Origin of the sequence: Sediminibacterium sp. (genome assembly GCF_051860225.1) — a bacterium.
In the GTDB taxonomy this organism is placed as follows: domain Bacteria; phylum Bacteroidota; class Bacteroidia; order Chitinophagales; family Chitinophagaceae; genus Sediminibacterium.
This window is the reverse complement of the sequence record NZ_JBHYEI010000003.1, coordinates 230687-288357: the sequence shown is the minus strand read 5'-3', so window position 1 is coordinate 288357 and position 57671 is coordinate 230687. Positions and strand designations below refer to the sequence as shown.

The 57671-nt window shown below is 35.0% G+C and carries 55 protein-coding genes (2 of these 55 running past the window's edge); 29 read left to right on the top strand and 26 right to left on the bottom strand.

Going from position 1 to position 57671, the window contains the following annotated elements:
* The 4 genes in view from ACTIEI_RS11845 to ACTIEI_RS11830 are tightly spaced (at most 35 nt apart) and all read right to left on the bottom strand, a layout consistent with a single transcriptional unit that may run on beyond the window.
* Window positions 1-210 carry the beginning of a DEAD/DEAH box helicase gene (locus ACTIEI_RS11845; RefSeq protein WP_439506503.1) on the bottom strand. Its footprint begins 1113 nt before the window's first position, so only the first 210 of its 1323 coding nucleotides appear in the window; the start codon lies at window positions 208-210; the stop codon falls past the left edge of the window.
* Window positions 211-212: 2 nt separating this feature from the next.
* Entirely contained in the window at window positions 213-746 is a 534-nt protein-coding gene (locus ACTIEI_RS11840) for a DsrE family protein (RefSeq protein ID WP_439506502.1), read from the bottom strand.
* 24 nt (window positions 747-770) lie between these two features.
* Window positions 771-3023: a Tex family protein gene (locus tag ACTIEI_RS11835; protein WP_439506501.1), complete on the bottom strand. Its 2253-nt coding sequence runs from the start codon at window positions 3021-3023 to the stop codon at window positions 771-773.
* 35 nt (window positions 3024-3058) lie between these two features.
* Complete coding sequence (locus ACTIEI_RS11830) at window positions 3059-4390, bottom strand: exonuclease domain-containing protein (RefSeq protein ID WP_439506500.1); 1332 nt, start codon at window positions 4388-4390, stop codon at window positions 3059-3061.
* A 106-nt stretch (window positions 4391-4496) separates the two neighbouring features.
* Between ACTIEI_RS11830 and ACTIEI_RS11825 the strand changes: the two genes are divergently transcribed.
* The 3 genes from ACTIEI_RS11825 (at window position 4497) to ACTIEI_RS11815 (ending at window position 7959) form a co-directional block, all read left to right on the top strand.
* Complete coding sequence (locus ACTIEI_RS11825; protein ID WP_439506499.1) at window positions 4497-4757, top strand: hypothetical protein; 261 nt, start codon at window positions 4497-4499, stop codon at window positions 4755-4757.
* 71 nt (window positions 4758-4828) lie between these two features.
* Entirely contained in the window at window positions 4829-7459 is a 2631-nt protein-coding gene (locus ACTIEI_RS11820) for a valine--tRNA ligase (RefSeq protein WP_439506498.1), read from the top strand.
* Entirely contained in the window at window positions 7459-7959 is a 501-nt protein-coding gene (locus ACTIEI_RS11815) for a GNAT family N-acetyltransferase (protein ID WP_439506497.1), read from the top strand. The genes ACTIEI_RS11820 and ACTIEI_RS11815 overlap by 1 nt, the downstream gene beginning before the upstream one ends.
* On the opposite strand, the gene ACTIEI_RS11810 is transcribed toward ACTIEI_RS11815, so the two are convergent.
* The gene (locus tag ACTIEI_RS11810; protein WP_439506496.1) at window positions 7960-9438 is read right to left on the bottom strand and encodes a protein adenylyltransferase SelO; all 1479 of its coding nucleotides are present in this window, start codon (window positions 9436-9438) and stop codon (window positions 7960-7962) included.
* Between the two features lie 29 nt (window positions 9439-9467).
* Entirely contained in the window at window positions 9468-9965 is a 498-nt protein-coding gene (locus tag ACTIEI_RS11805) for an Lrp/AsnC family transcriptional regulator (protein WP_439506495.1), read from the bottom strand.
* Window positions 9966-10083: 118 nt separating this feature from the next.
* On the opposite strand from ACTIEI_RS11805, the gene ahcY reads away from it, so the two are divergent.
* Both ahcY and ACTIEI_RS11795 read left to right on the top strand, forming a co-directional pair.
* Window positions 10084-11409, top strand: coding sequence for an adenosylhomocysteinase (ahcY, locus tag ACTIEI_RS11800; protein WP_439506494.1), 1326 nt, complete (start codon window positions 10084-10086; stop codon window positions 11407-11409).
* 158 nt (window positions 11410-11567) lie between these two features.
* Complete coding sequence (locus ACTIEI_RS11795; protein WP_439506493.1) at window positions 11568-13616, top strand: tetratricopeptide repeat-containing sensor histidine kinase; 2049 nt, start codon at window positions 11568-11570, stop codon at window positions 13614-13616.
* 2 nt (window positions 13617-13618) lie between these two features.
* Here the strand turns inward: ACTIEI_RS11795 and ACTIEI_RS11790 are convergent, their stop codons facing one another.
* Entirely contained in the window at window positions 13619-13849 is a 231-nt protein-coding gene (locus tag ACTIEI_RS11790) for a YdcH family protein (RefSeq protein WP_439506492.1), read from the bottom strand.
* Window positions 13850-13899: 50 nt separating this feature from the next.
* On the opposite strand from ACTIEI_RS11790, the gene ACTIEI_RS11785 reads away from it, so the two are divergent.
* From ACTIEI_RS11785 to ACTIEI_RS11770, 4 genes are read left to right on the top strand one after another with little or no spacing between them, the layout of a single operon-like run.
* Window positions 13900-15078, top strand: a complete 1179-nt coding sequence (locus ACTIEI_RS11785) for a chloride channel protein (protein WP_439506491.1) — start codon at window positions 13900-13902, stop codon at window positions 15076-15078.
* 1 nt (window position 15079) lies between these two features.
* A complete protein-coding gene (locus tag ACTIEI_RS11780; RefSeq protein WP_439506490.1) occupies window positions 15080-15616 on the top strand; it encodes a GNAT family N-acetyltransferase in 537 nt (178 codons plus the stop codon).
* A 7-nt stretch (window positions 15617-15623) separates the two neighbouring features.
* On the top strand, window positions 15624-16190 hold the full coding sequence (locus ACTIEI_RS11775) for a PepSY domain-containing protein (protein ID WP_439506489.1): 567 nt from the start codon (window positions 15624-15626) through the stop codon (window positions 16188-16190).
* 9 nt (window positions 16191-16199) lie between these two features.
* Window positions 16200-17849: a Na/Pi cotransporter family protein gene (locus ACTIEI_RS11770; protein WP_439506488.1), complete on the top strand. Its 1650-nt coding sequence runs from the start codon at window positions 16200-16202 to the stop codon at window positions 17847-17849.
* 49 nt (window positions 17850-17898) lie between these two features.
* Here the strand turns inward: ACTIEI_RS11770 and hppD are convergent, their stop codons facing one another.
* Window positions 17899-19032 (bottom strand): 4-hydroxyphenylpyruvate dioxygenase, encoded by a 1134-nt coding sequence (gene hppD, locus ACTIEI_RS11765; RefSeq protein WP_439506487.1) that lies wholly within the window; start codon window positions 19030-19032, stop codon window positions 17899-17901.
* Window positions 19033-19200: 168 nt separating this feature from the next.
* Here hppD and ACTIEI_RS11760 point away from each other — a divergent pair, with 168 nt between their 5' ends.
* The gene (locus ACTIEI_RS11760; RefSeq protein WP_439506486.1) at window positions 19201-20322 is read left to right on the top strand and encodes a 5-(carboxyamino)imidazole ribonucleotide synthase; all 1122 of its coding nucleotides are present in this window, start codon (window positions 19201-19203) and stop codon (window positions 20320-20322) included.
* Here ACTIEI_RS11760 and ACTIEI_RS11755 read toward each other — a convergent pair.
* Complete coding sequence (locus ACTIEI_RS11755; RefSeq protein WP_439506485.1) at window positions 20319-21269, bottom strand: DUF3078 domain-containing protein; 951 nt, start codon at window positions 21267-21269, stop codon at window positions 20319-20321. The genes ACTIEI_RS11760 and ACTIEI_RS11755 overlap by 4 nt on opposite strands.
* 115 nt (window positions 21270-21384) lie before the next feature.
* Between ACTIEI_RS11755 and miaB the strand changes: the two genes are divergently transcribed.
* From miaB to ACTIEI_RS11720, 7 genes are all read left to right on the top strand, one after another.
* Window positions 21385-22812: a tRNA (N6-isopentenyl adenosine(37)-C2)-methylthiotransferase MiaB gene (gene miaB, locus ACTIEI_RS11750; protein WP_439506484.1), complete on the top strand. Its 1428-nt coding sequence runs from the start codon at window positions 21385-21387 to the stop codon at window positions 22810-22812.
* Window positions 22813-22822: 10 nt separating this feature from the next.
* Complete coding sequence (locus ACTIEI_RS11745) at window positions 22823-24112, top strand: sigma-54 interaction domain-containing protein (RefSeq protein WP_439506483.1); 1290 nt, start codon at window positions 22823-22825, stop codon at window positions 24110-24112.
* Complete coding sequence (lptE, locus tag ACTIEI_RS11740; RefSeq protein WP_439506482.1) at window positions 24096-24620, top strand: LPS assembly lipoprotein LptE; 525 nt, start codon at window positions 24096-24098, stop codon at window positions 24618-24620. Before ACTIEI_RS11745 ends, lptE begins: the two co-directional genes overlap by 17 nt.
* Window positions 24621-24641: 21 nt before the next feature.
* Window positions 24642-25832: a hypothetical protein gene (locus tag ACTIEI_RS11735; protein ID WP_439506481.1), complete on the top strand. Its 1191-nt coding sequence runs from the start codon at window positions 24642-24644 to the stop codon at window positions 25830-25832.
* Window position 25833: 1 nt separating this feature from the next.
* Window positions 25834-26193, top strand: coding sequence for a preprotein translocase subunit SecG (gene secG, locus ACTIEI_RS11730; protein ID WP_439506480.1), 360 nt, complete (start codon window positions 25834-25836; stop codon window positions 26191-26193).
* Window positions 26194-26257: 64 nt separating this feature from the next.
* On the top strand, window positions 26258-27337 hold the full coding sequence (gene mltG / locus ACTIEI_RS11725; protein WP_439506479.1) for an endolytic transglycosylase MltG: 1080 nt from the start codon (window positions 26258-26260) through the stop codon (window positions 27335-27337).
* 1 nt (window position 27338) lies between these two features.
* Window positions 27339-28289: a YihY/virulence factor BrkB family protein gene (locus tag ACTIEI_RS11720; RefSeq protein WP_439506478.1), complete on the top strand. Its 951-nt coding sequence runs from the start codon at window positions 27339-27341 to the stop codon at window positions 28287-28289.
* On the opposite strand, the gene ACTIEI_RS11715 is transcribed toward ACTIEI_RS11720, so the two are convergent.
* Window positions 28278-28868, bottom strand: a complete 591-nt coding sequence (locus ACTIEI_RS11715) for a TrmH family RNA methyltransferase (RefSeq protein ID WP_439506477.1) — start codon at window positions 28866-28868, stop codon at window positions 28278-28280. The genes ACTIEI_RS11720 and ACTIEI_RS11715 overlap by 12 nt on opposite strands.
* 110 nt (window positions 28869-28978) lie before the next feature.
* On the opposite strand from ACTIEI_RS11715, the gene ACTIEI_RS11710 reads away from it, so the two are divergent.
* The gene (locus ACTIEI_RS11710) at window positions 28979-29497 is read left to right on the top strand and encodes a hypothetical protein (protein WP_439506476.1); all 519 of its coding nucleotides are present in this window, start codon (window positions 28979-28981) and stop codon (window positions 29495-29497) included.
* A 7-nt stretch (window positions 29498-29504) separates the two neighbouring features.
* Here the strand turns inward: ACTIEI_RS11710 and ACTIEI_RS11705 are convergent, their stop codons facing one another.
* A complete protein-coding gene (locus ACTIEI_RS11705) occupies window positions 29505-30287 on the bottom strand; it encodes a queuosine precursor transporter (protein ID WP_439506475.1) in 783 nt (260 codons plus the stop codon).
* Window positions 30284-30571 (bottom strand): hypothetical protein, encoded by a 288-nt coding sequence (locus ACTIEI_RS11700; protein WP_439506474.1) that lies wholly within the window; start codon window positions 30569-30571, stop codon window positions 30284-30286. Before ACTIEI_RS11700 ends, ACTIEI_RS11705 begins: the two co-directional genes overlap by 4 nt.
* Window positions 30572-30610: 39 nt before the next feature.
* Between ACTIEI_RS11700 and ACTIEI_RS11695 the strand changes: the two genes are divergently transcribed.
* The 3 genes from ACTIEI_RS11695 to ACTIEI_RS11685 are packed head-to-tail and all read left to right on the top strand — an operon-like array spanning window position 30611 to window position 35156.
* The gene (locus ACTIEI_RS11695; protein WP_439506473.1) at window positions 30611-33103 is read left to right on the top strand and encodes a YfhO family protein; all 2493 of its coding nucleotides are present in this window, start codon (window positions 30611-30613) and stop codon (window positions 33101-33103) included.
* Entirely contained in the window at window positions 33103-34239 is a 1137-nt protein-coding gene (locus ACTIEI_RS11690; protein WP_439506472.1) for a glycosyltransferase, read from the top strand. The genes ACTIEI_RS11695 and ACTIEI_RS11690 overlap by 1 nt, the downstream gene beginning before the upstream one ends.
* The gene (locus ACTIEI_RS11685) at window positions 34236-35156 is read left to right on the top strand and encodes a glycosyltransferase (RefSeq protein WP_439506471.1); all 921 of its coding nucleotides are present in this window, start codon (window positions 34236-34238) and stop codon (window positions 35154-35156) included. Before ACTIEI_RS11690 ends, ACTIEI_RS11685 begins: the two co-directional genes overlap by 4 nt.
* A gap of 29 nt (window positions 35157-35185) precedes the next feature.
* Here ACTIEI_RS11685 and ACTIEI_RS11680 read toward each other — a convergent pair whose 3' ends face one another.
* From ACTIEI_RS11680 to ACTIEI_RS11660, 5 genes are all read right to left on the bottom strand, one after another.
* A complete protein-coding gene (locus ACTIEI_RS11680; protein ID WP_439506470.1) occupies window positions 35186-36013 on the bottom strand; it encodes an alpha/beta hydrolase in 828 nt (275 codons plus the stop codon).
* 6 nt (window positions 36014-36019) lie between these two features.
* Window positions 36020-36820, bottom strand: a complete 801-nt coding sequence (locus ACTIEI_RS11675; protein WP_439506469.1) for an alpha/beta hydrolase — start codon at window positions 36818-36820, stop codon at window positions 36020-36022.
* Window positions 36821-36823: 3 nt separating this feature from the next.
* Entirely contained in the window at window positions 36824-39214 is a 2391-nt protein-coding gene (locus ACTIEI_RS11670; protein WP_439506468.1) for a M1 family metallopeptidase, read from the bottom strand.
* 92 nt (window positions 39215-39306) lie between these two features.
* Window positions 39307-41700 (bottom strand): M1 family metallopeptidase, encoded by a 2394-nt coding sequence (locus tag ACTIEI_RS11665; protein ID WP_439506467.1) that lies wholly within the window; start codon window positions 41698-41700, stop codon window positions 39307-39309.
* Between the two features lie 12 nt (window positions 41701-41712).
* Window positions 41713-42297, bottom strand: coding sequence for a HupE/UreJ family protein (locus tag ACTIEI_RS11660; protein ID WP_439506466.1), 585 nt, complete (start codon window positions 42295-42297; stop codon window positions 41713-41715).
* A gap of 49 nt (window positions 42298-42346) precedes the next feature.
* Here ACTIEI_RS11660 and ACTIEI_RS11655 point away from each other — a divergent pair, with 49 nt between their 5' ends.
* Complete coding sequence (locus tag ACTIEI_RS11655; RefSeq protein ID WP_439506465.1) at window positions 42347-42835, top strand: DUF6702 family protein; 489 nt, start codon at window positions 42347-42349, stop codon at window positions 42833-42835.
* On the opposite strand, the gene ACTIEI_RS11650 is transcribed toward ACTIEI_RS11655, so the two are convergent.
* Genes ACTIEI_RS11650 through ACTIEI_RS11640 form a run of 3 tightly spaced genes read right to left on the bottom strand, consistent with a single transcriptional unit; the run spans window position 42832 to window position 46446 of the window.
* Complete coding sequence (locus tag ACTIEI_RS11650) at window positions 42832-44118, bottom strand: hemolysin family protein (protein ID WP_439506714.1); 1287 nt, start codon at window positions 44116-44118, stop codon at window positions 42832-42834. The genes ACTIEI_RS11655 and ACTIEI_RS11650 overlap by 4 nt on opposite strands.
* Before the next feature lie 32 nt (window positions 44119-44150).
* Complete coding sequence (locus ACTIEI_RS11645) at window positions 44151-45821, bottom strand: ArnT family glycosyltransferase (RefSeq protein ID WP_439506464.1); 1671 nt, start codon at window positions 45819-45821, stop codon at window positions 44151-44153.
* Window positions 45822-45825: 4 nt separating this feature from the next.
* Window positions 45826-46446: a phosphatase PAP2 family protein gene (locus ACTIEI_RS11640; RefSeq protein ID WP_439506463.1), complete on the bottom strand. Its 621-nt coding sequence runs from the start codon at window positions 46444-46446 to the stop codon at window positions 45826-45828.
* Window positions 46447-46550: 104 nt separating this feature from the next.
* Here ACTIEI_RS11640 and ACTIEI_RS11635 point away from each other — a divergent pair, with 104 nt between their 5' ends.
* The 7 genes from ACTIEI_RS11635 to ACTIEI_RS11605 all read left to right on the top strand — a co-directional run bounded on the left by ACTIEI_RS11635 (window position 46551) and on the right by ACTIEI_RS11605 (window position 53210).
* Window positions 46551-47042 (top strand): c-type cytochrome, encoded by a 492-nt coding sequence (locus ACTIEI_RS11635; protein WP_439506462.1) that lies wholly within the window; start codon window positions 46551-46553, stop codon window positions 47040-47042.
* A 9-nt stretch (window positions 47043-47051) separates the two neighbouring features.
* Window positions 47052-49028, top strand: coding sequence for a Sec-dependent nitrous-oxide reductase (gene nosZ / locus ACTIEI_RS11630; RefSeq protein ID WP_439506461.1), 1977 nt, complete (start codon window positions 47052-47054; stop codon window positions 49026-49028).
* Between the two features lie 63 nt (window positions 49029-49091).
* Entirely contained in the window at window positions 49092-50096 is a 1005-nt protein-coding gene (locus ACTIEI_RS11625; protein ID WP_439506460.1) for a nitrous oxide reductase accessory protein NosL, read from the top strand.
* A gap of 2 nt (window positions 50097-50098) precedes the next feature.
* A complete protein-coding gene (locus ACTIEI_RS11620) occupies window positions 50099-51334 on the top strand; it encodes a nitrous oxide reductase family maturation protein NosD (RefSeq protein WP_439506459.1) in 1236 nt (411 codons plus the stop codon).
* On the top strand, window positions 51331-52053 hold the full coding sequence (locus ACTIEI_RS11615; protein ID WP_439506458.1) for an ABC transporter ATP-binding protein: 723 nt from the start codon (window positions 51331-51333) through the stop codon (window positions 52051-52053). Before ACTIEI_RS11620 ends, ACTIEI_RS11615 begins: the two co-directional genes overlap by 4 nt.
* Entirely contained in the window at window positions 52037-52804 is a 768-nt protein-coding gene (locus ACTIEI_RS11610; protein ID WP_439506457.1) for an ABC transporter permease subunit, read from the top strand. Before ACTIEI_RS11615 ends, ACTIEI_RS11610 begins: the two co-directional genes overlap by 17 nt.
* A gap of 34 nt (window positions 52805-52838) precedes the next feature.
* Window positions 52839-53210 carry a group III truncated hemoglobin gene (locus ACTIEI_RS11605; RefSeq protein WP_439506456.1) on the top strand — a complete coding sequence of 124 codons (372 nt, stop codon included), beginning with the start codon at window positions 52839-52841 and terminating at the stop codon, window positions 53208-53210.
* A 5-nt stretch (window positions 53211-53215) separates the two neighbouring features.
* Here ACTIEI_RS11605 and ACTIEI_RS11600 read toward each other — a convergent pair whose 3' ends face one another.
* From ACTIEI_RS11600 to ACTIEI_RS11575, 6 genes are all read right to left on the bottom strand, one after another.
* Window positions 53216-53776 (bottom strand): fasciclin domain-containing protein, encoded by a 561-nt coding sequence (locus ACTIEI_RS11600; RefSeq protein WP_439506455.1) that lies wholly within the window; start codon window positions 53774-53776, stop codon window positions 53216-53218.
* A 73-nt stretch (window positions 53777-53849) separates the two neighbouring features.
* Window positions 53850-55055 (bottom strand): hypothetical protein, encoded by a 1206-nt coding sequence (locus ACTIEI_RS11595; RefSeq protein WP_439506454.1) that lies wholly within the window; start codon window positions 55053-55055, stop codon window positions 53850-53852.
* On the bottom strand, window positions 55052-55645 hold the full coding sequence (locus tag ACTIEI_RS11590; RefSeq protein ID WP_439506453.1) for a Crp/Fnr family transcriptional regulator: 594 nt from the start codon (window positions 55643-55645) through the stop codon (window positions 55052-55054). The genes ACTIEI_RS11595 and ACTIEI_RS11590 overlap by 4 nt, the downstream gene beginning before the upstream one ends.
* A 66-nt stretch (window positions 55646-55711) precedes the next feature.
* On the bottom strand, window positions 55712-56380 hold the full coding sequence (locus ACTIEI_RS11585; protein WP_439506452.1) for a GDSL-type esterase/lipase family protein: 669 nt from the start codon (window positions 56378-56380) through the stop codon (window positions 55712-55714).
* A 6-nt stretch (window positions 56381-56386) separates the two neighbouring features.
* Complete coding sequence (locus tag ACTIEI_RS11580) at window positions 56387-57229, bottom strand: endonuclease/exonuclease/phosphatase family protein (RefSeq protein ID WP_439506451.1); 843 nt, start codon at window positions 57227-57229, stop codon at window positions 56387-56389.
* Window positions 57230-57231: 2 nt separating this feature from the next.
* Window positions 57232-57671, bottom strand: partial view of a glucoamylase family protein gene (locus tag ACTIEI_RS11575; RefSeq protein WP_439506450.1) — the end only. 907 nt of this gene lie beyond the right edge of the window; 440 of the gene's 1347 nt are visible here — the last part of the coding sequence; its start codon lies off the right edge, out of view; its stop codon occupies window positions 57232-57234.

The following is a 57671-nucleotide window of genomic DNA, read 5'->3' as shown; positions in this document are numbered from 1 at the left end:
TAATACCATAGCTTGTACTAACTTTCCTTTTGGATTCAAATGTTCTAACAATGGGATTAAAAAAGCAAGGGTTTTTCCAGATCCTGTAGGTGATAGCAACAACACATTCTTATGGTGCATGATATTACTCACCGCTGCTTCTTGCATTTCATTTAAAGCAGCAATGCCTAAATGTTGAAGCATTTGTTTACTATCGTTTAGTTTATTCATATTTAAAATTTCAAAAACACATATCCTTTGTTTACATAGGTAGTAACGGTAGTGATAGCCGATAACACGGTTTCAAATTCAGGTGCAAGTGTAGTTGGATCTACCTTCCGTTTAAATAAGGTTTGTCCACAAACGAATAAAGGTATTCCTGCTTTCTTAATAGCGGTAAACAATGGGAGATTGGGATTATCCACGCCAAATTTTTGTTTATAAGTTTCGTTATTTACAATAAAAGGCACAGCAGCACCATGCACTACTGCCACAACATGTAATTTTTTAGGGCTAACTCCACCTGCAATATGTAGATTGGCAATACGTGCAATGTTTTCAAAAAATTCACTAATTTCTTTTGCATTAGCGGAAGGACTGGTAATATCAACCAATACTTTGTACTCCCCTTTTTTATCCATTATATCAAGTGCAAATGGAATTTCGGTTACTGGACCGTAAAACGGAATGAGCGGATGAACTACATTTTGCGCATTCACTAAAATGCAACTAAAAACTAAAGCAACAGCAATAAAAATAGGTTTCATTTGGTTGATTTATTCTAAGGTAAGCTATTTGCCAAACTTCTTCTTCAAAGCTTGCAAGGCATCTGTTACATTTAAATTGCTTAAATCTTCTTCCTTTTTTATAGGTTGATTAGAGCGCTTGTGTTGATTAAAGTCTTTTCGTCCTCCAACACCCGCTACCGGCGCGGCTTCTGTTTGTTTAATAGAGAGCGCAATGCGCTTGCGGCTAAGATCCACCTCTAAGACTTTTACTTGTACTTTCTGTCCTAATTTTAACGCCTCACTAGGATCAGATATGAATCGATTAGCAATCTCACTTACATGAACCAACCCATCTTGTTTAACACCTATATCTATGAATGCCCCAAACCTAGTCAAATTGGTAACTACACCAGGTAATACCAATCCCACGGTTACTTCTTCCATAGAATAGATATTGGCAAACTCAAATTGTTCTAATTCAGATCTTGGATCAAGCCCCGGCTTCTGTAGTTCTTTGATGATATCATTCAAGGCTAATACACCGATTTGTTCGGTCACATATTTTTGGGTATTAATTGTTTTAAGCAATGATTCATTTCCAATTAGGGCTTCAACATTGGTGCCTAAATCAGCCGCCATTTTCTCCACAATTGGGTAAGCTTCAGGATGCACTGCACTAGCATCTAATGGGTGTTTTGCTTTGGGTATGCGCAAAAAACCAGCACACTGTTCAAAAGCCTTTGCCCCTAACCTTGGTACTTTTAACAATTCTTCTCTACTAGAAAAGGAGCCCAACGATTTTCTTTGCTTAATAATATTTTCAGCTACCGAATCATTAATACCACTCACATAACTTAAGAGTTGTTTACTAGCCGTATTTAAATTAACCCCAACTGTATTTACACAGCTCACTACCGTTTGATCCAATTTTTCTTTTAATCTAAATTGATTTACGTCGTGTTGGTACTGACCAACTCCAATACTTTTGGGATCAATTTTTACCAACTCTGCTAATGGGTCCATTAATCTTCTACCAATGCTTACTGATCCTCTTACCGTAATATCGTAATCAGGAAATTCCTCTCTAGCAATTTCAGAAGCAGAATAAACAGAAGCTCCATCTTCATTCACTAAAAAAACAGGCAAACCTAGATTCATTTTTTTAATAAATTGCTCAGTTTCTCTACCTGCAGTTCCATCCCCTATAGCAAACACTTGTATGTCAAATTGCTTTACCAATTGTTTTATTTTGTATTCGCTATCATATATCTTATTGGCTTCATGTACATAAATCAAATCGGTGGTAAGTAATTCGCCCGATTCATCTAAACACACTACTTTACAACCCGTTCTATAACCAGGATCAATAGCCAATACTCGCTTAGATCCTAATGGAGCACTTAACAATAATTGACGCAAATTTTCTGCAAAAACATTAATAGCTTCTTCATCTGCCTTTTGTTTTAATGCAGTTCTATATTCTGTTTCTAAGCTAGGTTGTAATAGTCTTCTGTATGCGTCTTTAATGGCTTTTTTAATATGAGCGCTCGACGGGCTGATCCCTTTTACAAAGAATGTTTCAATTGTTTCAATGGCTTCTTCTTCAACTGGCGAAATAGTCATTCGTAAATATCCTTCAAGGAATCCTCTTAAAATAGCTAGAATTCTATGAGAGGGTATTTTATGAATTGGCTCAGAGAAATCGAAATAGTCTTTGTATTTAATGGCTTCCGTTTCTTTATCAGCAAGCACTTTACTCTGCAAAGTAGCAGTATCCTCAAATAATTTTCTCAGCTTAGCTCTAATTTCAGCCTGCTCATTTACATTCTCTGCTATAATATCCCTAGCACCTTGCAAGGCTTCTTCAATATTGGTAATTTTTTCATTAAAAAACTTTTCAGCTTCTATGGCAGGATCTTCCTGCCCTTGTGCCAATAAAAATAAGGCCAATGGCTCTAGCCCGTTCTCCCTTGCAACAACCGCTTTGGTCTTTCGCTTTACTTTATAAGGCAAATAAATGTCTTCTAATTCAACAATAGTAGTAGCTGCATTTATTTTAGCTTGTAAAGCCTCGGTCATTTTACCTTGATCGGTAATGGTTTTTTCGATAAATGTTTTACGCTCTGTAAAAGCAAGAATATTTTTTTGTTCATCTTGAATTTGCTGAATTTGTACTTCATCTAAATTACCCGTACTATCTTTTCTATAACGGGCAATAAAAGGAATCGTAGCACTTTCAGCTAATAAATCTAAAACTGTTTCAACTTGAGTAACGCGCAAACCGAGTTTTGCGGCAATAATTGGAGCAAACGACATATATAAAATTCAATTTTTAGGGTGGCGAAAGTAGATTATTCCACTATACGCACCACACGATGAGGATATCTTTCCAAATACTTTCTTAGCATCGATTTGATGACTTCATTTTCGGCATAGGGGGTCACCGCCTCTTTTACTGCGGTAATATAAGCAGGTGCAGTAGGTTCAGCCAATGCTAAATGATCAATTGGCCCCATACCCACAAATTTTCCTTTTTCAATTAAAATTGCCGTATTGCTTTCTTTAATAATATAAGATGCTTTTTCAGCAGCAATATATTCTAGGGCTTTTTTTACTTGCGCATTATGGATGGCAGTATCGGGCCATTCGTTTGGAATCGTTTTATCTAAAAAACACAATGCGGGATGGAGTTCAAATTCTCTTACTAATTTCCAAAGCTCACGATGCGCATCAGCTAATAATGAAAAAGCCTGAACTGGTTGGGCGTTTTTATGCTTCTTATCAATAGCTAGTCTTAAGTATCCTCGATTGTCTTCAAACTGGTATATCGCCCAAAGCTGCTCAAACTTTTTCTGACTTTTGTTGAATGCTGGCCATAAACGCTTGATTTCAATACTCTCATACAAACTAGCAATAAATTCGGTTGGGCATTCTAAATGGGATATTTCATAAATCTCCCTTAAAAAATCCTGTCTTTTTTTACTTAAGTCTAAACCAGTAAAATGGCTAACCACTCGTTTTTTAATATTTTTTGCCTTTCCGACATAAATCACTTTTCCCTGTTTATTATGGAAATAATAAACCCCAGGAACTGATGGTAAAGATTGTATGAAATGGCCAGGTAAATTGGGGGGCATTAATTGTTCGCGGTTCTCTTTTTGCAACATTTCTTTAACTAATCTTTCCCCATTATTTTGCAAAACCAGGTCTAAAACTTTAGCTGTTGCTTTTGCATCTCCCCCAGCCCGATGCCTATTTTCGATTTCAATATTGAGTTGTCTGCATAAATGTCCCAAACCATATTTAGGAAACCCTGGGAAAACTTTTCTACTTAAACGGATGGTACAAAGCTTTGGTGTTTGCAAATCAAAGCCAGCTTCTTTTAAATGGTGCTTTACAAAGCTGAAATCAAAATTAACATTATGCGCTACAAAGACCCTGTTCTTCAACAAGTTATAAATTTTCGGCGCTACTTCGTGAAAGGAAGGTGCAGCTTCAACCATCGCATTGGTAATCCCCGTCATCCCAATAACAAAGGGAGGTATGGGTTGATGGGGGTTTACTAAAGTTTCATAAATCCCTTCTATTTCGGAACCATTGTGCAAAACAATGGCAATCTCTGTGATTCCATGCTGACTAGGAAATCCCCCTGTTGTTTCAATATCTACTACCGCAAATCGCATGGATGCAAGATAAGATTTGTAATATTCTTTTAGAAATTACAACTAATGATAAAAAATGATCTCTTTGTTGTAACAATTAAGCCGATCATTCGTTTAAATAACAGTTATGAGAACGTACAACCAACCAACTACTAAAATAATAAGCCCCTTTCTAATGGTAAGCTTTTTGTTCGGATTATTTGCTTGTAATTCACCAGAACAGGCAGCCAAAATAATTGGCAAAAAAGCAACCCAAAAAGTATCGCAACTTTGTTTGCAGCAAAATATAAATTCAGATGATCAGTTTTCTTCTTTTGAATCTTTTTCAACTACTCCATCCTTCTCTGAATCTCTTTCAGATAAAACAGAAATCATTTCAACCTGGTAATTAACCTTATATAATCTATAAGATTACCGCAAGCTCCCGCAGTTTCCTTAAATTTGCAGCCAATTGATTTTATGGAGCTGAGTAAGAATTATATCCCTACCCAAATTGAAGCAAAATGGTACGAGCACTGGACTAGTAAAAACTATTTTTCCAGCAAACCCGATGAAAGGGAACCATATACTGTTGTAATCCCTCCACCCAATGTAACGGGCGTTTTACATATGGGACATTGTTTAAATAATACCATCCAAGATATTTTGGTGAGAAGAGCGCGCATGCAGGGAAAAAATGCCTGCTGGGTGCCAGGAACCGATCATGCGTCTATTGCAACCGAAGCAAAAGTGGTAGCTATGTTGCGCGAAAAGGGAATTGCCAAATCTTCCTTAAGCAGACCCGAGTTTTTAGATTATGCTTGGGAGTGGAAAGAAAAATACGGGGGCATCATTTTACAGCAACTTCGTAAAATGGGCTGCAGCCTTGATTGGGACAGAACCAGTTTTACCATGGACCCCGACTATTATGATTCAGTAATTAATGTGTTCTTAGATCTTTATAAAAAGGGCTATATATATAGGGGAAAACGAATGATAAACTGGGACGTAAAAGCCAAGACAGCCCTAAGTGATGAAGAAGTTATTTATAAAGAAGTACAGAGTAAATTATACCATGTAAAATACACGTTAGAAAATGGTGGTACAATTACTATTGCTACTGTTAGACCCGAAACAATTTTGGGGGATGCAGCTATTTGCGTAAACCCTGCTGATGAGCGATATAAATCCCTTCATGGCCAATATGCATTTGTTCCATTAATTAATCGCAAAATCAAAATCATCCCTGATGAATATGTTACCTTAGATTTTGGAACGGGTGCATTAAAAGTAACGCCTGCCCATGATATGAATGATTATCAGCTGGGTCAGAAATACAATTTAGAAATCATTGATACCATGAACGACGATGGTACAATGAGTGAAGCTGCTCAACTGTACATAGGTCTCGATCGTTTTGAAGTAAGAAAAAAAATTGTCGCCGATTTAGAAGCTGCAGGCCATATAGATAAAATTGAAGAGTACACCAATCAGGTGGGATTCAGTGAAAGAACAGACGCAGTAGTTGAACCCCGTTTAAGTTTGCAATGGTGGGTGAGCATGAAGGATTTGGCAGCACCTGCATTAACAGCAGTGATGGATGATGAAATTCATTTTCATCCAGCTAAGTTTAAAAACCTTTACCGCCACTGGATGGAGAATGTAAAAGACTGGTGCATCAGTAGGCAGTTGTGGTGGGGGCATCGCATACCGGCATGGTATACACAGAACGGAGATTTTGTGGTGGCTAAAACAGCGGAAGAAGCCTTGGTAGAACTTCAAAATAAAACCAGCAATGCTTCATTAACCATTAATGATATTCATCAAGATAATGATTGCTTAGATACTTGGTTCAGCAGTTGGCTCTGGCCTTTTGAAGTGTTTAAAGGGTTGAGTAATCCCAATAACGAAGAAGTAAATTATTACTACCCTACCAGTACATTGGTTACTGCACCAGAAATTATTTTCTTTTGGGTGGCCAGGATGATTATGGCTGGCTATGAATACAAAGGGGCTAAACCTTTTAACGACGTCTATTTTACCGGCATAGTAAGAGATAAGTTGGGGCGTAAAATGAGTAAGAGCCTGGGAAATTCTCCAGACTTACTTGATTTGATTGACCAATATGGAGCTGATGCGGTAAGATTTGGAATCCTGATTGCCTCTCCTGCGGGGAACGACATATTATTTGATGAATCTTCTTTAGAACAAGGAAGAAACTTTAATAATAAACTCTGGAATGCATTGAAGTTGGTAAAAATGTGGGAAGCACGTTTAGCTCCCGCTTCATCCCAATCATATGATGCTGGTGAAACTGCATTTGCAATTAACTGGTTCGAAAATAGGTTGAATCAAGTGAGTGCAGAAGTGGATGAATTAATGACGCAGTTTAAATTGAGTGAAGCCTTAAAAACCATCTACTCTTTAATATGGGACGATTTCTGTAGCTGGTATTTAGAATGGGCGAAGCCAGGATTTGAACAACCGGTTGACCCGAAAGTGTACGCTAAAACCATTGAATTCTTTGAAAAATTGATGGAGTTATTGCATCCGATAATGCCTTTTATTACTGAAGAAATATTCCACCTACTAAAAGAGCAGCAAACAGATTTAACGGTGAAATTACAAGTTAAACCTAACCCTGCAGATGAGACTATTTTAGCAGCTGGAAGTTTACTAAAGGATGTTATTACCAAATTAAGAGATGCTAGAAATAAAAACCAATTGAAGCCCAAAGATCCAGTGATATTGCATATCATGGCAGAAAATATTACGGGGTATAAATCTATTGAACCTATTTTAATGAAACAGGTGAATGCAAGTCATGTGGTTTATACTTCAATGGCTGTTGCAAATACTATTGTAGTAAATATTGAAAAGGATAAATTCTTTATTGAAGCTGAACAACAGTTAGATGCTGCTGCTATTAAAGAACGGCTTTTAAAAGATCTTACTTATGAACAAAATTTTCTTGCTTCAGTAATGAAAAAATTGAGCAATGAAAAATTTGTACAAAATGCAAAGCCTGAAATCATTGCCTTAGAAAGAAAAAAACAGGCAGATGCGGAAGCTAGAATTAATACCATTGAAGAAAGTTTGAAATCGTTATAATGGTTAGAATTGCTACATTGGACGATATACCAACTATTCAATTAATTGCTCACCATACTTGGCCATCAACATATGGGGGAATAATATCTGAGCAGCAAATTGAGTATATGCTAGACCTAATGTATAGCACTGAATCTTTGTTACAGCAAATGCTTAAAGGTCATCAATTTTATTTGTTTGAAGCCAACACTGAAAAAAATGACGCATCGAAAGTGTTGGGTTTTGCATCTGTTTCAAATGAATCTGCTGGTGTTTTCAAATTAAACAAACTTTATATTGTACCTTCTGCTCAAAAAACAGGAGCAGGTAAAGCACTTTTATCTGCAGTAAAAGATTACGCAATACAAAACGGTGGTAAACAATTAGTACTTCAAGTAAATAAGCAAAACCCTGCTATTGAATTTTACAAAAGACAGGGCCTGAGCATATTATCTGAAAATGTTTTTGAATTAGAGAAAGGGTTTGTGATGGATGACTATATTATGGGAATTGACTTATAATTATGTTCCACAATAAGTTGCATAAAAACCGTCTCCGTTTTCAGGTGGGGCTTGGTATTTTTCAATATTAGGTGTTTGTATATAGGGCGATTGTAATGCAGTTAAAAAGCTATTAAACTGGGTTAAGTCATTGGTGAATGAGACTGAATCCAAGACTGTTTCTACCCAATGATTTCTTGGAATTAATAATGGGTTTTGTAATTGCATCAATGCTTTAGCTTGAGTAAGACTACTACCCTGCTTAGTCAATAAAGCCTCGCGCTTTAGTAGCCACTCTGCAAAAAATGAACTGGTATAAATCCCTTCAGAAATAATACCCGACTGAATTTGAAGAAAGGTATTCGTATAATCAGCTTGGTTTTCTTTCATCCAATTCAGTAAAGCTTTGATTAACGCTACCACTTCATCAGACAATTGATCTTTAACAAAACCAATCTTTGCGCCCATCATAGCAGTATATTCCTCTGTGTATAAATTGGGAAATAAATTCAATACTTCTTTGGCTAATTCAATTGCTTTTGTTTGATCTTCATCAATAATAGGCAACAATGCATTGGCTAGACAACTCAAGTTCCAATGCGCTATACTGGGTTGATTAGCGAATGCATACCTACCATTAGTATCAATAGAACTAAAGACTTTTGCAGGATCATATCCATTCATAAATGCACAAGGGCCATAATCGAATGTTTCCCCTGCTATAGACATATTATCGGTATTCATTACGCCATGAATAAATCCTACACGCATCCAGTTCACTATTAAATACACTTGTTGAATCAATACCTGTTTTAACAAAGCCAATGCAGGGTTTGGCGATGTTACTTCAGTTGGATAATGTCTTGCTAAAGTATAATTAGTGTATGTAATTAAATCTTCTTTAGTTAAATAATGGCTTACATATTCAAAACTCCCTACCCGAATATGGCTTTGCATAACCCTTGTTAATATTGCACCATCTTGAATTTCTTCTCTAAAAACTTTTTCGCCGGTAGTTACCACGGCCAAACTTCTTGAAGTGGGAATGCCCAATCCATGCATTGCTTCGCTGATCAAATATTCTCTTAGCATTGCTCTCAGCGTTGCACGGCCATCTCCCCTTCTTGAATAAGGAGTGGGACCTGATCCTTTTAGCTGAATATCGAAGCGTTTTTGTTTGGGGCTTATATGTTCACCTAGCAAAATGGCCCTCCCATCTCCTAGCATATTAAAATAACCAAACTGATGTCCTGCATAAGCTTGTGCCATTGGTTCTGAACCTTCGAACAATTTATTTCCGCTTAATAAAAGCGCAAGTTCTGGTGAAAAAATTTCATTACGCTCATCCCCTTGATTCATTTGTAACCCTAATTCTTTTACCAATGCTTGATTTAACAACAATAATTGTGGGGTTTTAACCGGCGTAGGGTTAACCAACTCAAAAAATGAATTCCCTAAAGAAGCGTAAGATGTATTAAAATTGAAAATATGATTAGACAATGGGCTTATTTTAAATGCAAATTTATTACTCAATAAACCAAAACATGCGTTTGTTTAATCACCCCCATCACAAACACTGATTGCACATGTCCAATATTTTCTGCCTGTGATAATTTATTTACATGAAAATCATAATAATCATCCATATTTTCTGCTACTACTTTTAACATGAAATCAAATTCACCAGATATATTGTAACATTCTATTACCTCATTTAATTCGTGCATTCGTTTTATAAATTTTCCCCCTGCGGTTTTATCATGTTGTTTTAAAGAGACATAACAAATAACCATTAAACCTTTTCGAACTTTTGTATGGTCTACCAAGGTTGCGTACTGCTTAATTACCCCTGACTCTTCCATTCTTTTAATCCGCTCGTGAACTGGCGTTGTACTCAAGTGAACTTGGTCCGCAATTTCCTTAACCGTGGCCCTCGCATTTTGCTGTAAGACTTTCAGTATAGCAATGTCTTTGGCATCTAAAGAAAGTGAAATAGTGGATTCGGCTTTTTGAATTGGTCTAGGCATGGCATTATGCTATTATTTTCTTCAATAGCGCCACAAAATAGATATTTATTCTATATTAATAAATAATTATGCGATTTTATTCTTTAAAACTAGCTTTGCCCTACAATAAAACACTAATATGTCTACATTAACATCTACAATTGACTTCAGCTTGCCTTACAAAGTGGCTGATATTAGCTTGGCCGATTGGGGTCGCAAAGAAATTCGTTTAGCTGAAGCAGAAATGCCGGGCTTGATGGCTTTACGTGCCGAATATGGCGCTTCTCAACCGTTGAAAGGTGCAAGAGTGGCTGGTTGTTTACATATGACCATCCAAACGGCTGTTTTAATTGAAACTTTAGTAGCATTAGGTGCCGAAGTAAAATGGAGTTCTTGTAATATATTTTCTACTCAAGACCAGGCCGCTGCTGCAATTGCTGCTGCTGGTATTGGCGTATTTGCGTGGAAAGGCCAAACACAAGAAGAAGCTGATTGGTGTATTGAACAAACTTTGTTCTTCGGCGGTGCTGATCGTCCATTAAATATGATATTGGATGATGGTGGAGATTTAACCAATATGGTTTTTGATAAATACCCAGAACTAATTGCCCATATCAAAGGTTTATCTGAAGAAACTACTACTGGTGTTCACCGTTTATATGAGCGCATGGCAAAAGGCACTTTACCAATTCCTGCAATCAATGTGAATGATTCTGTTACTAAATCAAAATTCGATAATAAATACGGTTGTCAAGAGTCATTAGTAGATGCTATCCGCAGAGCTACCGACGTAATGATGGCCGGCAAAGTTGCTGTTGTTGGTGGATACGGTGATGTTGGTAAGGGATCTGCCCTTTCTCTTCGTGGAGCTGGTTGTAGAGTAATTGTGACTGAAATTGATCCTATATGTGCTTTACAAGCCGCTATGGATGGATTTGAAGTAAAGCCAATGGCTGTTGCTGTAACAGAAGCCGACATTGTGGTTACCGCATCAGGTTGTAGAGACTTAATTACCGAAAAGCATTTCCGCTTAATGAAAGACAAAGCGATTGTGTGTAATATTGGTCACTTCGATATTGAAATTGATATGGCTTGGTTGAATGCAAATTATGGTAACACAAAAGATACCATTAAGCCGCAGGTTGACTTATACAATATTGATGGAAAAGACATCATTATATTAGCTGAAGGTAGATTGGTGAACTTAGGTTGCGCAACTGGTCACCCTTCATTTGTAATGAGTAACTCATTTAGTAACCAAACTTTAGCTCAAATTGAATTGTGGTTGAACCACAAAAACTATGAAAATAAAGTTTATGTGTTACCTAAACATTTAGATGAAAAAGTTGCTCGTTTACACCTTGCAAAAGTGGGTGCTCAACTAGATGAGTTAACCGACGAACAAGCTGCTTATTTAGGCATCAGCAAAAACGGTCCTTTCAAATCTGATATGTATCGTTACTAATAAATACTATTTATCTGCTTATTGCAGCGTCCAGATTGAATCTGGACGCTGTTTTTTTTATATGATAAGAATCAGTTTTTTCATTAGAATTAGCTTTAATATATTTATGTTAAAATCGACAGTTCCTGCTTTAGTAAATAAAGTGTAATATTATCACGATGAAAATATTTACAAAACTCATAAGTATATTCCTCTTAATTCTACTTATTAGCTGTTCAACCAATGAAAAAAACGTAGATTGGAATGATAAAGAGAGCTTTGTTGATACGGCATTAAATCAAATAAGTAGGCAACAAAATACAACTAAAAGAAGTGAGCTCATTTTTATAGATTCGATACTCAAAGGGAAAAAGCTTGATCTTAAACAGCAAATTCAGGTTTACGCTTATAAATCTGGAATTTATTGTTACCATTTACAGAAACCTGACTCCGCAAAATTATATGCAGATTCAATGCTCTATATTCTAAAGGATAAAGACCCGCAGAAATACCCAAACGCATACACCTATGCATACTATACCAATGGGGATGCCATGTATGCTAACAATCAGTTTAATGAAGCCTACACTTTTTATTTTAAAGCAAGAGAATTTCATTCTACTAACAAAAATTATTGCGCACTAAAAGAATACAGCTATCGAGTAGGCATGATTCTATTTAAACAACGTAAATTCAAAGAAGCGACAGAAAATTTCCAACAAAGCTTATCTGAAGCTAACTTATGTGAAAAGGGTAAATTGTTTTCTAATTATTATCGGAAACAAGAATTAAAAAACAATATAGCACTAGGTTTTTATATGCAAGGGAATTATGACAGTGCATTAACCTATTACAATAAAACACTCGATTACATAACTACACATCAGCAAGCAGATACTAGTACTTTTTTTTATGATGAAATGGCAAAGGGGGTTGTATATGGGAATATGGGAGATATATTTAAGAAAAGAGGAAATATTGAAGAAGCCGAAAATAACTATAAAAAAAGTATCGCTATAAATTTGCACTCAGGAAGAGAAACTTTTGATGCGCAATTCAGCTACTTAAAATTAGCTGAGCTATATGCTGATCAAAAAAAAATAGACCAGCTTGGCAAGTCCTTAGCAGAAATAAGGAAATCAATGGATGAATTGCCTAACCAAAAAGGTGAAATGAAATGGAATAAGCTTTCCTGGGAATATTACCAATTATTGAATAATAAAGAAAAGGCTTACCTACATCTATCTAAATATCAACTATTACAAGAAGAAGATGAAAAATTAAATAAACGTATTTATGAAGTAGATATCAATAAGCAACTAGAGTTATTAGAACAGCAAAACCAACTTCATGTTGCACAACATGAAAATGAAGTCGCTAGAACCTATCTGATATCCGCTATTATCATCCTTTTCTTAATTATACTATTAAGTATCATTCTTGGACGAAATTGGCTTCATTCTAAAAAGCATATTGCCAAACTAAAAGAATTAAATGAAACCGTTAATGTTCAAAATGAACAGCTAGAAATAGCCATGAGCGCCTTACAAAAGACGATTTCCGAAAAGGACAGTATTTTGAAATTAGTTGCCCACGATTTAAGAACTCCTGTAGCATCAATTCCTACAATGGTAGAAATTATTATGTCTGAAGATAATGAAGCACAAAAACTAGAATACCTTGAAATGATAAAGTCTTCTTGTAATAGTTCTTTAACACTGATTGCAGAAATTATGGCAACTGCTGATATTAGTAATAAGAATATAGAAAAAGAACCCACTTTATTGAATGAATTTATTGATGACTGTGCGGCTATATTAGCATTAAAAGCAAAAGAAAAGAATCAAACCTTAGTAGTTGAATTACCAGAAACGGACAGTTCCGTTATGTTGAACCCAGAAAAAATGAAACGGGTAGTATTCAATCTAGTAACAAATTCAATAAAGTTCAGCAAGAAAGGCACTACGATTATCCTTTCTGCAAAAATAAGCAACAATAAATTATTGATTGAAGTCTCCGACAATGGTATAGGAATACCTGAAAAAATACTTCCTGAGATATTTAATATTTCAAAATCAGGAAAAAGAAAAGGAACAGAAGGTGAAAAGTCTTACGGCTTAGGATTGAATATTTGCCAACGTATTGTAGAAGCACATGATGGCACTATAAGGGTTCAAAGCCAAGAAGGCAAGGGTAGTCTATTTACAGTAGAACTACCCTTGTCTTAATGCTATTGGGTTAACATCGCGTATAATTCATCTTTTAAATGAAGTCGTTTCTTCCTCAAAGACGTTAGTGCTTCATCGGCTGCATGCTCTGCTCCTGACTCAATACGATGTACGGCGTGATTTACTTCATCATACTCATCGGAGAGCTTTTTAAAATGGGCATCTGCCACTTTGAGTTCTGAAATTTTGGCATCGAATTCAGGGAATTCATGGTGCAAGTCGTGTTTTTCCATTATGTTGTATTTTTAATACTTAAAGTTATCCAACCTACTAGTAAAATAAAATGATAAAAATCAGTTCTTTACTCAAATGGAGTATTTTATGTTTACTTGTGGCTTTTGTTGCTGGCTCAACTTCTGCTCTTTTTTTGATTTTATTAGATTGGATTACAGATTTAAGAAACAATAATACTTGGCTAATCGTCTTTTTGCCAATTGCTGGTTTGTTTACTGTATTACTGTACCAAAACATTGGCAAAAAATCTGCTAGGGGTAATAGACTAATATATGAATCAATTAAACAGCCAACCAAACCAATACTTGATTGGTTATTGGCTCCTCTTATTTTTATTACTACTTTAGTAGCGCATTTATTTGGGGCTTCTGTTGGCAGAGAGGGGACTGCATTACAATTGTCTGCAGGACTTTCTGACCAATTAACCAAACCATTTAAACTAAGTCCTTCTGAGAGAATCATTTTACTCAAAGCGGCAGTAGCAGCAGGTTTTGCCGCCGTATTTGGAACTCCACTTGCGGGTGTATTTTTTGCATTAGAGTTCACTGGCAAACCAATAGCTTACCATCGATCTCTTATCCCTACATTTATTAGTGCATTTTTAGCTGACCAGTGTACACTATGGTGGGGAATCAAACACAGTTTTTTCTCCATTACGAAAATCCCCAGCTTAACTTTTATCAATAGTGTGTATTTATTAATTGCTGCTATAGCTTTTGGAATCATTGCATTTATATTTAAGAGAAGTTCAGAATTAACTACTAAAATGGTAACCAAATTGTTCCCCAATGAACTTTGGAGAGCAGTATTAGGTGGATCATTCATTACTACCATTGTTTTTTCAGGACAGCTTTTTGATTTTATTGGACTAGGAGTCCCTAGCATTTTGAACGCATTTTCTTTGACAGCTTCTCCTACTGATTTCATATTAAAAATGTTGCTGACCATCCTATCCATATCGATAGGCTTTAAGGGAGGAGAAGTAACTCCATTGTTTTTTATTGGTGCAACACTAGGAAGTATACTATCCATCATTCTTCCATTGCCTATTTCTTTCTTAGCAGGCATGGGAATGATTGCCTTATTTGGCTCCGCTACAAAAACACCCATTTCGGCAGCATTTCTTGCTTATGAGCTATTTGGAAAAGAATACCTTATTTATGCTTTTATCATTTGCATTATAGCTAGCTTTATTTCTGGAAAAAAATCAATTTATCAACCCGAATAAAATGAACTGGCAACCTGATTTTTTAAAAAATGATTTTGTTCAACTAGTGCCTTTAAGGGCTGATCATTTTGATCAACTTTACCAAGTTGCATCAGACCCACTTATTTGGGAACAGCATCCAAATAAAAACAGGTATCAATTACCCGTTTTTAAAAACTTTTTTGAAGGAGCCATTTTATCCAAGGGCGCTTTCCTGATTTTAGATGCAATCTCAAAAGAAGCAATTGGAAGTAGTCGTTTTTGCAATTACGATGAATTAAATAGTAAAATTGAAATTGGATATACTTTTTATGCTAGAAGTTGTTGGGGCAAACCATATAATCAATCTACCAAAGAACTAATGATTAATTATGCACTTGAAAAAGTAAGTACGATTCATTTTTTTGTTGGTGCCGAAAATATACGTTCTCAAAAAGCAATGGAAAAATTGGGTGCAATTAAGTTAGGTGAGCTATTAATGCCCTATTATGGAGAACCTGATAGATTAAATTTTCAATACCAAATTAACCATAGTAATTGGAATAAAGTTAAGTTATAGATAAAAAATGAAAGAAGCAACTAATAGACAATCACAAGCCAAAATCTTACGCAATTTCAGAAAACTACATCGAATTACTGGTGCAGCTTTATTCATTTTCTTTTTTATTGTTGCAATAACAGGAAGCTTATTAGGCTGGAAAAAAAACAGTAGCGGAGTAATCATGGCAAAATCTTATAAAGGAACTTCTACTAACTTGAAAGATTGGTTGAGCATTGACAGTTTATATCAGAAAGCATGTACATTTTTAAAAGATTCCGTTTCAAAAGATTTGTCTATAGAAATTGATAGAATTGATATCAGAAAAGAAAAAGGGATGGTCAAATTCACTTTTGCCAATCATTTTACTGGATTACAATTAGATGGAAGTAATAGCAATATTTTACACATTGAAAGAAGACGTGCAGATTATATTGAGAAAATTCATGACGGATCGATTATTGATTTTTATTTAGGATGGGATGGCTATTTCAAGTTGGTATACACTACCATAATGGGTATTGCCTTAGTAGTATTCACCATTACTGGATTTTGGCTTTGGTATGGCCCAAAACGTATGAGAAAGCAATCGTAAATTAACAACATGTCAACAACAGATATTTGGATGCTTATTGCAGGCCTTGGATTTTTTCTATATGGAATGTTTCATTTAGAAGATTCTTTGAAGCAAATGGAAGGAAGATCCTTCAAATTGTTTCTGCAGAAAAACACCAAGCATCAATTCAGGGCCATTTTAAGTGGCACTTTTGTTACCGCTATTTTACAAAGCAGTTCAATAGTGAATTTAATGGTACTCTCTTTTGTAGGAGCTGGAATTCTATCAATGCGGAATGCAATGGCGGTAGTTTTAGGAGCAAATATTGGTGGCACATTCAATAGCTGGTTGGTAGCAATGCTCGGATTTAAAGTAGAGCTAAATAATATAACACTTCCTTTAATTGGAATATCAGGAATTAGCCTAATTATATTTAGTCACAAAAAAAATATTTATAGGATTGCGCTCTTTTGCATGGGATTGGGCATGTTGTTTCTAGGCCTTCAGTTTATGAAACAAAGTATGGATGCATTGATGACTCAATTTGATTTTACTCCGTACTTAAATTATCCTAGAATTGCATTCCTATTAATAGGGTTTATCATTACTGCCATCGTTCAAACAAGCTCAGCTACAGTGGTAGTAGTATTAACTGCCTTATATGCGCATATTATTCCGATAGAAACAGCCATTGCCATTGTTCTTGGGGCAGAATTGGGCACTACAGTTAAATTGATTCTTGGTGCAATTGGAGGTAATGCCGCTAAAAAAAGAGTTGCATTAGGAAATAGTTTATTTAATATACTTACTTCAGCTGCGGGTTTCATTTTTATTAATCCAATTATCCAATTTATTTCAGGCACTATTTTAATCAAAGACCCCATTCTAATACTTGTCGCTTTTCAAACATTTATTAATGTAGCTGGTGTATTGTTAATTTATTTCTTCTTGAATAAATATGGCAATTTTTTAGATCACCAATTTAAGGAGAAAGAAAAAAATCTTACCCATTTCATACAAAGTGCTAGCATAGAAATACCTTCAACAATAACAGATATGTTGAAAAAAGAAGTAGGACTTTATATAGAAAATGTAATTCGCTTTAACTTAGAAACCTTTCATATTAAACCCGATTGGCTAATTAATAGTGAATTTGAGCATATATATCTGAAACAACATCCTCGAAATGATTCACTCAATTTATCTAATCAATATCAACTATTAAAAGAAACAGAAGGCGAAATTTTGTCTTATTACGCAAAGGTTATTGCACAAATGCCTCAATCAGATGAGATGATCAAAATCAATCAACTGATTGAGGCATTAAGAAATGCAATGTACTCAGCAAAAGGGATGAAAGATATTTATCCTGATAAAACAGAATTTAGTAATTCTATAAATGAAGTGAAGTATGAAATGTATCATCAATTCCAAAAAGAATTAAGCGATTTCTACAAAGAATTATATTTGTCTTTTACTTATCGAGATGGCAGCAATGGGTTAGAAACTATTGATGATTTACTTGAAAAAAATAAAATTGATTTTGATAAAAGAATTAATCATTTTTATTTTCATGCTGGCCAAAATGTGCTAAAAGAAAAAGACATTTCAACCCTATTTAACCTAAACAGAGAATTATATTCTTCCTGCAAAGCATTAGCACTTGCTGTAAAAGATTATAAAGGCATAAATGGGTAATAAGGCTCGGCTAAACCAATAACCGAGACTTACTAAAGTTCAAAAACTATTATAAATTTCCTCTTAAGTCTTGCTCTCTTTCTAATGCTTCAAATAAAGCTTTAAAATTCCCTTTACCAAAACTCTTTGCTCCCTTACGTTGAATAATTTCAAAAAACAAAGTAGGTCTATCCTCAACAGGCTTACTAAATATTTGCAGTAAATAACCTTCATCATCTCTATCTACTAATATGCCTAATTCTTTCAATGGTTCAAGGTCTTCATCAATTTTACCCACTCTGCTAATTAAATCATCGTAATAGGAATTAGGTACTTTCAAAAACTCAATGCCCCTATTTTGTAATTCAGTCACCGTTGCAACAATATCACTTGTAGCTAACGCCACATGTTGACATCCTTCTCCATCATAGAAATCGAGGTATTCTTCTACTTGCGACTTCTTCTTTCCTTCTGCAGGTTCATTAATAGGGAATTTAACAAATCCATTCCCATTACTCATCACTTTACTCATCAGGGCAGAATATTCGGTAGAGATATCATTATCATCAAAGCTTAAAATATTTTTAAAGCCCAGCACATCCTCATAAAAAGAAACCCATTTATTCATTTGGTTCCATCCTACATTACCTACACAATGATCTACATAAAGTAGCCCAGTACTTTTGGGGTTGTAAGTTGACTCCCATTTTCTGAACCCCGGCAGAAAAACACCTTGATAATTTTTACGTTCAATAAATAAGTGTACCGTATCCCCATAAGTTTTAATCCCACTCACTACAGCTTCTCCATGATCATCAGAAAGTTTAATTGGCTCTAAATCTGAAACAGCTCCACGACTAGTTGTTTGAAACCAAGCGTCAGCTGCATCATCAACCATTAATGCAAGGTTTTTGACACCATCTCCATGTTTGTAAATATGATCGGCAATTGCATTACCAGCCCTTAAAGGAGTGGTAAATACGAATGTCAATTTATTTTGCCTAACCACATAACTTACTTTGTCTTTGATACCGGTTTCGGGTCCAGCATAAGCTAAACTCTGGAAACCAAAAGCAGTTTTATAAAAATGTGCCGCTTGCTTGGCATTCCCAACATAAAACTCAACATAATCAGTACCATGGAGAGGTAAAAAATCACCTTGTTTAATCATTGCATTTACAGGTATTGCAGAAGAACTATTCATATATAACGAAATTTAAAATTGAAAAAAAATACGCTTTTGAAATTGAGCAAAACTCAATGACTGATAGTTAATGCTTCAATCAATAGATAATATTCAATCCTATGATCACTAAATCGTTTATGTGGATAGTCTGGTAACATCGAGGCAAATTTAGTTATCTTTGTCCTTATGAAAGTTGGAATTCTAGGAGGTGGTCAATTAGGCCGCATGTTACTTCAAACTGCTGCTAATTATACAGTGGAAACCTTTGTATTAGAAAATGACGACCAATGCCCTTCCGCACATCTTTGTCATCATTTTACCAAGGGTGACATTACTGATTTTGATACTGTTTATCAGTTTGGGCAAGGGTTAGATGCAATAACTATTGAAATTGAATCTGTTAACGTTGATGCTTTAGAAAAATTACAAGCAGAAGGCGTAAAGATTTACCCACACCCTTCAGCCATCCGCACAATTAAAAATAAAATTGTTCAAAAACAATTTTACAAGGATAAAGGTATCCCAAGCAGTGAATTCATTGTCACTTCATCAAAAGAAGAGCTATTGAATCACCTCCATTTTTTACCCGCTGTTCATAAAATTGGAGAGGGTGGTTATGATGGCAAGGGAGTACAGGTATTGAATAATGAGTACGACTTAGATAAAGCTTTTCAAGCGGCGAGTGTTTTAGAAAAAAAAGTGAACATAAAAAAAGAAATAGCACTGATTGTTGCCATGAACGACAAAGGAGATACTGCTCTATTTCCCGCTTCAGAAATGATGGTAAACCCTGCTCTGAATTTATTAGATTATCAAATTAGTCCAGCACTCATTGCCGAAAAGACACTATGGATTGTTGAAGCAATTGCAATCAAATTGGTAAAAGCACTTAATAGTCCAGGGCTTTTTGCTGTTGAAATGTTCATTGATCAGGATGATGAAGTTTGGGTAAATGAAACTGCTCCTCGTGTTCATAACAGTGGACATCATACAATTGAAGCAAATTATTGCAGCCAATATGATATGCTATGGAGAATTATCTTACAATACCCCTTGGGAAATACAGCCCCAATTCTCCCAGCAGCTATTGTTAATATAATTGGTGAAGAGGGCCATAGTGGTAAGGCGATTTATCAGGGATTAGAAGAAGTTTTAAAAACGGATAATGCATTTGTTCATTTGTATGGAAAATTACAAACAAAACCTGGCAGGAAAATGGGTCATGTTACCATTATGCATAAGGATTATCAAGACTTAACTCATAAAGCGAACAAAATTAAACATATATTAAAAGTGATTACAGATTAGCTTTTTTTGGTATTCAGTGGTTTTAAAAAACCTATCCCTATTAAACTTTTGGTTTGTAGACCTGGAGATTTTTTTGAAGGTCCAAAGAGTCTCACATCATCGTCGTAAATAAGGTCTAAACTATATGTTGCAGAAAAGAATTTATTAATTTTAAAAGAGAATAAATTCGTCATAAACAAGTCTACATTCTGTGGCCTATTCTGATAATTAGAAAACAAATCCATTTTGCCCTTATAAGTGATGTTTTTAGCAATAGTATTGCTATAATTAAGCGTAATAAAAGACCCTATTTCATTGAAATTTCCAGCACCTGCTGGAACCCCATAACCACCCCTATCTGATAAAGCTTTGTTCGCTAATACAATCCATCTTGAGGTTAGCGGAGAAATGAAAATTGAAAGGTAAGGATCTGGTTTATAATCAAGCCCAGCAGATAAAATAATATAAGCAGGCGACAGTAAGGAAGAGGTAAATGTTGGAATATTGTTATTGAATGTGTATCCATCAAAAAACTGGGACCTAAAATTGACTAAAGTTGAGACATACCATTTTCCTAAAGAATCCATTTTATAGCCATACTTACTTAAATAGTCAATACGATCATCATTCTTTCTACTCCCTAAACTGGTACTTTGGATATATCCCAAATTGATATCCACTGAATTATCCCAAAAATGTCTGTTATTCTTATATAAAATGAAATAATTCATGTAACCATTGGCGGTTAATGAAAAATTATCTCCCCCCGAAGCCCAATTACTTAACGAACCTTGGGCCAAATTGAAGCTAAACAGTCCCCCTCGTTTCCAATTCCAACCTGTTGTATCATTGTCCTTTTTTATTGTTCGATTGATCTCTCTTTTTAGGGCCTGCACCACATTATCCTGACCATTCACAATAAATCCGGTTGTTAACAAAATGGTTAACCACAGGAAAATTTTCTTCATGCGTACATTTTTCAATCTCAAATATAACAAACCCCTAGTAATTTTATTGTTTTATTGCTGACAAACTGGCATAAATCAAGGATAATCTGTACCTTTACAGCTTAATCAATGAAGGATGGAACTTGCAGCATTATTAGATAAAAAACACGACGAAGCTAGACAGGGTGAGGCTTTTCAGACTGAAATCAGCCCGATAATGCATGGGAAAAAATTTTACATAGAAAGTTATGGCTGTGCAATGAATTTTTCGGATAGTGAAGTTGTTGCATCAATTTTACAAGAAAGTGAATTCAGCGCCACCCCCAATTTTGAAATTGCAGACCTTATTTTAATCAATACCTGCTCAATTAGGGAAAAAGCAGAACAAACAATACGTAAACGCTTAACCGAGTTTAGGAAAATAAAGCGAACAAGGCCTGGTATATTGATTGGTGTACTGGGTTGTATGGCAGAACGATTAAAAGCACAATTGTTAGAACAAGAGAAATTGGTAGACCTTGTAATTGGTCCTGATGCTTATAGATCGCTTCCTGCCTTAATTAAAGAAGCGTCTACAGGTCAAAAAGGAGTGAATGTATTATTAAGTAGGGACGAAACATACGGAGATATTGCTCCAATTAGACTTAACAGTAATGGCATTACTGCATTTGTTTCCATTACTAGAGGGTGTAACAATATGTGTAGCTTTTGTGTGGTACCTTTTACTAGAGGCCGTGAAAGAAGTAGATCTTCTGAATCAATCATTGCTGAAATAAAATCATTGGTAGATCAGGGGTATAAAGAGATTACTTTATTGGGGCAAAATGTAGACAGTTACCATTGGATAAACGACACTACAAATGAAGCCGTTACATTTGCTAATTTATTAGAATTAGCTGCATTAGTAAGCCCCAATCTAAGGGTACGATTTAGTACTTCACACCCCAAAGACATTACGGATGACGTCCTATTCACTATGGCTAAATATGAAAATATTTGCAAATGCATTCATTTACCCGTTCAAAGTGGGAATACAAGGGTTTTACAATTAATGAATAGAACTTATTCTAGAGAGTGGTATCTAGCTAAAGTGGATAGAATCAGAGAGATTTTACCTGATTGCGGATTAACTTCTGATATGATTGCAGGATTTTGTACAGAGACGGAAGAAGAACACCAAGATACTTTAACACTAATGGACTATTGTGGCTTTGATATGAGCTATATGTATTTTTATAGTGAGCGACCAGGCACATTAGCTGCAAGACGCTTTACAGATGATGTTCCTTTGGAAGATAAAAAACGACGTTTACAAGAAATTGTAGACAAACAGGGGGAATTGTCTACTAAAAGTAATTTAAAAGATATTGGTAAAACTTTCAAAGTTTTGATTGAAAGTCATTCCAAAAGAGACGTAAACGATTGGACTGGCAGAACCAGTCAAAACAAAATAACTGTTTTTCCCAAAAGTGCTGAAAATCAAAAGCCAGGAGATTATGTGTGGATTAAAATTCATGATTGCACTAGGGCTACTTTATTAGGTACAATCGTAGATCATCCTTAAACCATTATTCATGGATTTACAAAGTATTAAAAATCGGTTCGGCATCATCGGGAATTCACCTGCCTTGAATCATGCACTCAATACTGCAGTTCAAGTTGCCGCTACCGATTTGACTGTTTTAATTGTTGGTGAAAGCGGGGTGGGTAAAGAGGTATTTTCACAAATAATTCATGCGCTATCATCAAGAAAACATAATCCCTTTATTGCGGTGAATTGTGGAGCAATTCCTGAAGGGACCATAGACTCTGAATTATTTGGACACGAAAAAGGTGCTTTTACTGGTGCTGTTGACAGCAGAAAAGGATACTTCGAAACAGTAAATGGAGGTACCCTATTTATGGATGAAATTGGCGAAATGCCATTGGGTACTCAAGCAAGGCTATTAAGGGTTTTAGAAACTGGTGAATTTATACGGGTAGGTAGTTCTAAAGTACAAAAAACGGATGTAAGAGTTATTGCAGCGACCAATAGAGAGTTATTAGAATTTACTCAAAAAGGTAAATTCAGAGAGGATTTATATTATCGCTTAAGCACAGTTCCAATCAGGGTTTCCTCACTAAGAGATCGAAAAGAAGATATTTTATTGTTATTCAGGAAATTTGTTGTTGATTTTGCTGAACGATACAAAACAACACCTGTTCAATTGGATGAAGAAGCTAAACAGCTCTTGATTCAATATCCCTGGCCGGGAAATATTAGAGAGTTAAAAAATATTGCCGAACAGATTTCTGTTCTTAGCGCTTCTAATATGGTCTCAGGAAAAGAAATGCGCATTTTTCTTCCTGAAAAGAAGGGAAACCGAATGCCCATGTTAGCAGGGAACAGCACTACTTCAGGGGAATTTGCAAATGAGAGAGAGATTTTGTACAAACTTTTTTTTGATATGAAAAAAGATGTGACAGAATTAAAGAAAATGTTTGTAGAAATTTTGCAAAATCCTTCATTAGCGGGAGCTGCGGCAAATTTCACTAAGGAATCAATATTAAATGATTATTCAAGCAACATCACTGATACTTCTGTTATCAGTACTAATAGCAATAACAACATTTCAAATAACAGTCAAAGTAATTTACTTCCTGCTCAAAATAATATTGGATCAGTACCAGTAATTCTTCATAATGAAGACATACAAATGCATGAAGAGGTAGAAGAGTCATTGAATATTATGGACAAGGAAAAAGAACTGATTGTTAAAGCACTTAAAAAACACAGGGGCAAAAGAAAAGATGCATCACTTGATTTAGGGATTAGCGAACGAACATTATACCGAAAATTAAAAGAATATGATATTGACGAATAGAATAAATGTTTTTAGACTAGCGTTTTTTTTTCTTTCAATCAACCTTTTATTTGCGGGTTGTTTTGTTTATAAATTTAATGATGCCGTTATTCCTACTAATGTTAAAACGGTAAAAATTGGTTTTATAGAAAATAAAGCGAGGTATATTAATCCTCAACTTAGTCCAAAATTGACCGACAAACTTCAGTCTAAAATAACCAACCAAACAAAATTAACTAGAACCAATAATGATGATGCTGATTATGTAATTAGTGGGGCTATTACTAATTACGATCCAAGTCAAACAGTTGGTGTATCTGCTCAACAGGCAAGTACCAACAGATTAACTGTTACGGTACATATTGTATTGAGAAAAACCTTGGAAAATAAAGTGGACGAATTTGATGTTTCAAGAAGCTTTGATTTCTCTGCAAACTTAACGCTGCAGCAAGCTGAAGGGCAATTATTAGAAGAAGTGGTTCGAAATTTAACGGATGAAATCTTCAATCGTATTTTTAATAACTGGTAATAGAGTTGTATATTTATTTTTATGAAGTTTACGCAGGAAAAAGCATTAATTCACTTAACTGGAAACGCAGACCTCTCTTCTATAAAAATGGAAGAAATCGAGAAATTGGTAAAGGATTATCCATTTTTTTCTCCTGGCCAATATTTATTTGCTGCTAAACTAAAAAAAGAAGATCATCCCTTAGTAGGATCGCAGTCAATAAAAACAGCACTTTACTTTACCAACCCTTATTGGCTCCAATTTCAACTTGAATCACTAAAAGATCCAGGGATAGATCAAGCTCCTAAACAAGAATTAGACACCGCCTTATTACGCTCAATAAGACAAAAGGATCTTGAATGGGATGAAATGATTAATCTGCCAAAAATTGAGGAAACGTTAGAATCAGCTGAAACCTCTTTTAAAGCTCCAGAACTTCCTAATCCAGATATTTCTGTTCCTACAATTGAATCTGTAAGAGAATTGATGAAAGGAATTGATTCTATTGACGCACCTGGAACAATTATACCAGTAATCAGAGACAATAATCCTTCTGAACCTGTAGATTATACATTACCAGACATTCAATCTACAGAACCATTTGATCCGGTTTTTAGCACTATCAATGCGGAAGAATCTCATCAATCAACACCTGAATTACCTAAAGCTGAACCACCCAAGATCTATGCTGACACAGCCCCAGTTAGCTTGACCCCCATTCAGGATTATAATGAAGAAGAAGTGGTAAGTAGAACCACACACCCTGATCAAGATAAAAGTGATGCAAAAATTGCAAGTATTTTATCTAATCAGTTAGCTGAATTTAAAAAACCTATTGAAAAAGAAGCAGATTTAACTATTGAATCAATAGAAACAAAGCTACACACGATTGATTATTTTGCTTCTCAGGGTATTCAAATTGATTTAAGTAAAATCCCACAAGATAAATTAACTACCAAATTGCGAAGATTTACAGACTGGTTAAAGGATATGAAAAATCACAATCCTAACCCTGAAGATCTTGGAACTAGTCCTGAACAAGAGAAAAAAGTGGCCGAAACTGCCCTAATTTCAAATGAATCAAGGGAAATTTTAACTGAAACGATGGCGGAAGTTTTAGCTAAACAAGGGCAAATTGATAAGGCAATTCAACTTTATATCAAATTAAGTTTCTCTAATCCTGAAAAAACCGCTTATTTTGCAGACAAAATTCAACATTTAAAAGGTATTTAAAATGATTTATCTGTTTTTGGTTCTGATTGTGATTGCTGCTGTAGGTTTAGCATTTATGGTTCTTATTCAAAATCCCAAAGGCGGCGGTTTAGCCGGAAATGTGGGGGGAATCAGTAACCAACTAATGGGCGTTAAACAAACTACCGATGTATTAGAGAAAGGTACATGGATATTTGCTGCTATTATTGCTTTATTGGCTTTGTTTTCTACTCTATTCTTAAAGGGTGGATCCGCAGATGTTGATACTGAGATATTACAGAAAATAAACACTACCACAACAAGTCCTGCACCTGCTGCAACAGGAACTCAACAAACTCCTGCTGCAACTGTTCCAGCTAAAACTGATACATCAAAAAAATAAATAAATTCAATTGATTTTGAACCCTGTCTTTTTAAAAGACAGGGTTTTTTATTTACTTTACGATATGGCTCGAAAAAAACAAACCCATCAAAAATCAAGCAATCAGTTCAAAAGACCACTAATTGGACTATTTATATCTATTATATTAATTGCATTGATTGGATATATTTTATTTGCACTCCCAGCGACTGCATTCGACGAAAAAAGTAGAATGATTGTCATTGAAAAAGATAAAACACAGAAGCCTGATGTTTTAAAAGTGTTTGATGACGCAGGTATATTGAAATTTAATAGTTTACTTGGAATTGCAGGCGCCCCTTTTAATATATGGGACAAAATGAAACCTGGCAGATATGAAATAAAAAAAGGGCAAAGTATCATTGATATTGTAAGAATGCTCAAAAATGGTAGGTTAGCAGAAGTGAAATTGGTGATTAATCGTGTTAGAACAAGAGGAGAATTAGCCAAACTAATTAGCAAACAATTTATGACTGATTCATCATTGGTTATGCAGTTTCTAAATTCAAATGATTCATTAGCAGCCTTAAATACAGATACAGGCTATCTATTTACTAAAATCATTCCTAATACGTATAGTTATTATTCAGATGCTTCCGTCAAATCAATTTTAGAGAAATTAAGAACCGAGTCGATCAAATTTTGGAGCCGAAATAATCGTTTACAGAAAGCTGCTGCTTTAGAAATGACTCCTGAGCAAGTGTATATTTTAGCTTCGATTGTTGATGAAGAAACAAATTATGATAGCGACAAGTATAAAATTGCTAGTGTTTATATCAATCGATTAAAAAAACAAATGCCCTTACAAGCATGCCCAACGATTAAATATGCAATGAATGATTTTACCATTACTCGGATTTATGAGAAATATTTGAATAATCCTTCCCCTTATAATACCTACCGAGTAAAAGGGCTACCACCTGGGCCAATATGTACTCCTTCTCCTAAAACCATTGATATTGTATTAGATGCCCCTAAAACAGACTATATTTATTTTGTAGCAAAAAGTGATTTTAGTGGTTTTCATCATTTTAGTAATAATTATGAAGAGCATAATTCTAAGGCAAGAGAATATCAAAAAAAACTGGATGAATACATGCTGAAAAAAGCAGCCGAAAAAAGGTAGCATGACTAAACTGGAAAGAATTATTTTAAATTGGCCGCCTATTACTTTTATCATTAAAAAAAGTAAAGTGCTTTATATACCTGGATTTCAGGGTATTCCGCTTTATGATGTAGTGGTATTTTTTATTAAACAAGTCAATAAGATTGGCTTAAATGAGCGAGCAGCAGCTATTTCATTTAACTTAATCATGGCTTTACCTGCAACCATTTTATTCTTATTTTCCATCCTCCCCTATTTCCCAGAATTTTTGAATATTAAGCAGCAAATGCTATCTCTATTTAAGGATATTAGCCCTAACTCTAGTACTTATCGTTTTATTGAAAACTTAATGGACGATTTGATGCAAAGGAGTATTGGAATTTTTTCCTTTGGATTTATATTAGTTGTTTATTATGCATCCAATGCGATGATGTCTTTGATTATTACTTTTGATCGCTCTATCATGGAGCACAAAAGATTTTTTCTTCATCAAAGATGGAAAGCAATTCAACTTACATCAATAATTGTATTACTATTAATTGCTTCAACCCTTATTTTACTTGGACAAGAGCAATTGAGTATTTTTATTGGTAAAATTTTGGGACTAAAAAAATCGGCACTTTATTGGATCAATAGTATTCGGTGGATAGTTATTATTGGCCTGTTCTTCTATGGAATTGCATTTATTTATAAATATGCCCCATCAGTTAAAATAAGGTGGAAATTAATTTCACCAGGTTCATTATTGGCAACAACTTTAATTTTAAGTACCACTTTATTATTTTCTTACTGGGTGAACAATTTTGGTAGTTACAACAAAGTTTATGGCTCAATTGGAACAGTAATGATCTTGATGGTATTGGCCTATATCAATTCACTAATTTTATTAATTGGGTTTGAGTTAAACGTAAGTATTACTTATCTAACTAAACATGCTATTGAAAGGAAAAAAATACAACAATTAAACAGCTGAAAAACTAGCCCATATAGCTTTTATAGAATCATTGTCAGGATGTGGTTTAGCTAACTCATCATACATACCCGCTTGCTTCCTTTGTCTAAATGCTTCATAAATAGCTACTGCACATGCTACTGAAATATTTAAGCTAGGAATCATACCAACTTGTGGAATAATAAAGTTTCCGTCTGACAGGGCCTGGGCTTCATATGAAACTCCTTTATGTTCATTACCAAAGACCAATGCTACCCTTTGGGTAAAATCAATCTCATAAACAGATTTACTAGTTTCACCCAAATAGGTAGTATATATTAGATCATATTTTTCCCTCAAAGCAGAAAAACAAGATTGTACATTATCAAATTGATGAATTGTTAGCCATTTATTGGCACTACTACTGCTTTTTATTCCAAAATAACCTTCCCTAGGCAATTCTGTATTAAGCACATATATATCTTGAATTCCAACTGCGTCGCAAGTTCTCATCACCGCATATATATTATGGGGATCATGAACATTCTCCATCACTACAGTAAGTCCTGATTGGCGCTTACTTAATACTTGATTAATTTTTTCAGCTCTTGAAGGTGTCATAACTGCTACAAACAGGTTTGTATTTTGATTCAATAATAGCGATTGTGAACTAAATGTGCAATTTAGTCTAGAATTATTGATATATTTTTGAGAGCAATTTATACTTTATTATGTCATCAAGAGTTGTACGTGCTGAAAATTTACTTTGGTTTGCACCGATCCTTTTCGGATTGTTGGCGAATTATGCAGCGTACAGCGAAAAAGTATTATTATTTGTTGACAACGAGGTTTACATTTTCTCTTTTAGTAATATCATTACCATTTGCGTTACTATTGTTGCCATTCCATTTATCATGCACTCTGTACTTAGGGACTTAGACTTAAGGAATTTTTTCTCTTCTTGGGCGCATATTTTCTTTACTTGTTTGTTGACTACCATCATATTGTTGATTTTTACCTACACTCAACCCATTAATTTAAAATGGATTTATCATGCAGGTGAATTACCAGCTTATAAAAAATGGATGTATTATAACACTATGGCGCTAGGAGTGCTTCAACTATTAATCTACGTACAAGCTTTCTATCTGATCTATGGAATAAGTGTATTAATTAGGCATCGTCATACCAAAAAAGTACAAGAAAAAGAGCACTACGATTATATGATTAATCAGTTAGATCGAGCTTAGCTAAATTCTATTCATTTGCTAAACCCATTGCTTCTCTTTTCATTTTTTGGGCATTCTCCTTTCCTACATAATTTTCTATCTTTCGCTCAATGAAATAAATTAATGGCGTTAATAAGATTGCCATAGTAAACTTATAAATATAATTCACTACCCCAATTGCTAGAACCAACTGCCAACTCCATCCATTTCCAATCTTAAAAGCGATAAACAACACAACAAAGCTGTCCACCATTTGGGAAACCATAGTTGAACCAGTTGCTCTTAACCAAACCCATTTTTCACCTGTGGCTTTTTTAATTTTATGAAAAACAGTCACATCAACCAATTGGCTCACTAAAAATGCAGTTAGACTTCCTACAATAATCCACATGCCTTGACCAAAAATACCACCAAATGCCAATTGCATATTGGGTATCCCTTTATCTGTACCGGAACTTACCCAAAAATCTGCAGGTGGAATTTCCATAGCAGCATAAAACATTACAAACGCATATAATATTAATACAACGGCGGTATAACTGATTCGCTTTACCGATTTAGGGCCATAATATTCATTTACGATATCGGTTATTACAAACTCTAGTGGCCATAATAGCACCCCACAGGTTAAATTAAAGGCCAATCCAGACTGTCCAAACAGTGATAAATTGAAAGGCGCAATGCCAAAAATTTTTTCAAGAGAAAATATTTTGCCCCCAATACACTCAGCAATCAAAGCATTTGCAACGAAAAAAGCAGTAATACCCAAAAAAAGTTTTGTGGGTTTGTCGTTGAGTATTTTAGTTATCACGAAGGCAGTATTAGGTACACAAACATTTGAATAATCAACAAGCATAGATTAAAAACGGCTATCCACCTAGGTAATCGAATGGTTGATTTACTAACTAACACCAACCCATACCATATGTTCGCTACTATATTCTGGATGGGGGCTACAATCCACCCCAAAAGCAATACCATTGAACTTATTTCTTTAATTGGAATGAAATCGTAGGTACGTTGAATCACTAAACATAAAATAAATAAAATATTACAGATAAAAGCCATTCTTGTGGCAAATAAAAGTGGTCTCATAGCATAAAGTTATTAGGTTTGCTGCATATTTTAAATTCTATGAACAGGATCAATTGGAAAGCTTTAATGCCGCATGCAATTGCAGTGGTAATTTTCTTATTAGTTGCCCTTTTTTATTGTAAGCCAGCTTTAGAAGGAAAAGTCTTGCAACAACACGATGTTACACAATGGAAAGGGATGGCGCAGAATTCTTTTCAAGCAAAAGAACGTACTGGTCATTTCCCGCTTTGGACCAATGGAATGTTTGGCGGCATGCCCGCTTATCAAATTACAGGGATTAGTGAAAACCCCGTTTCTGTAGGGTATTTAGGCGACATCATTCTACTAGGCTTGCCAAAACCAGTGGGAGTATTCTTTTTAGCGTGTTTGTGTTTTTACTTCTTAACACAAGTTCTTAGCATCAACGCGTATATTGGTATTTTTAGTGCATTGGCCTATACTTATGCTACTTATAATCCGATTATACTTGCCGCAGGCCATGACACTAAAATGAATGCGATTGCATATTTACCAGCTGTCATTGGATCATTATTATTGATTTATAATAAAAAATATATTACTGGAACCGCATTAACTGCACTATTTACTGCACTCCTATTAGGCGCAAACCATTTACAGATTACCTATTATGGTTTTTTAATCATCCTATTTATGAGTGTTGCTTTTGGCATCCGTTGCATAAAAGAGAATGAATGGGCGCATTTAGGCAAATCAGCTGGTTTAGCAATCATGGCTGCATTATTGGGCATTCTAGTAAATGCTGTGACCCTATTCACCACTTACGAATACGCCAAAAAAACAATTAGAGGTGGAAGTGTATTAGCAGATAGTACTACCAATGTGACCAAAACAGGATTGAGCAAAGATTATGCATTAAGCTATAGTGTATATAAAACAGAACCGTTGGTGATGATGTTTCCTAGATTGTATGGTGGGAGTAGCAGCCAATTAGAAGTATCTCAAGATAAATCTCAAGCAGTAGCTGCATTGCAACAAATGCCTCAAGAATTAGCTCAGCAAATACAAGGGTATATGCAATTTTATTGGGGTGGGATTGACGGTGTTGGCACATCTGGTCCTCCTTATGCAGGCGCAATTGTTTGTTTTTTAGCCTTGATTGGATTCGTGATTGTAGATAAAAAATATACCTACTGGATGGGGGCTGCCATCGTATTTACTTTACTGTTGAGTTGGGGTAAATACTTAGAGGGCTTCAATGTAGCCATGCTTAAATATTTGCCTGTTTACGATAAGTTTAGAGCACCAAGCATGATTTTAGTCGTACCAACTTTCTTACTATGTATGTTGGCTGCTTTGTCTTTAAATACCCTCATTAATGCAGAAAATAAGACCCTGCTTTGGGAGAAATACAAGAAAGGATTAATGGTAGTTGCTGCAGTATTTGGAATTACTGTGTTGGTTTATTTAACCGCAGACTTCAGTAGTGCAGGAGATAAAATGTTGTTGGAGCAAATTAGCAAAATACCAGATGCTACTCAACGTGCACAAATTGAAGCTCCCGTTAAATCATTTGTAGAAGGACTAAGAGAAGATAGAAAAAGTTTGGTATTAGGAGATTTATTAAGAACCTTATTATTCTGTGCAGTGGCTGGGGCTGCTGTCTATGCTGCAATTAAGCAAAAAATCAGTCCGTTAATTATTACTGCAGTAATAGGTTTATTTGCAATGATTGACGTATTTGGCATTAATAGTAAATACCTAAATGCCGACAATTACCAAGATGCTGCCGAATATGAAAATATTTTCACGCCTACTGCTGCAGATCAGGAAATCTTAAAAGATACGAGTTATTATAGGGTATTAAATTTAACCCAAGGGATTTCCAATGCATTTAATGCTGGCGCTTTAACCGCATATTTTCACAAATCAGTGGGCGGATATCATCCTGCAAAGTTGAGCATCTACCAAGACTTAATAGAAAATCAATTCTATAAGTTTCCTAATTGTATGCCAACATTGAATATGCTGAATACCAAATATCTAATAATGCCTGATCCGCAAACAGGACAAGCAACCGTTCAGCAAAATCCCAATGCACTGGGTGCAGCATGGTTAGTCAAATCGGTTGAATTTAAGGAAGGGCCTGCCGCTATTATGAAATCTATTAGCGATTTTAATCCTTCAGAAACCGCATTATTAGATCAAAAAGACAAAACTAGAATAGGCGCAATTCAATATGATAGTACAGCAAGTATTCAATTATTAAAGAACGAAAATGATGCTGCAACTTATAAGTATAAATCTAGTACTAATCAGTTTGCTGTATTTAGCGAAGTATTTTATGACGCGGGATGGAAGGCATTTATTGATGGGAAAGAATCGGCCATTTTACAAACCAACTATGTTTTAAGAGGCATGGAAATTCCTGCAGGTGATCATACGATTGAGTTCAAATTCGAACCTGCATCTTATGCAATTGGCTCTAAAGCTGCTGTAGGTTCTTCCATTATTATCTGGTTGCTTTTATTAGGTGCTATTGTTACGGGGTTCAAAAAAACCAAAACCACCTAATGCCGCAAAAAAAGCCCAATGTTTTGGGAATCGTTTCATTTAAAGTGTTCCCTGCTTTAATGGGAGGACAAAAATATATTGTTGACTATTATAGAGCACTATCCAAGCAAACAAATGTTGTTTTAGCTGTCTCAAAAGATAATAAGGAAGCCGTTTTAACCGAAAAGGAGTTAAACGTGCTTCCTTTCTTATTTAATCATTGGTATGGATTTTTGAACCTCATTTATTGTTTTAAATTGGTTCAAATTATCAAAAGAGAAAAAATTGATATCATCATTATTAATCATAGTTATTTTGGTTGGCTAGGTATTTTACTTCGTTGGCTAACGGGTAAAAAACTGGTGATTAAATCTGCCAATTTAGAAGCTTATCGGTTTAGGGATATGGGTAGATGGGGCTGGCAAGCTTATGAGGTATACGAAAAATGGGTACATCAAAAAGCAGATAGAAATTTTTTTATCTCCGATGAAGAAAGGATCTACGCAATAGAATATTGGGGAATAAATCCAACTATTTCATATACCGTACCTTATGGAATTAACTTAGCAGAACCTTGCAATTTATTTGATAAGACGGAAAGTAGGAATACCGTATTAAGCCTTCACAATCTTTCAGTTGAAACAAAATTATTTTTATTCAATGGCACTTTAGATTATACACCCAATGAAGACGCACTTTATATCATTTTAAATGAACTCGTTCCAAGATTAAATCAAGCAAAGATCAAATATCGAATTTTTGTTTGTGGGGTACAAATCAAGCCCAATTGGGAACTTCAATTGCTAGCTTGCCCAACCATTATTTATAAGGGCTTCGTTGAGAATATTCAATTATACAATAAAGGCACAGATTGTTTTATTTGTCCAATTACATTAGGTGCAGGAGTAAAAACTAAAATAACCGATGCAATTGCTGCAAGTCAAATGGTAATTGCTTGTAAAAAAAGTGCTGATGGATTTAATAAAAATATGTTAAGCAAACAACTCATTGTTCTCGACGATTACAATTGGGATGGATTTGCAAAAGCCATGATTCAAATTTCAGTCAATGAAATACCTGAAACACCAATAGCATTTTATAGCGCACTGAATTGGGCTAATATTGTTCGAGATTCCCTTTTATATTTGCCTAAATGAACCCAACTAAGCTTGAAATATCGATTGTAATCTGCACGTATAACAGGGCACGTTATTTACCAGCAGCATTGGAGAGTTTGTATGATCAACAATTAAGCAAAGAAGTATATGAAGTAATCGTTGTCAATAACAACTCATCAGATAATACAGCAATCGTTTGCAAAGAATTTATAGCAAACCATCAAGATGCTCAATTTATTTATTTAAATGAATCCAACCAAGGGGCTTCATTTGCAAGAAATACAGGGGCTGCTATCGCTAAAGCTCCCCTACTTTGTTTTATGGATGATGATGCGATTGCTCATCCAAATTACTTATTATTAATTATTGATTTTTTTAAGCACTATCCCGATGCGGGTGGATTAGGCGGAAGAATTATTCCCAAGTATATTCCATCAGAGCCAGAGTGGATGAGCCATTTTGTTTCTTCCTTAGTTGGTAATTTTGACTACAGTAAAGAGATCACTATTTTTAGCCCTAATAAATACCCTTTAGAATCTAATATGATCATCAAAAGGGAAGATTTTAATCTAGTAAATGGATTTAATACTGCTTTGCCTGGCGTAAAAGGAACTTTAAGAATTGGCGGTGAGGGCAAAGAGTTTTTCTTAAAACTAAAAGCATTGGGCAAAATCATTTATTACCACCCAGACATTATAGTTGATCATATTGTTGAAACCGAAAAGTTAACACCGGAATACATGTATAGGGTAGCTAGTGGAATTGGCAGAGGGGAAAAAGTAAGAACAGCTTCAATCAGTCAAATAACCTACTTCAAAAAAATTGCAGAGTACCTTTTTAAATTAGCAGCTTCAATCATTTTAGCCCTTGGCTATTTATTGCAAGGGCATCCTGCTAAAATGAAACCAGTTATTCAGTTCAGAATAGATGCTTTAAAAGGATTATTGGGCCATTAAATGCAGCATCAAGGAAACTACCTTAAAGGTTAACTAGGTTTTAGCATTCTTTTGAAATGCTTACTAAAATAAAGCACTTGGTAATCTATGGCGTTTGCCCAATACTTCCAATCATGATTTCCTGGTCTTTCCGTATACTCATGTGCAATATTTAGCTTCAGCATTTTTTCATGCACTGCCCTATTCATAGGTAATACCCGATCTTCTACTCCACAATCTATTAGGATTGCTAATGAATCAGATGGCTTTTGTTCTATGGCATTGAGTACACTCCAATCATTCCAATATTTCCGATTTATTGCAGTGTCGCCTAATACTTTTTCTACACCATAACCTTGCCTAATTACGGTTACATGCAATGCTCCGCTCATACTACCAACCCCACTAAAAGTATTGGAATGACGAAAGCCTAAAAATAAAGAACCATGGCCTCCCATACTCAATCCGGTAATTACCCTTCCATTTCTGTTGGCAATAGTTTTGTATTGTTGGTCAATATAATCAGGTAACTCTTTCGCTACAAAGGTTTCATAGCGCATTGTACTATCGACGGGGCTATCAAAATACCAACTGGTAACAGCTCCGTCTGGGCATACAATAATTACTTGATTGTTGTCTGCCAACTGTTGAATATGCGGAACACGGGTAATCCAATTTCGATAACTACCCCCTGCCCCATGCAATAAATAAATGACTGGAAATGATTGCTTAGATGATTGATATCCTTCTGGCAATACAATGACGGTTGGGATTTTTTTCTTCATAGATGCACTGGGCACAGCCAATGTATCTGTTTGTGCGCCAAAAGAAAGCTCACTGCATATCAACCCTATCAATACCATTGTCCAACATTTCATAGACTGCTATTTTTCATTAAAAAATTTACTGAAATACAAAAGGTGTCCATCAATACTACTGCCCCAATAAGCGGAAGTATGTGCCCCAGGCCTTTCAGTATAGTCGTGTGGAATTTTTTTCTGTAAAAATTTTTGGTGTAAAGCCCTATTTACTGCCAAAAAGAAATCTCCATATCCACAATCAAAAATGATTTGTAAATCCCCAGGGTTAACATTGTCTGCTATATTAATGACTGTATTCGCTTCCCAATTCGCAGGTTGCTCAGTAATATCTCCTAACAATTGATTGAGTTCCCAGTTCTTAGGAAAAGGACGAATATCAACGCCGCCGCATATACTTCCTGCTGCACCAAATACTCCCTTATTTCTAAAAGACAAATAAAAAGCACCATGCCCGCCCATACTCAAGCCCGTAATGGCTCTTTTTAAATTGGTGTTATAAGCAGAATCAATATAAGGCACTAGTTCTTTTACCATAAAAGTCTCATATTGAATAGAAGGATTTATGGGGCTATTCATGTACCAACTATTTCTACTTCCATCGGGCATAACCAGTAACATATTCAATTGATTCGCTTTGGCTTCTAATTGAGGAGCAGATTGTAACCAAGCTTTATGATTACCTCCATGCCCATGCAACAAATAAACTACTGGCAACTTTTTATCCTTAGCAATTTTATCAGGTTGAATCACTACTACTTTAATAGGTTTATTCATGCTTTTGCTATAAACAGCTATCGTATCTGTTTTTGCAGAAAGTGCCAAACAAACAAATCCAAAAACAATACTCAAACAAACTTTCTTCATCTTTTATTGTCCTTTTTGCATAGCGTGTTGCATTGGATTTACACCAGAAGATTGACCTCTTCCTCTGCCCGCTCCTGCTTTGAAAATACTAAATTTAGAAGGCTCAGTAACTGTGCCAGTTGGCCATTTATTATTTGACTCATTAATATCTGCCGTTTCTTTCAATGGATCTAATTGAATAGACACTGCTTTTTTAGTCGTCATAAATAATTTAGTGACTTTGTTTTCATTCTTTCTCCAAATTTGAGCTGGAATTTTCTCTGTTTCTTTGGTTCCATCTTCAAAAGTAAATTCAACTATTAACGGCATTACCAATCCGCCTTTATTGGCAAAAGTAATTTCGTATAAATTGGTATTTTGGTATTTGGCTAATTCTTCTGATGATAAAGTGGATAGTGCGGTTTGAGTTGGTAAAGGAAATTTAAAAGTTGAATCATACACTTCTAATCCTCTTGTGTATCTCCAATAAAAATCTCTTAAACTAGTATCTACATCTGTTTGAAAAACAATGCTTTTGTCGTTTCTATTTCTTTGTTTAGATATATCATCGAATGCTGCAGCTCCACTAAATAATGGCTTATCTAATCCACGTGTCATTGGGTTAGCAGCCCTTGGCGCTTCGGTATTAGGGATAGTGTTTACCACTGCATGCTTTACATTTTCAATGGCAATATCACATGGCTCAATACTATAAAACCAACCTCTCCAAAACCAATCTAAATCTTCCGCACTAGCGTCTTCCATGGTTCTAAATAAGTCGGCAGGTGTTGGGTGTTTAAATGCCCATCTTCTCGCATATTCTTTAAAAGCATAGTCAAATAATTCGCGTCCCATAATGGTCTCACGCAGTATATTCAAGCCAGTTGCAGGTTTTGCATAGGCATTTGGACCAAACTGAATAATATTATCACTATTGGTCATGATTGGCTCTAATTGATCCTTAGGTAACCGCATGTAGTCTGTAATTAATCTAGCTGGGCCTCTTCTACTAGGGTACTTGTTATCCCATTCTTCTTCTGTTAAGAATTGAACAAATGTATTCAATCCCTCATCCATCCAACTCCATTGACGCTCATCACTATTAACAATCATAGGGAAGAAATTATGCCCTACTTCATGTATAATTACTCCAATCATACCATACTTTGTTGCTTCTGCATAAGAGCCATCTTTATTTGTTCTACCATTATTAAAACAAATCATTGGATACTCCATTCCATTAGATGCTTCAATACTTTGTGCAACAGGATAAGGATAAGGGATAGAGAATTTAGAATAGGTTTTAATAGTATGCGCTACGGCTTTAGTAGAAAACTTACGGTATAATCCGTATGCTTCTTTTGGATAACCACTCATGCACATAACTTTCTTTCCCTCAATATATACTGGCATGGCATCCCAAATATATCTGCGACTAGAAGTCCAAGCAAAATCTCTTACATTCTCTGCTTTGTAAATCCATGTTTTGGTGGAAGTAGCTTTTCCTTCGGTTCTTTTATTGGCTTCTTCTAAAGTAGCAATTTCAACAGGCTCTTTTGCGGTTTGCGCTTGATTCCAGCGAGTCATTTGTGCTGGGCTTAATACTTGACTATAATTTTGACAAACTCCTGTGCTCAATACAATATGATCGGAAGGCACTGTAAGCGTTACATCATAGTTACCAAATGTAAGTGCAAACTCACCTCTTCCAGAAAACTGCTGATTCTGCCATCCTTGGAAATCACTATACACACATAAACGAGGAAACCATTGGGCCATGGTAAACAAATGGTTGCCATCTTCCAACATTTCGTAACCACCTCTTCCAGCAAAAGTCATTCGATCTGCAATTTTATAACTCCATGCTACATTAAATACAAATTTTTGTCCAGGCTTTAAAGGAGCCGGCATGTCAATTCTCATCATTGTTTTATTAATGATGTATTTCAATGGCTTACCTAAAGCGTCGGTTAGCTTAGCAATTTTATGACCATATCCATTATCTGATTTAGCAGCTGCTAATTTTTCCAACTGATTGGTGGCAATTGCATTCTCAAGAGTTGATGCATCTTGGTAATTTGCATTGTTTACCGTACTATGTTGGTTCTCGTCTAACTGCAACCATATATACGTTAATACATCAGGAGAATTGTTATAATAAGTAATGGTTTCTGTTCCTTTTAATAGCAATTTAGCTTCATCTAATTCTGCTTTAATAATATAATCAGCTCTTTGCTGCCAGTATTTTGGACCTGGGGCTCCGCTAGCTGTTCTATATTCATTGGGTGTAGGCAAAATGGTTCCAAGTTGTTCAAATTTGTTGCCATGATTTGAAGTTGGATTGTTCATGATATTTTGTGCTTGTGCAACTACAGCTATCAATGAAACGAAGAAAACAAAAACAATTTTTTTCATAATGGTTTATTTAGTCAGAAGCATAAGGATGGCTAAAATACAAAATGCCACCCGTATTAAAACAGGTGGCATTGATTTATCTATTTTTTGAATTATTTATTGGCTTTCTGCATGGCATTTTGCATTGGGTTGACGCCAAATGATGCACCACGAGCTCGACCAGCAGCCCCTTTAAACAAACTGAATTTGCTTGGCTCTGGAGCTACTCCATTCTTTGGCCAAACGTTATTTCCTTCATTGATGTCTGCGGTTTCTTTCATTGGATCTACTTTAATGGATTTCGCCTTCTTAGTAGTCATAAAAAGTTTGGATACTTTCTGCTCATTTTTTCTCCAAATTTGGGCAGGAATTCTTTCCATTTCAGTGGTTCCGTCCTCAAAAGTGAACTCTACTATAATCGGCATTACCAATCCCCCCTTATTAGAAAAAGTAACTTCATATAAATTAACATCTTTATACTTGTTTTTCTCTTCTTCGGTTAAGGCAGTTGGAGGTGTTGGAGCAGGGAAAGAGAATTTAACAGTTGAATCATAGGGCTCTAAACCACGAGTATATCTCCAATAAAAATCCCTTAAACTAGTATCTACATCTGTTTGGAAAACAATGCTTTTATCGTTTCTATTTCTTTGCTTAGAAATATCATCGAATGCTGCAGGTCCGCTAAACAAAGGTCTAGCTAAAGACATAGTCTGAGTAGAAGCCTGAGGAGTTGAAGGAACCGCATCAGGATTCATCACTGCATGTTTTACTGTATCAATTGCAATATCAACTGGATCTATCCCATAAAACCAACCTCTCCAGAACCAATCTAAATCTTCCGCACTTGCATCTTCAATCGTTCTAAAAAAATCTGCAGGAGTTGGGTGTTTGAATGCCCATCTTCTTGCATATTCCTTAAAGGCATAATCAAATAATTCGCGCCCCATGATGGTTTCACGAAGTATATTTAAACCTGTGGCAGGCTTAGTGTAAGCATTAGGTCCAAATAACACAATGTTTTCGCTATTGGTCATGATTGGTTCTAATTGCTCTTTTGGCAAACGCATGTATCCAGCAATTCCCCATGCTGGACCACCTCTTGATGGGTATTTATTATCGAACAACTCTTCTGTCAAGTATTGCACAAAGCTGTTAATACCTTCGTCCATCCAACTCCACTGACGTTCATCACTGTTTACAATCATTGGGAAGAAATTATGCCCAACTTCGTGAACAATTACGCCAATCATACCCACTTTGGTTTGCTCACTATATGAACCATCTTTATTGGTTCTACCATTATTGAAACATATCATTGGGTACTCCATACCGTTAGAAGCTTCAATGCTTTGAGCAACTGGGTAAGGATAAGGAATAGAGAACTTAGAATAAGATTTGATGGTATGGGCTACTACTTTGGTTGAATACTTTCTGTACAATCCATAAGCTTCTTTAGGATATCCACTCATACACATGATCTTCTTGCCTTCTACATATACAGGCATTGCATCCCAGATATATCTACGACTGGTTGTCCAAGCAAAATCTCTCACGTTTTCCGCTTTGTACACCCAGGTTTTTTTCTGCGTGCTCTTTGTATTCTCTTTGCTATTTGCTTCAGCTAAAGTAGCAATTTCAACAGGCTCTTTTGCAGTTTGTGCTTGATTCCATCTAGCCAACTGAGCTGGGCTTAATACTTGTGCATAGTTTTGACAAACACCTGTACTTAATACAATATGATCTGCAGGTACAGTTAGCGTTACATCGTAGTTGCCAAAAGCCAAAGCAAATTCTCCTCTGCCAGTAAACTGCTGATTTTGCCATCCCTGAAAATCACTGTACACACATAAACGTGGGAACCATTGTGCCATAGTGAATAGGTTATTGCCGTCCTCTAGGGTTTCATATCCACCTCTACCTCCAACAGTCATACGATTGGTAATCTTATAACTCCAAGCTACATTGAATACAAATTTTTGCCCTGGCTTTAACGGTGCAGGCAAATCAATACGCATCATTGTTCTGTTGATAGTATATTTTAAAGCTTTACCTGTTGCATCTGTTAAAGAAGAAATGATATGTCCATTACCATTGTCTTTTTTTGCTTCAGCCATATTGTCTATAGCCGCTGTAGTTAATTGACGAGGCATAGTAGACGCATCCTGATAATTTGCATTATTCTTACTACTATGTTCATTTTCGTCTAATTGTAACCATAGATAAGTTAAAACGTCTGGAGAATTATTAAAATAAGTAACCGTTTCCGTTCCTTTTAATTTTAGATTGGCTTCGTCTAACTCAGCTTTAATTACATAGTCAGCTCTTTGCTGCCAATACTTAGGTCCAGGAGCCCCACTTGCCGTTCTGTATTCGTTTGGCGTAGGTAAAATAGTACCTAATTGTTCAAACTTGTTACCATGATTGGAGGTAGGGTTGTTCATGATGTTTTGCGCCTGACTGCTTAAGGCAAATACAGATGCAACTAAAAACACCGCAATTTTCTTCATAATAGAGTTGATTTAAAAAAATGGATTTCTCTCTAAAGCCATTTGAAGTGCAATGGCAAAAATACCTCCTGAAATAAACAGGATATATTCTCTTCTATTAACCTTAAAAAGATTTACGAATATAAGTGAAATAAACAGAATCGATAGTACAATCAAGAGTTGTCCCACTTCTAAACCAAGATTAAAAGCTAGGAGCTCTGGAACGATGTTTTCGCCCTTACTCAATAAGCTTTTAAGATAATTGCTAAACCCTAATCCATGAATTAGGCCAAAAAACAGGGCAAAGAAATAGATTAAGGGGAATTTGGCCTTGAAAGCAAACTTTTTAACAAATACATTGCTGATGGCCGTAATTACAATGGTCACTGGGATTAGAAACTCAATCCAATTGATAGAATAATTTAAGATATTGAATACGCTTAAGGCTAAAGTTATAGAATGACCAATAGTAAATGCAGTAACCAACCATAGTAATTTCTTCCAATCAGCAAACTGGTAGCGAATACAAAGCGCTACCACAAATAAAATATGATCAATCCCCTTCAAGTCTGCTATATGTTCATAGCCCATCTGAAAAAAAAGTCCAAAATCATTCATAGGAGCAATTTAAATTAAAACCGACATTTGCAATAAATAAATTGGTTCAATGGCAACAATATTCGCTCAATGGTTAATTAGCGTAAGCATAGCAATTTTGCACCCATTCTATGTCTCCGTTATTGAAATTGACCATAATACAAAAGAAGCTACTGCAGAAATCAGCGTTAGAATTTTTACGGATGATCTTGAAAAGACACTCCAAAAAAACACCACCGCTACTATTGACATACTTAAACCAAAAAATAAGGCAATTATTGATCAACAAATCAACCAATATATTAGCAAAACCCTTCAATTAAAAATTAATGGGAAGGCAGTAAAGCTTAATTATATCGGGTATGAGATTATTAAAGAAAGTACCTGGTCTTATTTTGAAGTAGTGGAAATAAAAGAGATGAATACAGTAGACATCAACTGTGCTATTTTACATGATTTTGAAACTAGCCAAATCAACTTATTTCATGTGAAAAGTAAGGGCAATCAAAAAAGTTACAAATTAGACTATCCAAACAAGTCTACGAGTTTTAGTTTTTAATCCTCATTTGCTAAAGCCTCTGTCGTGGTAACTAAAACTTTGTCTATTCGATGATTATCCATATCTACTATCTCGAAAGTAAACGATTCCCATTCTAAGGTTTCCCCGGTTTTAGGTATTCTTTCTAAATGATGAATGATAAAACCTGCAAGTGTATTAAAGTCTTGCTCCCATTTTTCCATCCATTCTGTTTTATCAAACTTACTCAAGAAATCGTAAAAAGGTATTTGTGCGTCTATTAAGAAAGATCCATCGGCGCGCTCAATAATTTCATAATCCTCATCTTCTTCCTGCGGAATATCGCCAACAATTGCTTCTAAAATATCATTTAAGGTCATTAATCCTTGAACACTACCATATTCATCCACAATAAAACATTGATGAATTTTGGTTTGCTTAAATTTTTCCAATACTTGGTATGCAGAATTATTCTCTGGAACATACATTGCCGATCGCATGATAGAGAAAATGGTTGCATCTGCATCGGCCGTAAATAGATCTTTAATAGAGACAACCCCTTTAATATGGTCAATATCGTCTTCACAAACTGGATACACAGAGTGAATCATATCATGCAATTGCGCCCTTACCTCGCCTACTTTCTTTTCTCCATCTAACCACTCTATATCACTTCTATGCGTCATTAACGAAGTAATATTACGATCACTCAAATGAAAGACCCTTTCAATTATTTCTTGCTCCGCTTCTTCAATGGTTCCCTGCTCAGTTCCTTCACTAATAATTGCTTTGATTTCTTCTTCTGTAACCTGATTTTCATTGGCTTTAATCCTAAGCAGTTTAACAATAAAATGAGAAGACTTAGATAATAACCAAATAAAGGGGAATGTGATCCATCCAGCAACACGCATTGGCCCTGCCACTGATTTGGCAATGCGTTCAGGATTACTCAATCCAATTCTCTTTGGAACCAATTCACCTAATACAAGTGAAAAATAAGTAACAATAATTACAATAATAGTGGTAGAAATCGTACTACTATATTCGGACAATCCACTAAATCCAGCTAACCAAGCAGCCAATGGTTCTTTAAACTTATCCCCAGAAAAAATACCAGTCAGAACGCCAATCAACGTAATACCAATTTGGACAGTAGACAAAAACGTATCTGGGTGATTGGCTAATTTGAGCGCTTTTGCAGCATCGTCGTCTCCTTTTGCAGCTTGTGCCTCTAAACGTGCTTTTCTTGCCGAAACCAATGCGATTTCTGCCATAGAGAAAAGTCCATTGACAATTATCAAAAAAAGTATCAGAAAAATTTCCATCATTTTGGTAAAAATAAGCAAAAATAAGCAGTCTAGGGCTTGCCGTCTAAATCTAAAATAACATAACGTGGCGTTTCTGCTGACCGGGTTGCTGGGTTTAAAAATTGAATGGTTAGTAACGATACAGCAAATTGGTTACCCTCATGTACTATTTCAGCAGCAGGAAATACTGTTCTGAAAACCGCAACGCTGTCTTTGCTAGTTATTACTTTTTCATTGGGCTTAAACAGCTCTTTATTAGATTTGAAAGGGAAAATATGCTTTGCATAAAAATGGAGGGCATTGCTATTATGAATTCCGTACAAGCTAATTTCTTCTTGGGCTAACTGCTTTTCCTTAATTGCTTTTGCTGCGTCATTACCCATTTGATACTGTAATAATTGGGGGTAAAAAGTACTACCTAGCAGAAAATTTACTCCTATACTAGTGATTAAAGCAATAGCCAACTGCGTTGGGATTAAAACTGTTTTTTTAGTAGCAACCCAAACAAATAGCCCAAATCCAGTAATTGCAAGTAAAGTAAACATGAACGAAACTTCTTTAAATACCCAACCAGTAATAACTATAATGGCTAACCATAGCAACAAGAAAATAAACAAATGGAAAAAGTATAATGGCTTTTGCCATTTCTCTACTTTATTAAGGTATAATAAATCATATAAAAATTTACCTGTAATCACAGCAGCAAGTGGGTAAACCACAAATATATAGTGAGGTAATTGGGCTTGGCTTCTGGCTAATATGATATAAGTTAAAACAAACCCTCCTGTTGTAATGAACTCTTGATCACTAGATAGCTGCATCTTTTGCTTGAATATTACTTTGACTGCAAAAAATAGAGCTGGAAAGAAAAAAAAGATCCAAGGCAGAAAACTCCAAAACATATTCTCCAGTAAAAACGTGAAGTAGCTCATTTCATGGTAAAAATTTTCACCTGTATACCTGCCAAAACTTTGAGTCCAAAAATAAAAACGAAGACCTGAATCAATTGGTCTTCCATTAATCAATTTGCCTGGTTGTAAATCATACTGTTGATAAAGCCCTATACACATGGGCAATAAAATAATGCCTATTATAAAAATACCTATTAAATACTCCCATCTATAAAATTGCTTCCAATTCCTTTGCAATAAAAAATGACTGGCAAATGCAAGTCCAGGAACCATTAATGCTATAGGGCCCTTAGTCATCATTCCACATCCAATAAAAACAAATGCTAAAATGAAATTTTTCCAGCGCTGCTGTTTAAACCAAACTGCTAGTTGCCAAATGGAAAGCATCACCCACCCCATCAGCATAGTATCGGTTCTTACATCGTGGCTAATTAAAAACAGCGCTTGAGAAGAAGCCAAAATCATGGCGCTCAACTTGCCAATTTCTTCACCATAGTAAATTTTAGCAAACTGATAAGTAGCATAAATACCAGCAAGCAATACTACTAAAGAAGGAAGTCGATATGCCCAATCATACACACCCAACAGTTGCATACTAAATGCAGATAGCCAAAACAATAAAGGTGGTTTATCCAAATAATTTTGACCCTGATCAAAAATCTGCAAAAAACTATCCCGCTCAATCATTTCTCTACTGATTGAAGCATATTGTGATGCATCAATGTCCATCAGTGGAATAAAAAAGACCCCAACTAAATAAACAAGAATACATGATCCGATAACGGTATTAAAAAATTTATTAGAAATCATGTAATTATTTATTTTGAATATCTGCAAAAGAAATCTTTCCAGCAGTTCTATTATGAAAGTAGGCTGAAGTAATTCCTATTACTGCCCCCAATATAGCTCCAAAAAATATATCTAAAGGATAATGCACCCCAACATAAATTTGGCCATAAGAAATGGCAGCAGCCCAAATTAAAAAAGCATACTTCCACTTCCCAATTATATTGCCCAAAGTAAGAAAAATGTATACTGCGAAACCAAAGTGATTAGTAGCATGAGAAGAAGTAAAACTATATCCTCCTGAACACCCATTCAACAATAGTCGAACTTGATTCATCAAAAAGGGATCGCTACAAGGTCTAGGCCTTTCAAAAAAAGGCTTTACTAGACTGCTGCTTATTTGATCGGTTAATACAATTGTTAGTACTGCAAATAAAATGAAAGCAAAAGCTTTTTGCCGAAAATTAACCAATGCCATTACAATAATAAATAAATACAAAGGCATCCAAGTATTGCCTTCTCTAAACCAAGGAAATACTGAATCTAGAACTGGGTTTGTATATACTGTATTTAATAGTAAAAACAATTCTTGATCAGTCTTAATGAGCTTATCAAGCAAGTTTACAGATGCATTTAGAAACATAATCATGCTGCAAAATAAGAAGATTATAGTGTTTAAGCTTTTTGACAAGTATGACTGCAATCATAAACATGGGAACTTGCCTTTTTTAGCTTTACACAAAACTTACAGTTATGAATAAAAAACCAATCGTATTTGTACTAATGACAGCCTTTTGCTGGGCTGTCTTTGCTTGCGGAGGCGGTGGCCCAAAAGCAGAATCGAATGAGTCGGCTTCAGATGCAACAGTTGCTCCAAATGCAACTCCTTCAGACTACGACCCTAAACGAGGGGAAGGTAAATTCAACAAATCAAATGTGACCCTAGGTTCAATTGATCAATCAATGGCAAGTAAAGGAGAAGCCATTGCTGCTACGAAGTGTACTTCTTGTCATAAACTAACTGAAGAAAAATTAGTAGGCCCAGGATGGAAAGGAGTCACAACCCGCAATACTCCTTACTGGATTTTAAACTTTATTACTAACCCCGATCCAATGATAGAGAAAGACCCTAAAATTCAAGCACAATTAGAATTGTGCTTGGTTAGAATGCCCAATCAAGGGCTAACCGAAACTGATGCAAGAGAAATCTTAGAGTTTATGCGTAAAAATGATGGAACTAATTAAACAAATCATATGAAAATAATACAAACAACCTCCATTGCTGCTATCATAGCTATAGCTGCATTGTATTCTTGTAAACCTAAAAACTCTGGAAGTGCTGTCAGCGGGGACGCCGCAGCAAAAGCCTATGTGGCACCAGGTAAATACGATGAATACTACAATTTTGTTTCGGGTGGATTTAGTGGCCAAATGAGTGTTTATGGATTACCAAGTGGCCGCTTACTTAGAGTAATTCCTGTTTTTTCTGTTGATCCCGAAAAAGGTTGGGGTTATAGCGAAGAAACTAAACCCATGTTAAACACTTCTCATGGCTTTGTACCATGGGACGATTTACATCACACAGAAATGAGCCAAACCAATGGTGAAATTGATGGGAAATGGGTATTTGCAAATGGCAATAACACCCCTCGTTTAGCAAGAATAGATTTAAAAACTTTTAGAACAGCTGAGATCCTAGAACTACCAAATAGTGCGGGCAATCACAGCTCCCCTTTTGGAACAGAAAACTCAGAATACATTGTTGCTGGTACACGTTTTAGTGTGCCTTCTGACGAAGACAATGGTGATGTTGCCATTAATTCTTACAAAAAGAATTTTAAAGGTCATATCTCATTTGTAAGTGTTGCAAAAGAAACCGGAGAAATGAAAGTTGCTTTCCAATTAAAAACACCTGGCGTGAACTTTGACTTAGCTCGTGCAGGAAAAGGAAAGTCTCATGGGTGGTTCTTTTTTAGCTGCTATAATACTGAGCAAGCAAGTACTTTATTAGAAGTAAATGCTTCTCAAAAAGACAAGGATTTTATAATGGCGGTGAATTGGAAAAAAGCGGAGGAATATATCAAAGCAGGGAAAGGCAAAAAAGTAAAAGCTAAGTATGCACATAATACTTGGAACGAATCTACCCAAACTGCCACTTCAAAAATGGAAGAGGAAGTGTTGGTTTTAGATGTGAAAGAATTTAAAGACATCGTTTATTTTATTCCTTGTCCTAAGTCTCCACACGGTTGTGATGTTGATCCAACAGGTGAATACATTGTAGGCTCAGGTAAATTAGCCGCTTTGATTCCTGTTTTTAGTTTTGATAAAATTCAGCAATCGATTGCAGCTAAATCTTATGATGGAGAATATGAAGGTATACCTGTTATTAAATACGAATCAGCTTTATATGGCGAAGTAAAGAAGCCGGGTCTAGGACCACTACATACTGAATTTGATGGTAAAGGATATGCATACACTTCATTCTTTGTATCTTCTGAAGTGGTAAAATGGAATATCAAAGATTTAAAAGTAGTAGATCGAGTACCTACTTATTATTCTGTTGGTCACTTAAGTATCCCTGGTGGAAATACTAAAAAACCATCTCCTAAATACTTAGTTGCCTATAATAAAATTACCAAAGATCGTTATTTGCCAACTGGGCCAGAATTGTCACAAAGCGCACAACTATATGATATTAGTGGTGATAAAATGCAATTGATTTTAGACTACCCAACCATTGGGGAACCACATTATGCGCAGTCTGCACCAGCGGATATAATTAGAAACAACGGTCAACTGAAACTATTTAAATTGGCAGAGAACAAACATCCTTATGTTACTATGGGTGAAGCCAACGCAAAAGTTACCAGAGAGGGAAATAAAGTACATGTGTATATGACTTCAATTCGCTCACACTTTGCACCAGATAATATTGAGGGTATTAAAGTAGGAGACGAAGTTTATTTTCATGTTACCAATCTAGAACAAGACTGGGACGTACCACATGGTTTTGCAATTAAAGGAGCGGATAATGCAGAATTGCTCATCATGCCAGGCGAAACAACCACTTTAAAGTGGGTACCTAAAAAGCCGGGTATGTTCCCAATGTACTGTACAGATTTCTGTAGTGCATTGCACCAAGAAATGCAGGGTTATATTAGGGTTTCCCCAGCAGGAAGTAATGTACCACTTACATTTAGTTTAGGAAAAGCTGTTCCAGAAACAAAGTAATCATTTGTAACAAAAGGAGCAGTTCATTCAAACACTGCTCCTTTTTTATTTAAAAAATGTAAGATGAAAAAAGAAATATCTACAACATCAAAATGGTTGTTAGTGATAAGTGCAATCTTTTTAGCTATTTCAATTATAGTTCCAATTTGGCGAATAGAGTTAGATGCACCGCAATATCCAGAAGGATTGGGCTTACAAATATTTTCATATAAACTAGGCGGTGATGTTGCAATTATAAATGGGTTGAATCATTATATAGGAATGCAAACATTGCACGAAGAAAATTTTATTGAATTCACGTTACTTCCATTTATTATTGGATTTTACGCATTATTAATGTTGTTTACCGGTTTAAAAGGTGGTAGAAAAATATTGTATACAACATTTACAGCTTTTGTTGTTTTTGGAATTATCGCCATGATTGATTTTTGGAGATGGGAATACAATTACGGTCATAAACTTGATCCAAATGCCGCCATCATTGTGCCAGGTATGGCCTACCAACCACCACTTATTGGATTTAAACAGCTATTAAACTTTGGCGCCTATTCTATTCCTGATATTGGTGGATGGTTATTTATTGGAGCAGGTTTACTGTGTTTAATAGCAGTATCCATTGAAGCTGGATGGCTGAATAAATGGATGAAAACAAAAATCAATGCTACTCTATTTATGATATTTCTATTTGCTTCTTGTTCTAGTAAAAAACCTGAAGCTTTAGAAGTGAATAAAGACCAATGTGAATTTTGTAAAATGGCTGTAGCAGACGTAAGATTTGGAGCAGAGTCAATTAGTAGCAAGGGAAGGATTTACAAGTTTGATGATTTAAATTGTATGATTTCATTTAAAAAATCGAATGAAAAAATAAAAATGAATCAATTTTTCGTAAACGACTATGAAGCAAACAACCAACTTATTGATGCAACAACAGCATGGTATATAATGCACGAAACTGTGAAGAGTCCAATGGGAAGTAATACAGCTGCATTTTCAAAAAGAGCAACAGCACAGAATAAAGCAAGAATAATTTCTACAGAAGTTCTATCATGGGATCAATTAAAATACTAGGTATGAAATGGTTCTTATCAACACTAACTATTCTATTAATCACGAACGCTCTCAAAGCAAATTCCATTCATGTAGGACCTAAGTATCCATATAAAACTATTAAATCAGCTTTAGCAAAAATTGATAATGGAGATACCCTTTATATTCATAAGGGACTTTATAAAGAGGGAAATATTGTAATCAATAAAGCAATCACCATTATTGGAATTGATAGACCTATACTAGACGGAGATAAAAAATATGAAGTAGTATCCGTAAAGTCAAGTTATGTTACTATTAAAGGGTTAAGAATTCAGCATTCAGGCTATGCTAGTTTAGATGATCCTGGTGGTATTAAAGTTTATGAAGCAACAAGGGTAACAATCATCAACAACGAATTATATGATAACTTTTTTGGTATATATATTCAATTTAGCAGCCATTGTATTATTAAAAACAATCAAATAGTTGCTTTTGGCAAAGAAGAACAAACAATAGGAAATGGAATACACTGTTGGAAAAGCGACAGCTTACAAATTATTGGCAATAGCATAAAAGGATGTAGAGATGGAATCTACTTTGAATTTGTGAATAATTCTGTTATTTGGAGAAACACAGTTACTGACAACATAAGGTATGGTTTACATTTTATGAATTCCAATAATGACGGATACTTCACGAATATTTTCAGTAGAAATGGAGCTGGTGTTGCTGTAATGTTCTCAAAAAAAATAAACATGATAAATAATACTTTCAATGAAAATTGGGGAGATGCTGCTTATGGAATATTATTAAAAGAAATATCAGATTGCCATTTATCAGGCAATCATTTTAATAAAAATACAGCTGCCATTTTTATGGATGGTTGCAATAGAACGATAGTTGAAAAAAATGTTTTTAGCAATAATGGATGGGGGCTAAAAATACAAGCCAACTGTATGGATAATAAAATTCAAAGCAATAATTTTTTAAAAAACACTTTTGATGTTAGTACAAATGGTACGCTATTATTGAACAAGTTTCAATATAACTATTGGGATAAGTACACTGGATATGATTTAAATAAAGATAAAATTGGAGATGTTCCATATAGACCTTTGAGTTTATACTCAGTGATTGTAGAGAACAATCCAACAGCTATGTTATTGTATAGAAGTCTTATTGTAACGCTGTTAGATCAATCTGAAAAGAAAATACCAAGTCTTACTCCTGAAAATTTTATAGATGAAAAACCACTGATGAACTTACTGAAATTATGATTGAGATAGAAAAAATATCAAAGAAATTTGGAAAGCTTTCGGTTTTGAATACGATTAATCTTTCATTAACGAAAGGTGAATGCATTGCGTTGATTGGACCCAACGGATGCGGCAAAACCACGTTGATAAAAATAATATTAGGGATGGTCATTCCAGATAGCGGTAATATTTGGGTCAACAAACAGTCCATTCTAAAAGGAGAGTTTTACAAAAAACAAATTGGGTATATGCCGCAAATTGGTAAATACCCACAAAATATGACAATAGGCCAAATTATTAATATGATTAAAGGTATTAGAAATAGTGAAAGCGAATTAGATCTTGATTTATATAAATCTTATGGACTTGAATTTTTATTGAATAAAAAAATGAGTACGTTAAGTGGTGGCACAATGCAAAAAGTAAGTGCAGTATTAGCTTTTCTGTTCAATCCGGATATTTTGATATTGGATGAACCTACTGCTGGTCTTGATCCTATAGCAGCAGAAATACTCAAACAAAAAATTGTGCTCGAAAAACAAAAAGGAAAATTAATCATCATTACTTCTCACCTACTAAGTGAATTAGATGACATGGTTAGTGAATTGATATTTATGCAAGAAGGGAATATTGTATTTCATCACTCAGTGGCTACATTAAAATCATCTACCCAAACTGACAAAATATCAACCGCAATATTACAAATTCTACAATCAGTGCAATATGGGAAGAATATTTAAATACGTAATGCTAGACATTGTGAAGAACAAGTTTGTCATGGTTTACACTATCATAATGGCTTTGATTGGTTGGTCTGCATTTACGTTAGAAGACAGTAGCGCAAAAGGTATTTTGACTTTGTTGAACTTGATTTTATTAACCATACCATTGGTTTCTATTTTGTTTTCAGCGATTTATATATACAATAGTGCAGAATTTATTGAGCTATTGATTAGCCACCCAATAAAAAGGAAAAAAATATGGATAAGTTTATTTTGGGGCTTGAATAGTAGTTTAATTAGTGCTTTTATTATTGGGGCTGGAATACCCTTGTTGATTTTTGCGGAAGCCCCACTGTCATTTTTAATGATTGGCATTGGCATATTGATAACGACCATTTTTGTTTCACTAGCAATGCTTTGTACCATCGTATATAAGGACAAAGCAAAAGGAATTGGTTTAACCATTGTACTATGGATATACTTTGCATTATTATTTGATGGACTACTACTTTTCTTACTTTTTCAATTGGCTGATTATCCTATTGAACAGCCAATGGTTCTAATGACGGCTTTAAGTCCTATCGATCTTTCAAGAATTATGATTTTACTTCAATTAGACACTTCTGCAATCATGGGATACACAGGCGCAATATTTAAGGAGTTCTTTGGCACAACCAATGGCATGATTGTCTCATTTGGATTGTTGATTCTATGGACTGTATTACCATTTCTATATTCCTTATATAGATTTAAGAGAAAAGACTTATAAATAATTTGTATATGCTTATTTAAAAATTTACTTTATGAAAAACGATATAATCAACAGGGATGATATAGAGTTATTAATCAATAGCTTTTATAAGAAAGTACAAAAAGACCCTTTGATTGCTTTTTTCTTTACCAAAATTGTACCGGTAAATTGGGAAGCGCATTTGCCCGTCATGTATGGATTCTGGGAAAATATTTTATTCTTCTCTGGAACTTATGAAGGGAACCCAATGGCAAAACACAAATCCATACATCAAAAATGCCCCATGAAGATGGAGCATTTTCAAAGATGGACTAGTTTGTTTAATGAAACTGTAGACGAACTATTTGAAGGCGATAAAGCAGAACTTGCAAAGCAAAGAGCAATGAGCATTGCAACTGTAATGCAAATTAAAATGTTTAGCTAATTCAACTATTTAGGTAAAAGCACATCATTAATTACATGAATAATTCCATTAGAAGTAACAATAGATGCTACAACTTCAGAACCGTTAACAAATAGTTTATTGTCTTTTTTAGTAATTTTTACTTTACCCCCATTCACCTGCTCAAATTCTTGGCCATCTTGCATATATTCTGATTTTAGAACACCAACATAAGTATGATACTCTAAAATATTTTTTAAATCTGCCTTCTTCTCTGGTTTTAATAAATCCTCCACAGTTCCCGCTGGCAATTTATCAAAAGCTGCATTGGTTGGGGCAAAAACAGTAAATGGGCCTGCATTACTTAATGCATCTACTAATTCTGCAGCTTTAACAGCTGTAACTAGGGTACTATGATCTTTACTACCAACAGCAACCTGAACAATGTTGGGGCTTGATGTTTCATCTTTTACAGCTGATTGACCTGCCCCGTTTTCTGTTGCAGTTGCCGAGCTAGCATTTTCTGGCTCAGAAGATGAATTGGCGTTAGAACAACCAATGCTAAAAATCAATAGCATGGCTGATAAAATAATTGCATTTTGTTTCATAACCGAGATTTTAGGTTTTAGCTAAGTTCTTGCATAGCTGTACCTTTTTTTATGATTGTAATCACAAGTGAAATCAAGGTTTATTTGGCCTAAGCGGGACCATTAAAAAGCTCGAAAGAAGCAACATTATAGCAATGAATAATAAAATCTCATTTACGAAAGGTACCACTGTATAACTGAGTGATGCAATTCCCTGAGTTCCTAGTACAATTTCATTTAATACCACAAATACGGCAAATAGTTGGGTGGCAAACAGATTGTATTTATTGAATATAAAATACTTATTCAAATGAATATAACTTATCATGAATAATGCTGTAAAAGCCAATAAAACCAAATGCAGATAAGCAATAACAATCGGTCTAAAACCAAATGCCAACTTACTGACAAAAGGAATAGTAGACCCAGTCTGTAGAATAATTTTAACTAAGAGTGCTCCTAAGGAAATAAAAAGCAATAACAATAATGTTTTGTTAGGTTCTATTAATGTTACCACTTGTTTTCTTAAAACCAAAAAACACAACTGTATCATACCAAGCAATTGCATTAATGCGGAAACTACAATTATTGTATACAACCAAAAAGGTAGATTTAGCCATAATACAGAAAGCCCATAAGCAGGGAAACAGCTGATCGCAAATAACCAAAAAATGTTATCACTTTGCTTAGTTAATAATTGTTTATCTAATAACCAATTAAAAAATAACCCAATACAACCAAAAAAGAACCAACCATTGTACTGAAAGTGCAAGAACCAATAAGTTGCAGCTAAATAAGTATGTTGGGTTTTCTTTCCAGTAATAAACATGTATAAAAGCCAAATATTGGCTAAAAGCGATAACAAATAAAAAATACCAGCTGCTTTATACCAGTTTGAAATTGGGGTTTGTTTGCACCATGGTAAAACGAAGAATAACTTAATAATAAAAATTGCCCCCACAAGTAACCCTGCCATTTGAGCTATTGCAGAGGACATTGTATAGCCGTTCACAAAAAATAAGATACAAGTAGTGTAGGCAAAATATAAATTGAAGTAAATCAGTCTACTAAAACTCCTCAACTGATTAGCATCTAATACATTTTTTATAGAATCAGCAACAAATACCATTAATAAAAAAGAAACGAAGCCAGAAAAAGCAAAACCAGAATGAGCTAGTTGTAAATTCTTCTGATTAACCCATATGAGTTCAAAACCAATTTTATATCGCATTAAAACACCGATAATGGCTACTAAAACCAAATTGAGCATTCCTATTTTCAGTAGACGGGGAATATTCATTTATAAAACACTTTATGATCTTGTATAGCTACAATTTTTTTATCGGATAATTTAGACAAAGTCCGAATAACTGTTTCTACTCTTAATCCAGTATAGTCGGCCAGTTGCTGCCTAGTGTAAGGAACCAACCCGTTTTCTTTTAATTTACATTCAGACTTTATCTTATCAAAAAAACCAATTAGTTTTTCTTCAGGTGAATTATTTACTAAAATATTAGCAGTTAAAGTTTTACAATATAATCGTTCACAAAAGATGTGAAATAATTTCTTAAATAAAACAGGATGATCCTCAAGTAACAAAAAGAATTTATCTTTACTCAGCCGGTAAATGATTGAATCACTTACTGCGTAAGCACTTGCAGGATAAGGCTTTCCCAGCATTAATGCAGGCTCTCCAAAACTATTGCCATCATTAAAAACACCTTGAATAAACTCCTTCCCATCATTGGTTAAACTGGTCATTTTAACCATCCCCAAATCAATCTGATGAAAATAACGAGCTTCATTCCCTTGACTAAAAATTAATTCTCCTTTATGCCATTCTTTTGGTGTAGCACCATAAGCGAGTAATGTATCAACATCAATATGCATAACAACTGTTTAAATGGAAAACAGGACTTATTGAAGTTAAACAAAAAAACAACGATTCTTTTTTATTTATTTTTTCAATATTGGCTCAATCGCTTTTTTCCAAATTGCATAGCCCTTTGCATTCATATGTAAACTATCCTTAAGAAATAAATCTTTCATGGGTTCCCCATTTTCTGCTAACATAGGTGTCCATACATCTACATAGTTGGTTCTTCTTTGTGATCTTAAATACTGTCGAATTCCTTCATTCGCTGAAATCATTTGATCTTTCATTTTCCACCTTGATGGGCTTGGCTTCATACTTATATACGCAATATATGTTCTAACATTATTATTTCTTATCGCTTTAAAGAGTATTTTGAACCTTTCCACCACTGAATCACTCGATAGTTTTGGATCGACTGCAAAATCATTCTCCCCACAATAAATAACCACTTGTTTAGCCTTATAAGGAAACAATATCTCCTCGGTATATCGAATCATATCTGGCAAAGAAGACCCACCAAAACCCCTATTGATAATGGTATAGCCAGAAAAATCTTCTTGAATTGTTTTCCACAGCCTAAATGAAGAACTACCAGCAAATAAAATGGCACCTGAAGGTGGCATGGAAGCACTATCTGCTTTTTGAAATGCTTTTATTTCATTAATAAATGGCTGAGCATAACTAAAATTAAAAAAGCTAATTTGTACAAATACAAAAAAAGCGATAAGAAGCTTATTAGTGTTTTTCATTCAGTTCTATTTTAATAAGGTCATGGTAGCCATCACAGGGAAATGATCACTAGGATATTTCAAATCGTATGAATCAGTGATGGTTGCAAATTTTTCCACTACCCATTTCCTATTTTTATTCAAAAAGATATAGTCAATTGCTCCATTCGGTTTTTCTTTGAATTTAAACGCATTCCAAGTATCACTATTCCCATAAACCATTTTACTATTATCCCTTGCATTATTCATTTCACTCGCGATTTTCTGGATAGGCTCCTCTGTTGGTCGCAAATTAAAATCACCTAGCAAAATAACTGGCTCATTCCTTACATTGAGTTCTTTTATTTTTTGCAATATCAATTTTGCAGATTCAATTCTTGCAATTTTACCAACATGATCAAAATGGGTATTGAAAACCCAGACAATTTGATTGTTTTTTTTATTTTTAAATCTTCCATATGTACAAACTCGATTACAAACAGCATCCCATCCCATACAAACTGAATCTGATTTAGCTGCTAACCAAAAAGTAGATTGTTGTAGCGGAATATATTTATCTTGATTATACAAAATACAAGAATACTCTCCCAAAGTTTTACCATCATCACGTCCAACTCCAATATAAGAGTAGTTTATCAAAATGCTGTCTAAGTATGTCAGTTGATGATGCAATACCTCTTGCGCACCAATGAAATCTGGCTCATAGTATTGCATAAGTCCAGCCACCCTATTTTTCCTTAAGTCCCATCTGTTTTCTCCATCAGAAGCGGCATCTAATCGAATATTAAATGACATGGCTTTGATGGTGGTTTGTGCACTTACATTTGTTAGATATAAAAATGCAACAAGCCAAATCATATACTTTTTCATATTTATTTTTTTATATAAGGACTAGTAAACCCTAATTTAGTTAAGCCTTGTTGAATTTCAGGACAACTCATAAATAATTTCCACAATAAACCCGTTCGATAGTTTTCCATCATTACCACTATTGGCCCTTGATCAATGGCCAAATACCTTGGTTGAAACCAATTATGGTGTATACTAAATGCATCATAGAACCCATATTTACCCCATACTTTATCGCCCATTTGATTGTACCAATATTTCATGGCTTGCATCGATTCATTAGGAGTATAAGGAAAAGAAGACAGCGCCGCTGTAGGAGAAATAACCCCTTTATCGCTCTCTTTACTTGGAGCATGACCAGCATACCCTTTTACAGAATAGCTAGCAGTTAATCCCCAATTATTAGGCCCATAGCCTTTATATCCTTCACTATTTTGTACACACCATTCATAATTAATTTTTG

Excerpts from the sequence above, each read along its gene's own strand:
- ACTIEI_RS11710 (WP_439506476.1), top strand. The coding sequence starts at position 28,979 with ATGTCATCAAGAGTTGTACGTGCTGAAAATTTACTTTGGTTTGCACCG.
- secG (WP_439506480.1), top strand. The coding sequence starts at position 25,834 with ATGATTTATCTGTTTTTGGTTCTGATTGTGATTGCTGCTGTAGGTTTA.
- ACTIEI_RS11675 (WP_439506469.1), bottom strand. The coding sequence starts at position 36,820 with ATGAAGAAAGTTTGTTTGAGTATTGTTTTTGGATTTGTTTGTTTGGCA.
- ACTIEI_RS11700 (WP_439506474.1), bottom strand. The coding sequence starts at position 30,571 with ATGAGACCACTTTTATTTGCCACAAGAATGGCTTTTATCTGTAATATT.
- ACTIEI_RS11815 (WP_439506497.1), top strand. The coding sequence starts at position 7,459 with ATGGTTAGAATTGCTACATTGGACGATATACCAACTATTCAATTAATT.
- ACTIEI_RS11820 (WP_439506498.1), top strand. The coding sequence starts at position 4,829 with ATGGAGCTGAGTAAGAATTATATCCCTACCCAAATTGAAGCAAAATGG.
- ACTIEI_RS11640 (WP_439506463.1), bottom strand. The coding sequence starts at position 46,446 with ATGATTATGTTTCTAAATGCATCTGTAAACTTGCTTGATAAGCTCATT.
- ACTIEI_RS11780 (WP_439506490.1), top strand. The coding sequence starts at position 15,080 with ATGAACTGGCAACCTGATTTTTTAAAAAATGATTTTGTTCAACTAGTG.
- ACTIEI_RS11685 (WP_439506471.1), top strand. The coding sequence starts at position 34,236 with ATGAACCCAACTAAGCTTGAAATATCGATTGTAATCTGCACGTATAAC.
- ACTIEI_RS11720 (WP_439506478.1), top strand. The coding sequence starts at position 27,339 with ATGACTAAACTGGAAAGAATTATTTTAAATTGGCCGCCTATTACTTTT.
- lptE (WP_439506482.1), top strand. The coding sequence starts at position 24,096 with ATGATATTGACGAATAGAATAAATGTTTTTAGACTAGCGTTTTTTTTT.
- ACTIEI_RS11755 (WP_439506485.1), bottom strand. The coding sequence starts at position 21,269 with ATGAAGAAAATTTTCCTGTGGTTAACCATTTTGTTAACAACCGGATTT.
- miaB (WP_439506484.1), top strand. The coding sequence starts at position 21,385 with ATGGAACTTGCAGCATTATTAGATAAAAAACACGACGAAGCTAGACAG.
- ACTIEI_RS11745 (WP_439506483.1), top strand. The coding sequence starts at position 22,823 with ATGGATTTACAAAGTATTAAAAATCGGTTCGGCATCATCGGGAATTCA.
- ACTIEI_RS11825 (WP_439506499.1), top strand. The coding sequence starts at position 4,497 with ATGAGAACGTACAACCAACCAACTACTAAAATAATAAGCCCCTTTCTA.
- ACTIEI_RS11695 (WP_439506473.1), top strand. The coding sequence starts at position 30,611 with ATGAACAGGATCAATTGGAAAGCTTTAATGCCGCATGCAATTGCAGTG.
- ACTIEI_RS11645 (WP_439506464.1), bottom strand. The coding sequence starts at position 45,821 with ATGATTTCTAATAAATTTTTTAATACCGTTATCGGATCATGTATTCTT.
- ACTIEI_RS11715 (WP_439506477.1), bottom strand. The coding sequence starts at position 28,868 with ATGACACCTTCAAGAGCTGAAAAAATTAATCAAGTATTAAGTAAGCGC.
- ACTIEI_RS11620 (WP_439506459.1), top strand. The coding sequence starts at position 50,099 with ATGAAATGGTTCTTATCAACACTAACTATTCTATTAATCACGAACGCT.
- ACTIEI_RS11580 (WP_439506451.1), bottom strand. The coding sequence starts at position 57,229 with ATGAAAAAGTATATGATTTGGCTTGTTGCATTTTTATATCTAACAAAT.
- ACTIEI_RS11830 (WP_439506500.1), bottom strand. The coding sequence starts at position 4,390 with ATGCGATTTGCGGTAGTAGATATTGAAACAACAGGGGGATTTCCTAGT.
- ACTIEI_RS11735 (WP_439506481.1), top strand. The coding sequence starts at position 24,642 with ATGAAGTTTACGCAGGAAAAAGCATTAATTCACTTAACTGGAAACGCA.
- ACTIEI_RS11775 (WP_439506489.1), top strand. The coding sequence starts at position 15,624 with ATGAAAGAAGCAACTAATAGACAATCACAAGCCAAAATCTTACGCAAT.
- ACTIEI_RS11635 (WP_439506462.1), top strand. The coding sequence starts at position 46,551 with ATGAATAAAAAACCAATCGTATTTGTACTAATGACAGCCTTTTGCTGG.
- ACTIEI_RS11680 (WP_439506470.1), bottom strand. The coding sequence starts at position 36,013 with ATGAAATGTTGGACAATGGTATTGATAGGGTTGATATGCAGTGAGCTT.
- ACTIEI_RS11585 (WP_439506452.1), bottom strand. The coding sequence starts at position 56,380 with ATGAAAAACACTAATAAGCTTCTTATCGCTTTTTTTGTATTTGTACAA.
- ACTIEI_RS11805 (WP_439506495.1), bottom strand. The coding sequence starts at position 9,965 with ATGCCTAGACCAATTCAAAAAGCCGAATCCACTATTTCACTTTCTTTA.
- hppD (WP_439506487.1), bottom strand. The coding sequence starts at position 19,032 with ATGAATAGTTCTTCTGCAATACCTGTAAATGCAATGATTAAACAAGGT.
- ACTIEI_RS11790 (WP_439506492.1), bottom strand. The coding sequence starts at position 13,849 with ATGGAAAAACACGACTTGCACCATGAATTCCCTGAATTCGATGCCAAA.
- ACTIEI_RS11600 (WP_439506455.1), bottom strand. The coding sequence starts at position 53,776 with ATGAAACAAAATGCAATTATTTTATCAGCCATGCTATTGATTTTTAGC.
- ACTIEI_RS11785 (WP_439506491.1), top strand. The coding sequence starts at position 13,900 with ATGATAAAAATCAGTTCTTTACTCAAATGGAGTATTTTATGTTTACTT.
- ACTIEI_RS11670 (WP_439506468.1), bottom strand. The coding sequence starts at position 39,214 with ATGAAAAAAATTGTTTTTGTTTTCTTCGTTTCATTGATAGCTGTAGTT.
- nosZ (WP_439506461.1), top strand. The coding sequence starts at position 47,052 with ATGAAAATAATACAAACAACCTCCATTGCTGCTATCATAGCTATAGCT.
- ACTIEI_RS11770 (WP_439506488.1), top strand. The coding sequence starts at position 16,200 with ATGTCAACAACAGATATTTGGATGCTTATTGCAGGCCTTGGATTTTTT.
- ACTIEI_RS11595 (WP_439506454.1), bottom strand. The coding sequence starts at position 55,055 with ATGAATATTCCCCGTCTACTGAAAATAGGAATGCTCAATTTGGTTTTA.
- ACTIEI_RS11760 (WP_439506486.1), top strand. The coding sequence starts at position 19,201 with ATGAAAGTTGGAATTCTAGGAGGTGGTCAATTAGGCCGCATGTTACTT.
- mltG (WP_439506479.1), top strand. The coding sequence starts at position 26,258 with ATGGCTCGAAAAAAACAAACCCATCAAAAATCAAGCAATCAGTTCAAA.
- ACTIEI_RS11605 (WP_439506456.1), top strand. The coding sequence starts at position 52,839 with ATGAAAAACGATATAATCAACAGGGATGATATAGAGTTATTAATCAAT.
- ACTIEI_RS11835 (WP_439506501.1), bottom strand. The coding sequence starts at position 3,023 with ATGTCGTTTGCTCCAATTATTGCCGCAAAACTCGGTTTGCGCGTTACT.
- ACTIEI_RS11615 (WP_439506458.1), top strand. The coding sequence starts at position 51,331 with ATGATTGAGATAGAAAAAATATCAAAGAAATTTGGAAAGCTTTCGGTT.
- ACTIEI_RS11795 (WP_439506493.1), top strand. The coding sequence starts at position 11,568 with ATGAAAATATTTACAAAACTCATAAGTATATTCCTCTTAATTCTACTT.
- ACTIEI_RS11690 (WP_439506472.1), top strand. The coding sequence starts at position 33,103 with ATGCCGCAAAAAAAGCCCAATGTTTTGGGAATCGTTTCATTTAAAGTG.
- ACTIEI_RS11840 (WP_439506502.1), bottom strand. The coding sequence starts at position 746 with ATGAAACCTATTTTTATTGCTGTTGCTTTAGTTTTTAGTTGCATTTTA.
- ACTIEI_RS11625 (WP_439506460.1), top strand. The coding sequence starts at position 49,092 with ATGAAAAAAGAAATATCTACAACATCAAAATGGTTGTTAGTGATAAGT.
- ACTIEI_RS11655 (WP_439506465.1), top strand. The coding sequence starts at position 42,347 with ATGGCAACAATATTCGCTCAATGGTTAATTAGCGTAAGCATAGCAATT.
- ACTIEI_RS11650 (WP_439506714.1), bottom strand. The coding sequence starts at position 44,118 with ATGGAAATTTTTCTGATACTTTTTTTGATAATTGTCAATGGACTTTTC.
- ahcY (WP_439506494.1), top strand. The coding sequence starts at position 10,084 with ATGTCTACATTAACATCTACAATTGACTTCAGCTTGCCTTACAAAGTG.
- ACTIEI_RS11660 (WP_439506466.1), bottom strand. The coding sequence starts at position 42,297 with ATGAATGATTTTGGACTTTTTTTTCAGATGGGCTATGAACATATAGCA.
- ACTIEI_RS11610 (WP_439506457.1), top strand. The coding sequence starts at position 52,037 with ATGGGAAGAATATTTAAATACGTAATGCTAGACATTGTGAAGAACAAG.
- ACTIEI_RS11590 (WP_439506453.1), bottom strand. The coding sequence starts at position 55,645 with ATGCATATTGATGTTGATACATTACTCGCTTATGGTGCTACACCAAAA.
- ACTIEI_RS11665 (WP_439506467.1), bottom strand. The coding sequence starts at position 41,700 with ATGAAGAAAATTGCGGTGTTTTTAGTTGCATCTGTATTTGCCTTAAGC.